The 50,148-nt window shown below is 51.4% G+C and carries 41 protein-coding genes and 2 tRNA genes (1 of these 43 cut by a window edge); 6 read left to right on the forward strand and 37 right to left on the reverse strand.

The window, feature by feature from the left end; translation table 11 throughout:
• The 3 genes from HMPREF1493_RS05490 to HMPREF1493_RS05500 all read right to left on the reverse strand — a co-directional run.
• Positions 1–560, reverse strand: the 5' portion of a protein-coding gene (locus HMPREF1493_RS05490) for a PTS mannose/fructose/sorbose/N-acetylgalactosamine transporter subunit IIC (RefSeq protein ID WP_035428473.1). 250 nt of this gene lie to the left of the window's left edge; the window shows 560 of its 810 coding nt (coding positions 1–560); the start codon lies at positions 558–560; the stop codon falls past the left edge of the window.
• A gap of 15 nt (positions 561–575) precedes the next feature.
• Positions 576–1,499, reverse strand: a complete 924-nt coding sequence (locus HMPREF1493_RS06975) for a PTS sugar transporter subunit IIAB (protein ID WP_084058359.1) — start codon at positions 1,497–1,499, stop codon at positions 576–578.
• A gap of 198 nt (positions 1,500–1,697) precedes the next feature.
• Entirely contained in the window at positions 1,698–2,678 is a 981-nt protein-coding gene (locus HMPREF1493_RS05500) for a sugar isomerase (protein WP_035428475.1), read from the reverse strand.
• Between the two features lie 555 nt (positions 2,679–3,233).
• On the opposite strand from HMPREF1493_RS05500, the gene HMPREF1493_RS05505 reads away from it, so the two are divergent.
• On the forward strand, positions 3,234–4,055 hold the full coding sequence (locus HMPREF1493_RS05505) for a hypothetical protein (RefSeq protein ID WP_035428476.1): 822 nt from the start codon (positions 3,234–3,236) through the stop codon (positions 4,053–4,055).
• A 214-nt stretch (positions 4,056–4,269) separates the two neighbouring features.
• Here the strand turns inward: HMPREF1493_RS05505 and HMPREF1493_RS05510 are convergent, their stop codons facing one another.
• The 7 genes from HMPREF1493_RS05510 to HMPREF1493_RS05540 all read right to left on the reverse strand — a co-directional run bounded on the left by HMPREF1493_RS05510 (position 4,270) and on the right by HMPREF1493_RS05540 (position 10,072).
• Positions 4,270–5,211 (reverse strand): transketolase family protein, encoded by a 942-nt coding sequence (locus tag HMPREF1493_RS05510; RefSeq protein ID WP_035428478.1) that lies wholly within the window; start codon positions 5,209–5,211, stop codon positions 4,270–4,272.
• A 1-nt stretch (position 5,212) separates the two neighbouring features.
• Entirely contained in the window at positions 5,213–6,034 is an 822-nt protein-coding gene (locus HMPREF1493_RS05515; RefSeq protein WP_035428480.1) for a transketolase, read from the reverse strand.
• Between the two features lie 128 nt (positions 6,035–6,162).
• The gene (locus HMPREF1493_RS05520; RefSeq protein WP_035428482.1) at positions 6,163–6,447 is read right to left on the reverse strand and encodes a PTS sugar transporter subunit IIB; all 285 of its coding nucleotides are present in this window, start codon (positions 6,445–6,447) and stop codon (positions 6,163–6,165) included.
• Between the two features lie 154 nt (positions 6,448–6,601).
• Complete coding sequence (ulaA, locus tag HMPREF1493_RS05525; RefSeq protein ID WP_035428483.1) at positions 6,602–8,071, reverse strand: PTS ascorbate transporter subunit IIC; 1,470 nt, start codon at positions 8,069–8,071, stop codon at positions 6,602–6,604.
• Between the two features lie 597 nt (positions 8,072–8,668).
• Positions 8,669–8,745: transfer RNA gene (locus HMPREF1493_RS05530), tRNA-Pro, on the reverse strand.
• 58 nt (positions 8,746–8,803) lie between these two features.
• Positions 8,804–9,742: a 4-(cytidine 5'-diphospho)-2-C-methyl-D-erythritol kinase gene (locus HMPREF1493_RS05535; protein WP_035428485.1), complete on the reverse strand. Its 939-nt coding sequence runs from the start codon at positions 9,740–9,742 to the stop codon at positions 8,804–8,806.
• A 39-nt stretch (positions 9,743–9,781) separates the two neighbouring features.
• Positions 9,782–10,072, reverse strand: a complete 291-nt coding sequence (locus tag HMPREF1493_RS05540) for a Veg family protein (RefSeq protein ID WP_035428487.1) — start codon at positions 10,070–10,072, stop codon at positions 9,782–9,784.
• A 303-nt stretch (positions 10,073–10,375) separates the two neighbouring features.
• Between HMPREF1493_RS05540 and HMPREF1493_RS05545 the strand changes: the two genes are divergently transcribed.
• Positions 10,376–11,113: a hypothetical protein gene (locus tag HMPREF1493_RS05545; protein ID WP_035428488.1), complete on the forward strand. Its 738-nt coding sequence runs from the start codon at positions 10,376–10,378 to the stop codon at positions 11,111–11,113.
• Between the two features lie 164 nt (positions 11,114–11,277).
• Here HMPREF1493_RS05545 and nagB read toward each other — a convergent pair whose 3' ends face one another.
• From nagB to pepT, 13 genes are all read right to left on the reverse strand, one after another.
• The gene (gene nagB / locus HMPREF1493_RS05550) at positions 11,278–12,012 is read right to left on the reverse strand and encodes a glucosamine-6-phosphate deaminase (RefSeq protein ID WP_035428490.1); all 735 of its coding nucleotides are present in this window, start codon (positions 12,010–12,012) and stop codon (positions 11,278–11,280) included.
• 308 nt (positions 12,013–12,320) lie between these two features.
• Positions 12,321–12,971 (reverse strand): RdgB/HAM1 family non-canonical purine NTP pyrophosphatase, encoded by a 651-nt coding sequence (gene rdgB / locus HMPREF1493_RS05555; RefSeq protein ID WP_051485299.1) that lies wholly within the window; start codon positions 12,969–12,971, stop codon positions 12,321–12,323.
• A 2-nt stretch (positions 12,972–12,973) separates the two neighbouring features.
• Positions 12,974–13,699: a ribonuclease PH gene (rph, locus tag HMPREF1493_RS05560; protein WP_035428547.1), complete on the reverse strand. Its 726-nt coding sequence runs from the start codon at positions 13,697–13,699 to the stop codon at positions 12,974–12,976.
• Positions 13,700–13,899: 200 nt separating this feature from the next.
• Positions 13,900–13,975: transfer RNA gene (locus tag HMPREF1493_RS05565), tRNA-Val, on the reverse strand.
• Positions 13,976–14,021: 46 nt separating this feature from the next.
• Positions 14,022–15,401, reverse strand: coding sequence for an FAD-dependent oxidoreductase (locus HMPREF1493_RS05570; protein ID WP_035428492.1), 1,380 nt, complete (start codon positions 15,399–15,401; stop codon positions 14,022–14,024).
• Positions 15,391–16,026, reverse strand: coding sequence for a hypothetical protein (locus HMPREF1493_RS05575; protein ID WP_035428494.1), 636 nt, complete (start codon positions 16,024–16,026; stop codon positions 15,391–15,393). Before HMPREF1493_RS05575 ends, HMPREF1493_RS05570 begins: the two co-directional genes overlap by 11 nt.
• Positions 16,027–16,032: 6 nt before the next feature.
• Positions 16,033–18,180, reverse strand: a complete 2,148-nt coding sequence (locus HMPREF1493_RS05580; RefSeq protein ID WP_035428495.1) for a hydantoinase/oxoprolinase family protein — start codon at positions 18,178–18,180, stop codon at positions 16,033–16,035.
• A 95-nt stretch (positions 18,181–18,275) separates the two neighbouring features.
• The gene (locus HMPREF1493_RS05585) at positions 18,276–19,577 is read right to left on the reverse strand and encodes a C4-dicarboxylate ABC transporter (RefSeq protein ID WP_035428496.1); all 1,302 of its coding nucleotides are present in this window, start codon (positions 19,575–19,577) and stop codon (positions 18,276–18,278) included.
• Between the two features lie 243 nt (positions 19,578–19,820).
• Positions 19,821–20,882: a winged helix-turn-helix domain-containing protein gene (locus HMPREF1493_RS05590; protein ID WP_035428497.1), complete on the reverse strand. Its 1,062-nt coding sequence runs from the start codon at positions 20,880–20,882 to the stop codon at positions 19,821–19,823.
• Positions 20,883–21,029: 147 nt separating this feature from the next.
• Positions 21,030–21,827 carry an HAD family hydrolase gene (locus HMPREF1493_RS05595; RefSeq protein ID WP_035428499.1) on the reverse strand — a complete coding sequence of 266 codons (798 nt, stop codon included), beginning with the start codon at positions 21,825–21,827 and terminating at the stop codon, positions 21,030–21,032.
• Between the two features lies 1 nt (position 21,828).
• A complete protein-coding gene (locus HMPREF1493_RS05600) occupies positions 21,829–22,686 on the reverse strand; it encodes an HAD hydrolase family protein (RefSeq protein WP_035428501.1) in 858 nt (285 codons plus the stop codon).
• A gap of 121 nt (positions 22,687–22,807) precedes the next feature.
• On the reverse strand, positions 22,808–23,350 hold the full coding sequence (locus HMPREF1493_RS05605) for a hypothetical protein (protein ID WP_035428504.1): 543 nt from the start codon (positions 23,348–23,350) through the stop codon (positions 22,808–22,810).
• 267 nt (positions 23,351–23,617) lie between these two features.
• A complete protein-coding gene (gene pepT / locus HMPREF1493_RS05610; RefSeq protein WP_035428505.1) occupies positions 23,618–24,880 on the reverse strand; it encodes a peptidase T in 1,263 nt (420 codons plus the stop codon).
• 214 nt (positions 24,881–25,094) lie between these two features.
• Between pepT and HMPREF1493_RS05615 the strand changes: the two genes are divergently transcribed.
• Positions 25,095–26,753 carry a glycoside hydrolase family 32 protein gene (locus tag HMPREF1493_RS05615; protein ID WP_035428506.1) on the forward strand — a complete coding sequence of 553 codons (1,659 nt, stop codon included), beginning with the start codon at positions 25,095–25,097 and terminating at the stop codon, positions 26,751–26,753.
• A gap of 469 nt (positions 26,754–27,222) precedes the next feature.
• Here the strand turns inward: HMPREF1493_RS05615 and HMPREF1493_RS05620 are convergent, their stop codons facing one another.
• From HMPREF1493_RS05620 to HMPREF1493_RS05635, 4 genes are all read right to left on the reverse strand, one after another.
• Positions 27,223–27,696 carry a PTS sugar transporter subunit IIA gene (locus HMPREF1493_RS05620; protein ID WP_035428508.1) on the reverse strand — a complete coding sequence of 158 codons (474 nt, stop codon included), beginning with the start codon at positions 27,694–27,696 and terminating at the stop codon, positions 27,223–27,225.
• 2 nt (positions 27,697–27,698) lie between these two features.
• The gene (locus HMPREF1493_RS05625; RefSeq protein ID WP_035428509.1) at positions 27,699–28,322 is read right to left on the reverse strand and encodes a hypothetical protein; all 624 of its coding nucleotides are present in this window, start codon (positions 28,320–28,322) and stop codon (positions 27,699–27,701) included.
• A gap of 108 nt (positions 28,323–28,430) precedes the next feature.
• Positions 28,431–29,855, reverse strand: coding sequence for a PTS galactitol transporter subunit IIC (locus HMPREF1493_RS05630; protein WP_035428511.1), 1,425 nt, complete (start codon positions 29,853–29,855; stop codon positions 28,431–28,433).
• Positions 29,856–29,939: 84 nt separating this feature from the next.
• On the reverse strand, positions 29,940–30,221 hold the full coding sequence (locus tag HMPREF1493_RS05635) for a PTS sugar transporter subunit IIB (RefSeq protein ID WP_035428512.1): 282 nt from the start codon (positions 30,219–30,221) through the stop codon (positions 29,940–29,942).
• A gap of 347 nt (positions 30,222–30,568) precedes the next feature.
• Here HMPREF1493_RS05635 and HMPREF1493_RS05640 point away from each other — a divergent pair, with 347 nt between their 5' ends.
• A complete protein-coding gene (locus tag HMPREF1493_RS05640) occupies positions 30,569–31,579 on the forward strand; it encodes a LacI family DNA-binding transcriptional regulator (protein WP_035428514.1) in 1,011 nt (336 codons plus the stop codon).
• A gap of 655 nt (positions 31,580–32,234) precedes the next feature.
• Here HMPREF1493_RS05640 and HMPREF1493_RS05645 read toward each other — a convergent pair.
• From HMPREF1493_RS05645 to HMPREF1493_RS05690, 10 genes are all read right to left on the reverse strand, one after another.
• Complete coding sequence (locus tag HMPREF1493_RS05645; RefSeq protein ID WP_035428515.1) at positions 32,235–36,989, reverse strand: 2-hydroxyacyl-CoA dehydratase; 4,755 nt, start codon at positions 36,987–36,989, stop codon at positions 32,235–32,237.
• Positions 36,982–37,689 carry a TetR/AcrR family transcriptional regulator gene (locus HMPREF1493_RS05650; protein WP_035428517.1) on the reverse strand — a complete coding sequence of 236 codons (708 nt, stop codon included), beginning with the start codon at positions 37,687–37,689 and terminating at the stop codon, positions 36,982–36,984. Before HMPREF1493_RS05650 ends, HMPREF1493_RS05645 begins: the two co-directional genes overlap by 8 nt.
• A 683-nt stretch (positions 37,690–38,372) precedes the next feature.
• Entirely contained in the window at positions 38,373–39,698 is a 1,326-nt protein-coding gene (locus tag HMPREF1493_RS05655) for a pyrimidine-nucleoside phosphorylase (RefSeq protein WP_035428519.1), read from the reverse strand.
• 228 nt (positions 39,699–39,926) lie between these two features.
• On the reverse strand, positions 39,927–40,475 hold the full coding sequence (locus HMPREF1493_RS05660) for a cytidine deaminase (RefSeq protein ID WP_035428520.1): 549 nt from the start codon (positions 40,473–40,475) through the stop codon (positions 39,927–39,929).
• A complete protein-coding gene (locus tag HMPREF1493_RS05665) occupies positions 40,475–41,398 on the reverse strand; it encodes an ABC transporter permease (protein WP_035428522.1) in 924 nt (307 codons plus the stop codon). The genes HMPREF1493_RS05660 and HMPREF1493_RS05665 overlap by 1 nt, the downstream gene beginning before the upstream one ends.
• Complete coding sequence (locus HMPREF1493_RS05670; RefSeq protein ID WP_035428524.1) at positions 41,388–42,590, reverse strand: ABC transporter permease; 1,203 nt, start codon at positions 42,588–42,590, stop codon at positions 41,388–41,390. Before HMPREF1493_RS05670 ends, HMPREF1493_RS05665 begins: the two co-directional genes overlap by 11 nt.
• Positions 42,587–44,116, reverse strand: coding sequence for an ABC transporter ATP-binding protein (locus HMPREF1493_RS05675; RefSeq protein WP_035428525.1), 1,530 nt, complete (start codon positions 44,114–44,116; stop codon positions 42,587–42,589). The genes HMPREF1493_RS05670 and HMPREF1493_RS05675 overlap by 4 nt, the downstream gene beginning before the upstream one ends.
• A 148-nt stretch (positions 44,117–44,264) precedes the next feature.
• Complete coding sequence (locus HMPREF1493_RS05680) at positions 44,265–45,338, reverse strand: BMP family lipoprotein (RefSeq protein ID WP_035428528.1); 1,074 nt, start codon at positions 45,336–45,338, stop codon at positions 44,265–44,267.
• A 163-nt stretch (positions 45,339–45,501) separates the two neighbouring features.
• Entirely contained in the window at positions 45,502–46,212 is a 711-nt protein-coding gene (deoD, locus tag HMPREF1493_RS05685; RefSeq protein WP_035428529.1) for a purine-nucleoside phosphorylase, read from the reverse strand.
• Positions 46,212–47,402: a phosphopentomutase gene (locus HMPREF1493_RS05690; protein WP_035428530.1), complete on the reverse strand. Its 1,191-nt coding sequence runs from the start codon at positions 47,400–47,402 to the stop codon at positions 46,212–46,214. The genes deoD and HMPREF1493_RS05690 overlap by 1 nt, the downstream gene beginning before the upstream one ends.
• Positions 47,403–47,809: 407 nt before the next feature.
• On the opposite strand from HMPREF1493_RS05690, the gene HMPREF1493_RS05695 reads away from it, so the two are divergent.
• Together HMPREF1493_RS05695 and HMPREF1493_RS05700 are read left to right on the forward strand one after the other, a co-directional pair.
• Positions 47,810–48,892, forward strand: a complete 1,083-nt coding sequence (locus HMPREF1493_RS05695) for a PfkB family carbohydrate kinase (RefSeq protein ID WP_035428531.1) — start codon at positions 47,810–47,812, stop codon at positions 48,890–48,892.
• A 91-nt stretch (positions 48,893–48,983) separates the two neighbouring features.
• Positions 48,984–49,910 carry a pseudouridine-5'-phosphate glycosidase gene (locus tag HMPREF1493_RS05700; protein WP_035428532.1) on the forward strand — a complete coding sequence of 309 codons (927 nt, stop codon included), beginning with the start codon at positions 48,984–48,986 and terminating at the stop codon, positions 49,908–49,910.
• Positions 49,911–50,148 lie beyond the last annotated feature (238 nt).

A 50,148-nucleotide genomic window follows, 5' to 3' on the forward strand; every position in this document is an offset into this window, starting at 1 on the left:
TGAGCAGAAACATTTAAACCAGTGCTCAGCCATGCAGGAATTAGCTCAACAACGGCCTTAACTGCATCTGTACCAAGGAAAACAGCAGCGAAGATAGGAATAAAATACATAAGAGAGTACAAGGTAGTGCCAACCACAATGTGCATATTGGTTGCTTTCTTGAATTTACCCTCTTCAATTGCCTGGTCAGATACGTGAGTAAGTGCAGCAATAATCGAACGGAAAACAATACCAAAAAGCTGTCCGAGTACTGCAATTGGAATTGCAATAGTCATTGCAGTCTCAACACCTGCTCCTGTAAGGCAAGCAAATGCAGATGCAACAATACTGCCAAGAACCATATCAGGTGGTACGGCTGCGCCTACTGATACCAGGCCCATGCTTACGAGCTCGGTTGCAGCTCCAACAGCAAGACCTGTAGGAATATCTCCCAGAACAAGACCAACGAGTGTTGCGCCAATAAGTGGTTGCTCAAAGTTGAGTCGTCCGAGCAAACGAGAGTCAAGCATGCAGAAAATGCCAACGAGACCGACAAGAAGCGCACTAACAAATGTACTCATTTCTTCTCCCCTCTTTTATAGTGAATTTAAATTGACACGCTGATGGGTAGGTGTCTGCTGAACGTATACTTTGGTTCCAAGATCCAAAAGCTCCTGAGTATCTTTCTTACCTTCTTCGGTAAGGAATACGGAACTTCCAGATCCACCAATTTGCTCCGCACCATCTACATTGGCGGTTGCACCATAGTTGACCTCATCAAATTGATGCTGCTTTGAGAACTCCAAGAGCTCTTTTGTGTTGCCAAATACAAACATTACTGAATCACCAAGCGTGTCCAGCTTTGCCAACTTTGAAAGAGCTTTTTCAACAGTGAAGATATTGAGATAAACGCCGGTGGGTTTAGCCAGCTTAAGAGCATTCTTTTTAATATCATTTGTTGCTGCATCGTTATCCACAATGATGATGCGGTTTGCGCCTACAGTATTAATCCAAGAGAATACAACCTGTCCATGAAGAAGCCTGTAATCCAGACGAGCGAGAACAACTTTGCTCTTTCCGCCCTTTCCTTGGACCGGCTGCTGCTGAGCAGCTGCAATGACAGCTTCCTCGAGCTCAGGGTGGCCACAGTCAACAATACCCTTACGGCTTTCTAGAATTAGCTGGTGAACCTGCTCTTGCGTAAGATCTTCTCCCTCAAGTGCAAGAGACAAAATAAGAGGCATGTTCATTCCAGCAATAACAACAATGTTTTCCTGCTGCTGCAACAATTCAACAGCTGAATTGTTGACACTGCTGCCTAACATGTCGGTAAGAACATAGACATGGTCATTCTTATCAAAAGTCTTAATAAGCTCGACAATTTTGCCGGAAATTGATTCCTTATCCTCCCTTTGCAATGTAAGTGCGTGCACATTAGGAATTTCTCCCACAATCATGTGGACAGTGTCTAAAGCACCAACTGATAGATTTCCATGCGACGCAAGGATAACTTGATTCATAGACACTCCTTTCTTCCAGAGCAATTGTGTCAAACAGTAAAATTGCAAAACTGAGTATACAATACATATAAGACATTATATACGTCTTATATAAATTCGTGTGAACGGTACTTTTTGAACGGTAAACGGTACTCAGCGCAGGCTGCGCGTAGGTCTGAAAGTGCAGACCTGCACACGCGCAAATCCGCGTGCAACCGCCTAGTAAGGAACCTTCCACATATACGTGCGAGTCATATAGTCTTTGCCAGTTGCTTTTGAGAGTTCTCTCATAAAGACGTTGTTTAATATTGGCGAGAAAAGAACATGATTGAAGTACTCTGCTACATCTTCAGATAGCTGAGTAATGCCTAAATCTACAGCATCTAGCACAAAGGTTTTCTCGGCAGCATACGTTGAAAGAAAATTAACTGCGCGCATATCAGCTGGCCTACAACGTCCATAAGAAACGAGCTGGAAAATAGGATCTTCGTTTACAAGCACTTCAAAAGGACCATGGAAGAACTCACATGAATTAATTGTTGGCGAGCTTTTTTGAAGCATCTCTTCAATATTGCAGATGGAAAATATATAGGCCGATCCATAGGCAGGTCCGGAGCCCATAACATAAATAGTTGGAGCATCTTTCACTGATTGAGCCCAAGTCTGTGCAATTGGAGTTGTGCGAACAACTGCCTCTCTATAAAGAGAATCGACCTGGTCAAAAGCCATTTCCATCTCATTCATACGAGCATAGCCTTCAGTTTGATTTACTAAGTTGGCAGCAATCAAGAGGCCGACGCTTGAATTTACTCTCTCAGTTTTACTTTCATCGAGAGCGATAGACTCGTATTTGATTTTCTGATCACATACCTCGGTTAACTGCGATTCCTCAACATAAATCGCAATTACATAAGCACCGTGGTCTTTTGCAATACGCGCAGCTTCACAAGTTTCTTTGGTTCCTCGCATCGAGCAAACGATACAAATTGTTGACTCTCCAAGCGTGGCTGGTGGAGCAAATACAAACTCGTTGCTGGTATGCATGCGAGAAGAAAGAACTGTTGCTTCGTGAGTCATAAAGTAGTCCGCTGGATAAAATCCACCATAAGAACCACCAGCGGCAATCCATTCAACGTGCTTAAAATCATGCTCTGAAATCGCCTTAGCGACTGCTTGCTTTACCTCGTCTTGAATCTTCATGTAACACTCCCTTTGCCAAAATCGAGCTTGATTGCCTTTTCCAAGCGCGTGCATAATTAGTACGTAACGTTATAGATGTTTATATTCTTTTAAGCAAGAAAATTCAAGAAGATGATTTTGGTTAGTCGGCAAATGGCTTAATGGTGCTTTTCAAAAAAACAGCTAGACAGTAATAAAGATAGGGAATAGGAAATTCGCCTGGAAAGTGCGCTATGTCTGAGCTATTTGCCGGTTTTTCTCGCTAAGTCTGAGCGATTTGCCTGTTTTTCTCGCCATGTCTGAGTACTTCTACTCAGACTAAGTGAGCATTTCAGGCTCATGAATCCGGCATAATTGCTTTAACTTTCTCGCGCCTGATTTCTGCAAAGAATCTGTAAATTTTGCCTAAATACATCAAAGAATCTGTGGATTTGCCTGATTTTGTTAAAGAATCGGTGGCTTAAATACAGATTCTTTGCACATTTCAGGCGGGTTTTGAAGTGTATCTGGTCATGAGTCGCCTCCCTGCCGTAGAATCGTTATAGTTTCGGTGCTGAAGTCCATGGGGGGGTGTAAATGGTTGAGTCTTTAAAACTATTCGTTCGGACCTACGTGTATTGGGTAGGGCTCATCCTCGGCTTTGCGATAGTGCCCGGTTCCCTGCTCTTCATCGGTGGAGTCGCCCCGGTGAGCACCCCATTGTGGCTTGCCCCTCTAGCAGGACTGCTATTTTTTATCATTGATAGGCCATCAACATGGGAGACGCCGCTCTGTCGAGCATTACTGATCCGCGTATTGGGTACAGGGGTTGCGGCCATCGCGTTAGTCGCTTTTGATGCAGTTGCTTCCACCCAGTATGGATCTCAACATTGGAGTGAGACGCTCCTATCTCTCGGTCTCGGCTGGATTGCCTTCACGGTCATGGCAGGACGGATGCTCATGAGGAGCTCAGCCCGATTTGCCACGCCTACTTTCACGAACAGGGATGCGATCCGTACGTACACGACATGGATTGGAATCTGCTTCGGGATTTTCTATATCCCCGCCACGGGGCTCGCTGCAGCTGGCACTCTTTTGATGGTACTTCCACTTTACGGAACGTTTCTCACCGGCCTGGTTCTTTTGATAGTTGACCCGCCACAACGATGGCCGCAACCGCGAGTGAAGGCACTGTGGATACGACTCTTGTCAAGCGGGGCAGCAGCATTACTACTTGCTGTCACGAACTCGTTCTATCGCAGTACTGACACACACGAGATTTTCGTTGGGGACTGGCTGGGAAACCTGCTCTTCTGCGTAGGCGCTTGGGCACTTTATGCCGCAGTGGCTGGGGCTGCGTATCTTATGCGTGGCCCCAGCCACGAAGCAGATGACAACTCAGTAGATGAATTCAGCTAGAGCTTGCCCTTTGCGGTTCCTCCGTCGCTACACAGGTCGGAGTAATTGCAGTTGTTCGGCAGATCATTGGGAATGGTCAAACCTTGAAGTCCGCTGTGATTCTAAAGCCCTTCTCGCCAGATGACGAGAAGGGCTTTGTTTGTGCAACGTTGACGTGCAGTGATGCGCGGTTTGCGCGCAGATACGCGTCAGAGGACGAAGAAGCTCGAAGCGCTTACTTCAAGAAATCCTTGACGGATGCAAGGACGCTCGGGGTATCCAGGCCGTACTTAGCAAGAACCTGAAGTGCAGGTCCGGACTCGCCATAGGTGTCCTGAACACCGATGACCTTGACAGGAACAGGAGCGTTCTCGGAAAGTGCCTGGCAGACTGCACTACCCAGACCGCCGATGACGGAGTGCTCCTCAATGGTCACAACCTTCCCGGTCTTTGCTGCAGAAGCAGCAATCAACTCAGTGTCCAGAGGCTTGATGGTGTGGATGTTGATGACCTCAGCGCTGACACCCCCTGCTGCCAGCTGCTCTGCAACCTCAAGAGCCACAGGAACCATAAGGCCACAAGCTACCAGCGTAACGTCAGTACCCTCCTTAAGGACAATACCCTTGCCAAGCTCAAAGTGGTAATCAAGGTTGGTATTGAAGACAGGAACAGGAAGGCGACCAAAGCGCATATAAACAGGACCGTCGTGGTCGTAAGCGGCCTTGACGGCGGCCTCAGCCTCAACAGCGTCGGATGGGATGATAACGGTCATGCCAGGAATGGTGCGCATAACAGCAATATCCTCGTTGCACTGGTGAGTAGCGCCGTCCTCTCCTACCGAGAGGCCTCCGTGGGTAGCGCCAATCTTGACGTTTAGGTGAGGGTAACCCACCGAGTTTCTGATCTGCTCAAAGGCACGACCAGAAGTGAACATAGCAAACGAGGTTGCAAAGACTTTGTGACCAGTAGCTGCGACGCCAGCTGCCATACCAATCATGTTGGCCTCAGCAATTCCGCAGTCCACAAAGCGATCAGGATACTCCTCGCCATACTTGCCGGAGCGAGTAGCTTCTGCCAAGTCGGCGTCAAAGACGAGAAGATCATCATGCTCTTTACCAAGCTCTACCAGGGCTTTTCCGTATGCCTCTCTGGTGGCAATTTTCTGTACGTCTGCCATGTTATGCCACCTCTCCCTCAAGCTCTTTCATAGCCTGCTCGTATTGCTCCTGGTTTGGAGCCTTGCCGTGCCAACCTACCTGGTTCTCCATGAAGGAGACGCCCTTGCCCTTTACGGTGTGGGCAACGATAACGGTTGGCTGACCCTTAATGGTACGAGCCTCAGCAAATGCAGCTGCAAGCTGGTTAAAGTCGTGTCCATCTGCCACCTCGATGACGTGGAATTTGAACGCCTTGAACTTCTCGCCAATTGGCTGCGGAGTGTTGATCTGATCAAGCGAGCCGTCAAGCTGCAGGTTATTGTTGTCAACAATAAGCGTGAGGTTATCAAGCTGGTGGTTGCCAGCGAACATAGCAGCCTCCCAGACCTGGCCCTCTTCGATTTCGCCGTCGCCCAGAAGTGCGTAGACGCGGTAGTCCTTGTTGAACTTCTTGCCAGCAAGCGCCATACCAACAGCGGTAGAAACGCCCTGGCCCAGGGAGCCGGTACTCATGTCAACGCCAGGTGTGTCGTTCATGTTGGGATGACCCTGAAGGCGCGAGTTGAGCGCGCGGAAGGTCTTGAGCTCCTCCTTGGGGAAGAAGCCGCGCTCGGCTAGAACGCCGTAGAGCGCTGGGGTAACGTGACCCTTTGAGAGCACAAAGCGGTCCCTGCAAGGGCAGTTTGGCTTGGTGGGGTCTACGTGCATCTCCTTGAAGTAGAGATACGTCAGGATTTCTGTTGCAGAAAGCGAGCCACCGGGATGGCCGGATTTGGCCGTAAAGACCTGCGTGAGAATGCTTTTGCGCACCTCACGAGCAACCTGTTTAAGGTCGACGTCCATGTAATTTCCTTTCACGTATTTCGTACGAGAAACGCAGCAGGTCGGCACCACGCGCGAGCCGGAGCTACGTGCGAGAAATGCAGCAGGTCGGCACCACGCGCGAGCCGGAGCTGCGTGCGAGTCAGCGCTTACAGACCGAACTTCTCGGTAAGCTTTTCCTTCATTTCATCCTTATCAAGGATGTTGGAGAGAACGATCTTCTCGTCTTCTGGAATGCCGGCGATAAAATCCTCAAGGTCGCGAGCAACAATAAAGAGGTCAGCTGCGCCAGGAGTAACGTCGGAAACGGTTGAGTGCTCAACCTCAACGCCGCTCACGCCCAGCTCATTCAGGACGTCCTGGATCTGCATCTCAACCATAAGGCTGGAGCCAAGTCCACTTCCGCAACAACAAAGGATCTTCTGGATAGCCATAAAAGCCCCTTTCAATTCACCACGTGTGATAGGTGGGTTACGTGGGTTAAAAAGTCGGGCCCCATCCAAGGACGAAGCCCGACCTAGATACCTAAATTCTACTCGCATTTTCTGCAGCAACTGCGATGTTTAGCTGCAATTCTGTGAGCGGATGCTACTCGGCCTTCTTCTCTTCTGCCTTCTTAGGAGCAACAAGGTTGAAGAGAATTGGGAGGCAGAAGCAGACAACGCAGATGCCCGTGAGAACTGCACCCTGGACGTTCAAAGCAACGTTACCAAAGATCAGCGCCATGATGGAGAAGTCAGCGTCGGAGAAGGTAGCGGAGGTGAAGCCCATGAGAGTAAAGACTGGCATGCACAGTGCAGGCAAGAAGGTAATGAGCAGGCCGTGGACAAAAGAGCCAGCAATGCAGCCCTTGATGCCACCCTCTGCGTTACCAAAGACGCCTGCGGTTGCGCCGCAGAAGAAGTGAGGAACAACGCCTGGGAGAATCAGGGCAATAGCTGCGACCTGTGCGTTAATGACACCCAGAATAAGCAGACCCAGGATGCCTCCAACGAAGGAACTCAGGAAGCCGATGATAACGGCGTTTGGAGCATAGGTGAATGCGATTGGGCAGTCAATTGCAGGCTTTGCACCAGGGACAAGCTTCTGAGCGATACCCTTGAATGCAGGAACAATCTCGCCAATGATCAGACGGACACCGGACAGAATGATGTAAACACCACCAGCGAAGGAAAGGCCGCGGGTAAATGCCCAGACAATCCAGTTAGTGGTGGTCTCGGTACCAATATTCAGCAGGTCGCCGAGGTGCTGAAGGCCCGCATACTGTGGGTTAGAGGCAAACTCTGCAGCGGTAGTTCCTGCAGGTACCAGGGTTAGAAGGCCACGGCTGACGGCAACGCCGGTGATAACCAAGAACATAATGATCATGGTCAGACCAATAGAAACGGTGTTGTCGCGCAGGAAGATGAGGCGCTTGGAGAACTTGATATTCTCGGTGCTATTCTCGCGATCGGATGCAAAGAGCTTACCGACCATACCAGCAAGCCAGTAACCAGCGCCGCCAAAGTGGCCAAGTGCAACGGAATCGCTGCCGGTAACCTTGCGCATGGTTGGCTGGCAGTATGCAGGAGACAGAACCATGATCAGAGCAAGCAGGCATGCGCCGGAGATGTAGAGCATCCAACCGGAAAGGCCGCCGACGTGCAGGATGATGGCGAGCATAGCTGCCATGTAGAGAGTGTGGTGGCCGGTGAGGAAGATGTAGTTAAAGCGAGAAAAACGTGCGAGGACAATGTTCAGGACCATGCCGATGCACATGATGATTGCGGTTGCTTGACCAAACTCGCCAAGTGCCAGCGAGACGACGGCCTCGTTGTTTGGGACGACGCCCTGCATGTCAAAAGCGAAGTTGAAGATCTCGCCAAAGGCAAGGAGGGAGCCAGTCTGCAAGAAACCTGCACCTGCAGAAAGAACGAGGAAGCCGACGATGGTCTTGAGGGTACCCCTGATGAGGTCCTCAACTGGCTTTCCCTGAAGTGCCAAACCTAGCAGAGCAACAAGGCCAACTAGGATGGCTGGTGTTGATAACACGTTTACAAAAAACTCAACAACAGGCATACAAAACCCCTTTCAACAAAACGCGTGTGTGTGCAAGCGCGTAAGAACGACGGTGCGCGCGTTGCCTTAAACGTAGTGCTCTTCGTCTGATTGTAGCCTAATTGTGTTTATTTTGTGTCGATTTATTTATGTTTTTGTAGGCCTAAACGTTCACAATGTTCATTTGATAGAAAAATGAAGCTCAAAACAGTGAGGAAGTGTACTCATAGAGCTGTCATATAGATTTTTAAGGAACGGTTGATACAAGGTCCAGGCGATTATGTGTCCGCCTAACCAAAAACGTATAAACAGTCTCAAATATGCACGAAAACTAGTCAAGAAATTGATATGACAAATAGTGGGGTCTGATTTGGGTAAAAAACCCGTTTAGTTGGAGATTTATTTTCTAGTTCGGCGTTTTGGCACTTGCGTTTTCCCAGTTGGGTTTTCTCATAAAAGTTTCAATCAAATTTGACCGAAGGTTTACACTGGTAGATGACCTGCATAGAAAACGTATGATTTTGTATATTCCAACTAAACGCATTTTTTACCACTTTGACTGCCAAAACGCTTATTTCGCGGCAAAAACGGTGGAAATTCATTGATTATCAGGAAAAATGGTCGGGTTGACTGGATTTGAACCAGCGACCTCTCGGTCCCGAACCGAGCGCTCTACCAAGCTGAGCCACAACCCGTTATGTTTTGCCTTGTCCGGCGGGTAAACCATCAAACATTTGCCGCTCTATGTTACCACTACAACTTGCAGGTAGTGGAGAAGCCTCGCCAACCTTTTGCTTGAGCTGCGGCGGCAATTGCATCGGCAGCTTCTTGGGGCTCGCAAAGTGCAAAAGAGCTGCTACCTGAGCCAGAAACCTGAGCGCCAAGAACGCCAGGTTGTGCCTTTAGCCACTCCTCTACCTCGGCCACCTGTGGTTTTAGCGATTTTGCTGCTGGTGCAAGATTGTTGAAAAGTAGTTTTGACACCTGCTGGATGAATTGCTTGCTTGCAGCGGCATTGTCAGGGGCGGGTTCCATGCCTGCAGCACCCTGACCAGCGTCACGCAAAAGTGAGGACAAATTCTCGTAGGACTCCGGAGCAATTGGCGATGCGTCAAACTGGTCATAAGCTTCCTTGGTAACAACGCCAGTTTCTGCTGGTAAAACAATGGCAAGTGGAGCATCAACGGTGGACGCATAGGTTTCTACCAGCGTATCTCCGGCGCCAAGCATTAGCGATGGTTGTGGATCCAAGAAGAACGCCACATCTGCACCAACAGCTTTGGCTACCTCAACTACCAGCGGGTCTAGCGGATCAACACCCCAGCGCTGAGCCAACAGATAGAGTGTCGCGGCAGCATCGGCAGACGATCCGCCCAGACCGGCCTTCTCGGGAATGTGCACTTGCACGTCAATGGAAACATCTGGAGAAACACCCAGCTTATTAGCGAGAAGAACCGCGGCCTTCCAGGTTGTTGTTCGTTCGGGCAACACGCAGAGCTGCGGCTCATGCGTAACCGTGAGCTCCGGTGCGTCGTCAACAACAACCGTGTCGTACAGCGCAACGGGAACCATGAGCGAATCTACTTTATGGTATCCTCGCTGGTCCTTCTGGGTGTGAATGCCCAGGTGAAGATTGACCTTGCAAGGAATTTTGATGGTTTGGCGTCCAAATTTGGACGAAGAGGCGGTCATGAGAGTGAGCCTAGTCGAAGTAATGCGTGCGCTTCTGAACTACTCTTCAAACTCAAAATCAAACAAACGCTCGCCGGTCTCGTAGTCAAAAAGCTCAACGGTGCCGGTCAGAACGTCAACGTACTGATAGGACTGGCGGGCGGTGCGACCGCGGCGCTCGCCGACCTCAACGATAAAAAGAGATGGATGGGCCATGACCAGAGTGCCTGTGCGCTCAACAATACGAGAACGGCCCATATTGGCCTTGACCTTGAGTTTTTGGCCCTGAAGTGCGCTGAGCTTCTCGTGAATCTCATCTACACGATTAACTGGTGGAATCTCGTTTTCCATCAATCCTCCAAGTCAATCAGTACGTTTGCGGTGCGACACGTTGATGTGTCGGAGATATGTACCGGTCGACAAACAATAGTCAGAATTTCCGAAACTCCACTATACGAGGTAGAAAATAAAATCTCAAGGTTTTACGACAAATGTCACGGGAACAACATCAGTCGGTCGGTCAGCTTCGCGTCGGATTCGCGAGAAGATCGTGTCAGGTTTGCAACGACAGCGCGTCAGAACCCCAACAAATTTATGACAAATAGGGGTCCTCTGATAAAATTAGTAACTAACTTCAAAACACAAGGAGGCCCAATGACTGAGACTCTGGGATACGCCATTAGCAAGACCTGGTATATCGTGCTTATTTTTGTTGCTCTTGCTATCGGAATCGCATTCCTTTCCAAAAAGAAATCATCTAAAGCTCTTGTTGCTTTATCAGCGCTTTGCCTGGTATTTAGCGTAGGGTCGTTCGCATTTGGTGGATTGACTGTTTCTGAAGCACAGTCCAAAGGTGCTTCATCTGACCAGCTCAATTCTATGAACATTATCGAGCTTGTTCAGGCAAACCAGGCCGCACCAGCTCAGACCTCTGTTAATGATGTCAACGAGCTCTACAACAAGATCGTTTACGTCTATCAGTACGGCTCGCCTATTTCGCAGTCGCTCGCGAGCGACAATCCTTTTGTTCATCATGATCTACCTTGGGTAGCAGCGACTCTTCCTGAACTGAAGAAGCTGCTCGACAAAAACGAAGTAGTCTACGTGTCAACAAACAGTCAGATTTTCAAACAGTTGCACATTAACCCTGGTGAAAACGCCGTCGAGCCTTTTATATTCTTTGTTACTTCGGTTAATCCAGCCGGTAGAGTTTTCCCACTTACAACTGGCGATATGTCTCGTACTGGCAAAAAAGATGGCGATAAAATCACGGTTGGTGACAATCTTGAGTTTACGCTTCGCACGGTTCATACCGATCAGGGAGACTATGTGCTTGGCCTTAACTACCAGGTCCTTTTGGCTATCAGCAGTTACTTCAAGGATTATAAGTAATTTTTGGTATTCCAATAAAGGAGTACAACTGACCATGTGTCGCTGAACGCGCAAAATAAGCCGCAACAAAAAACTCCCATTCTCGTGAATGGGAGTTTTGTTTTCTCGACAAATGCTTTTAAAGCTATTAAGAAGCCTTTTGGATGCTTTGGACCAACCAAGTTTTACTCAGCTGGGCAGAGCGAGAGGGCGGCCTCGTCAGCAATAACGGTGCAGTTAGTATGAAGCTGCAGGATAGAGGCTGGGCACTGAGGCGAAACGTTGCCGAAGCACATGTCGTAAACAGCCTTAGCCTTGTCCTCGCCGCTAGCCACAATCAGAATGCTGCGCGCGAACATGATGGTCTGCGTGCCCATGGTGTAAGCCTGACGAGGGACGTCCTCCATGCGCTCAAACAGGCGGCTGTTTGCCTGAATGGTGCTCTCGGTGAGGTCAACGCAGTGCGTACCCTTGGAGAAATGGTCGTCGGGCTCGTTGAAGCCAATGTGACCGTTGTGACCAATACCAAGAAGCTGCAGGTCAGGATAGCCAGCCTTAGCAACAAGCCTATCGTACTCGGCGCAAGCTGCCTCGACGTCAGGATTAGAGCCATCGGGCACATGAGTGTTCTCAAGATCAATATTTACCAGGTCAAAGAGGTTTTTGCGCATGAAATAGTGATAGCTCTGAGGATCGTCGTGAGAAAGACCGCGGTACTCGTCAAGGTTATACGTAGAAACCTGCGAGAAGTCCAGGTCTCCCCTCTTGCACCAATCAGCGAGCTGAGCATAGGTACCAATTGGCGTTGAACCAGTTGCCAGACCAAGAACGCAATTTGGCTTCAGAATGATTTGTGCAGAAATAACATTTGCAGCTTTTCTGCTCATGTCCTCGTAATCGCGGGTGCGAACAATCCTCATGTCTACCTCCAAGACAGAAGTCACAGTTACATTTAGTTTAACATTTGAAGCAAGCAAAAAAGTAACCGGTCGGCGAGAAGAACAAATATCTCGCTGACCGGTTTTGACCTGTTATATGGCGTGTTTCTGTCGCTATTCTGTCGTGATTCTGACGTGAAGCTGACGCAAGTCTGACGCGGCGGTAGTTTTCTGTCTGGAATCTGTCAGGAATCTGTCGCGATTCTGACGCGAGTCTGACATAGCGGCAGTTATCTGTCCGAAATCTGACGCAAACCTGACGCGAATCTGACGCGAAACCTACGCCGTGCCTATCCCAGAATCTGCTTGGAAAGATCCTGCAGAGCGTGGAAACGATGCGATATAGCGTTCTTCTCGTCAGGCTCAAGCTCTGCCATGGTTTTACCTGGAGCATCCTCTGGCCAGAAGAGTGGGTCGTAGCCAAAGCCGTTGTGACCCTTTGGCTCGTGGCCAATAACGCCCTCGCAGTCGCCCTCTCCTACCAGCACAGATCCGTCTCTGTAGACCAGAGCAACGGTGGAGTGGAAGCGAGCAGTGCGGTCCTCATCAGCAACGTTAACAAGCTCTGCGAGCAATTTCTGGTTATTTGCAGCATCATTGCCATGCTCGCCAGCATAACGAGCAGAATAGATTCCAGGAGCTCCGTCCAGAGCGTCAACGCAAATGCCGGAGTCGTCTGCAATAGCTGCCACGCAATCTACCTCGTCAAGCGCAGCCATTGCCTTGATCAGAGCGTTATCGCGGAACGTCTGGCCGTTCTCCTCTGGATCTGGGAAATCACCCAGCTGACCAAGCGCTACAAAGCTTATACCAGGCATTACCTTAGAGAGGATAGCCTCAATCTCAACAAGTTTGTGAGCGTTGCCCGTTGCAACTACCACGGTTGTATTTGGATCAAAGGTCACAGCGTTAGAACCCTGATTTTCACTGTTTTGACTCATGGTTACTCCCTAAATCCAGTCACTTGATTTTGCAGGTCAACAAGGTGAGCGATGCCAGCTTGACCAAGATCGAGCAGCTGGTTGAGTTGCTCTCGATCAAACGGACCGCCCTCGCCTGTTCCTTGTACTTCAATTATCTGTCCAGTTTCTGTTCCAACAAGGTTCATGTCAATGTCAGCGTGAGAATCCTCGGGATAGTCAAGGTCCAGCAGCGGCTTGCCATTCACATAGCCCATAGAAATCGCAGCTACCTGACCTGTGAGAGGAAGTCTAGGGAGAATGTCCTTCTCGACAAGTGAATAGAGTGCGTCGTGGAGCGCCACCCATGCACCAGTGATGCTGGCGGTTCTGGTGCCGCCGTCTGCCTGAAGCACGTCGCAGTCCAGCGTGATGGTGTACTCGCCCAGGCGGTTGAGGTCAACAACGGAGCGTAGAGAGCGGCCAATTAGGCGCTCAATCTCCATGGAGCGACCCTTGCGGTTGGCGCGCTCTCGCTTGGTGCGACGGTTGGTTGACGCAGGTAGCATAGCGTATTCTGCTGTGACCCAACCCGCGCGAGAACTGCGTCGCCAGGCGGGAACGCCCTCTTCGACGGTAGCGGTGCACAGCACGCGCGTGTCGCCAAACGTGACCAGGCACGATCCGTCGGCGTTCTTCATAACGTTGCGCTCGAGGGTGACGGGGCGCATCTGGTCCCACGCGCGGTCGAACGAGCGCACGGGCTCCATGGCGGCTCCGGTCTGCGTGACGGCGTCGACCTGCGTAGCTGTATCGGTCTGCGTGACGGCTCCGGGTTCCGCGACAACTCCGGCCTGCGCGGCAACTCCGGCCTGCGCGGGCTTCTCGTCAGAAAACGCGCTTTCTACCTGGTTATTCATTGCACTCCTAAGAAAAAACGCGACACCCGAGGGCGCCGCGTGAGGTTCCATGGTGGGCGATGAGAGATTTGAACTCCCGGCCTTGTGCGTGTAAAGCACCTGCGCTAGCCGCTGCGCCAATCGCCCGTGACTGTAGAAGTTTATCACAGCTTCCACAATTCTTAAACAGCAATTATGAATTCACGGGTTTCATTTGTTCAACTTCAGCACGGACCGCCACGCCATCTAGCTGAGCGAGTGGTATTGACGTCTGTTTTGCCAGAGCACATGCCGTACCCATAGCATCTCCCATATCAGTGACCGTTGGAATAATGCGAACACTTGCCTGCATCAAAAACGTCGTAGAGATGCAGCGACCAATAACGCCTAGGTTATTGATGTGTTTGGTGACCATCGACCGGAATGGAATCTCGTAATAGTCACCCTGCTCGTAGGTGTTTTTGTGGAAGAGTCCGCCCTTATTGGAGTGAACGTCAATGTACCAATCGCCGCGAACAAGACCGTCGTCAAATCGAGCCTGGTTGACGTAATCTTCCTCGGTAAGCATTGTCTGACCTTCAACGCGCCAGCTCTCACGAACACCTAACAATGAAGCCTGCTCCATAAGGTAGCTTTGCTCAAATCCAGGCATCATGCGCTGTAAAAACGTAACTAATCGGCGAATGCGAGCGTGCGCCTCAACTGTTGCGTTAGAACGCGCAGCTCCCGAGGTGTTTGTACGCATGCTTGCAATATGCGGACAGTTTAGCGCCATGCAACCTGGCTTTCCAGGAAGCGAGAAAATCTGGTAATAGCGCAGGTCCTCTTCTTCAAGAATGCCTGCTTCAATTCCCTCACGGAACTTTGGCTCCAGCTTAAAATTCTTACCTGCAACCATCGCGGACTCAAAGAAATATCCTTCGACCAATGGCGAGAAGTGATCATCAAGTGAGAGCACGTAATCTCTATAGCGCTCAACATCAATTCCACCCATGGTAAAACGCAAGCTGCAAACCTGATTGATGCCGTCCTCATCACCAGCTGCAACTGGTACACCAGCGGCTCTAGACAAAACTGCATCGCCTGAAGCATCAATCCACGTTTGAGCTGATACAGCAATCAAACCTTCAGTTGAAGCAAGAATTGCATATGTGATGGTTTTCTCGTCACCGGCATCAGATAGAACCGCAGCTACGAGAGACGTGTCATAGAGGATTTGTCCACCTTTAGTGGTGTAGAGCTGCTCATACACTTCTCCCAAACGCTCAGGAGCAAACCAGATCATGGTAGTGTAATCGTCACGCGTAGCGTCACCTGAAGCCAAGAGCTGCTGCTCGATGGTAGAAAGAACTGGCAGATGGCGCACATATGACGGCATCATAGGGCACACAAGCGCTCGTGTAGCAGAGCCCCCAAGCAGATTTGACTTGTCCACAATAAGTGTAGAGAGACCCTCGTTGACGCAGCGAATTCCACAAGCAGATCCAGAAACGCCGCCGCCAATAATGACCACATCAAAGCTTCCAACAACAGGAATCTGTAGGTTGTTCCAGGTAATCTCTTTATGATTCATTGTTTCCTCCTGTGCCAGAAATGTTATGTAGCAATTCGTAGTAAGTATTGGTAAACGCATGTGCTGCAATTTCAGATAGTGCGTGAATGCCTGTTTTTCCCAGCTTACAAGGACCAATAGTAATAAGCGGAACGGTGTATTCTTTGCTGGTTAATCCAAGTCGCGTCGTCTCCAAGACATGAAAAAACTCATGCATCAGAATGAGGTTTTGAGCTTCATGCGGCTCGAGTTGATTTTGTTTTGCCCACAGCACGCACGACTGCTCATAGAGCGTAATTTCTTTTGTACCAGAAACATAATCGCTGAAATATCGCTGGTTTCCATACACACAATCAATATCTTTTTTTATAATTGTCATGCCTGCATCTTTGCAGATTTTAAAGAAATCACTTTGACCGTTTGATTCTTCAAACACCATATGCGCAGCGCGCTCACCCTTTGACCAAGCCAAATCAATCACGCGCTCTTTATCCTCTTCAGGAATTCGAGCAGCAAAGCGATCCCACGAGAGCTCTTTACGTGCAAGCTCACGAGTTGGAAACGGAAACCTTGAAGCAGAGCCAACAGTAGACTCTACTTCAAGGTTCACCGATTTTCTCGCCAAAGTGTGATCTGCGTTCTGCATGTGAGTTTAATCGCCTAAACGAAGTGTAGCAGCAATGATAACAGGCTCGTCGGACGGATAGCCGCCCAACTCCACTGCTGCAAGGCTCAAAATCTGCTCAAGAGAAGTCATTCCAGACAGATCGATGATGCGCTTGCCAACTACCACATAGACGTTTGGCAGATTGGCTCCACCGTCGTTGTATACGGTCAAGTCCTCTACCAGGGCTGTTACTCCCTTGCGCCAAGAACTAATGGTCTCTTGGAGTACGTCAGCATTAGGACGCTGAAGTCTAATAACACCCTCGGAATCAATAAGACGAAAAGCTGTGCGTTTCTTGGTGAGAAGACCAAAGAGCTTCTTTTCTGTAGTTGTTGCAGTGTAAGCAAAGAGCTCAGCAGAGTGAGCAACCTCGGAAACATTTTCTGCACCCTCGCCAAGGTTCTCTACTACAAGTTTTTTAAGCTCGTCTGCACTCAGACGTGTAGCATTAACGTCTTTACTACGCAGCTCAGTGGCACCAACAGCAATCGCGCGGACAACGTGGCGCTGGGTATCAACCTCAACAGTAACCTCAACAGTTCCAGGAGCTGCACCCATCTTAATAGCACGAGCTTCTGCCTCACGCCTGACACTGACAATGTCATCGTCGGTTGGGTTGGTAACACTGCGCTCAACCATGTCACGGACCATAGCAAGAGCAACGCCAATAGTTGAGATAACAGGAGCATTCTTAGCAATGCGGAACGTATGACCCATGGTCTTTGCCAAATGTGGCACTACCGTAGAAGCTCCGCCGCCACCGCCAACATAAACGGTTGTGCGAGGGTCCATGCCGTAGTCTTTCATAAGCTGTTCTGCTACAGCACCGTTCTTCTTTGCGGCAAAAGCAAGGACCTGAGCTGCTGCTTCTTCAACACTCATACCCATATTCTCTGCAAGAGGAGCCCACGCCGCACGAGCAGCTTCAACAGAGCCGTATGCATAATCTCCCTCAGGAACAAAGCCTGCAAGGTTTGCAGCGCCAGCCATGGTCAGACAAACGCGAAGTCCACCATCGCACTCAATAGCTGCGTACTCAGGATCTCCATCCATAGGACGAACAGCAACCAGGCGTGGATTCACAATTTTTTCTGCGTCGGTGTATACCTCGTAATCCAAGTTAGCAATGTGAGCAGAACGAGGTCCCACGTCAACGGCCTTGCCATCAGAAATCTGCACCATAGAACCGCCACCAATACCAACGGTTCTCACATCTAGCGAAGAGAGGTACGTCTTGTGGCCACCAACTTCTGCGTATTTGACCATAACCTTGCCGTCTTTAACGCAAGAAATATCGGTAGAAGTGCCACCAACCTCAAAGAATAGGCCGTCGGTAAGCTTCTCATACATCAAAGCGCCAGCTACACCAGCTGCAGGACCAGAAAGAATGGTTAGGATTGGACGATGACGGACCTCATCAACAGTCATAACACCGCCGTCGCAGCGCATAACCATAAGTGGTGACTCAATGCCTGCCTCGCGAATACTCTTGTCAGTCATGTTTGCAGCTTCAAGCATCTTTGGCATGATGGAAGCGTTAACAACTGCTGTACGAGTACGAATAGCCAGGCCGTAAAGCTTAGAAATGTCATTTGTAGCCGTAGCAGGAAGTTCTCTATCAGAGCACTCTGCAATAACAGCATTCTCGTTAGTTGGATCGTCTACACTAAATGCCTCAGCGGCAACATAAGAAGTTGAACCATCCGAGAAAAGCTGCTCAATTGCGCTCTTAATGCCAGCTTCAACATCAGAAGAGGTGTCTACAAAAGCATTTTTGGTACGCAGGAATTTACCGGCAGCGAGTTCAATATCGCCAACATTGGTGTCACTCTTGCTCTTGGCTCCCTGAAGACCACTACCAAGCGTTACGATACCAACCTGTGCAACATCGCCCTCAAGCAGGGCGTTTGTTGCTTGGGTGGTACCGTGAGCAATAAAGACAACATCTTCAGGCTTAATGTTGTGCTGCTCCATAACACCATGAAGCACCTGCACAATACCTGCTGCAACACCTGCTTCAGCGGTGTGCGTAGTAGGTGTTTTAACCGTGCCGATAATTTCGTACGTATCATTGTCGATGGCAACAGCATCAGTAAATGTTCCGCCAACGTCGATTCCAATACGAACTTTCACGTTTCCTCCTTGATTTACAGCAATCCATCAGCTGCAAAGATAAAACGAGGCGAGAAGACCACAACAAGAGGGTCTTCTCGCCCCAAGGTCAGAACTTAGAAGTACAGAACGCCAGACAGAATTACACCAAAGATGGAAACTGCCCAGAGGTAAGGAAGCATCTTACGAGTAACGGTGTTGACGTCAACCTCGCAGAAGTTTGCAGTCCAAACGTTCTGAGTGTTGGTTGGGTCGCCACCTGCCTGGATGCGCTCTGCAGCCAGGAATGCGCCCATAACAGCAAGTGGATTCAGGGTGTTCAGGCCAATGATAAGAGCTGCGATGCCAGAACCAAGACCAAACATGTTCATAGGTCCACGATACAGAGCCAATGGCGAGAGGACCGCAAAGAAGACGATGTATGCAATAAGGTTCTGTGGCATGATGCCAAGCAGGAATGGGTTAAGAACTGCCTTAACCGTTGGGTTGGTAACTGCAAGGTAAAGGATACCAATACCAACCATCAGGATAATTGCAGGACCAGCGTCGGTTACGCCGTCATAGCAAGTCTTTGCAAGAAGGTTCATTGCCTTGCTAAAGCTCTTGGAGGTAAACAGCAGGCACCACAGAATACCAACGGTAAATGCTGGGGTAACAGGAACCTTCAAGAAAGCAACAAGCACAATAGGAATGAGTGGAGTAAGCATTGCAAGACCACCAGCAACACCGGTGAGCTGCTTGGAGTTGCTCTGCTCAGCAACTGGAGCGCTGAAGGCAAACTTAATGCCATTACGCTTGAACTCAACAACAATCATGATCAAAGTTGCAATACCAGTTGCAGCAGCAAGATAAACCTCAAAGCCCTGAACCTGAGCAATGTCTAGGTTGAAAAGCTTTGCGAAAGTTGTCCAGTTAGCAATATTGAGTGCCAGACCAGTGGTAAAGGACATCAAGAAGATACATGCTGCACTAGCTGCGGGAACACCAACAGAAATCAAAATTGGCAGGACGATTGAGCCAACCATGATGATGGATCCCAAGCCAGAAAGTGTAGTAAAGAGGACAGCTACTGCAATAGACATAATCAAGGTGATTACCAGGGGCTTATCGCCACCAAGCTCTGCACTTTTCTTGATGATCGTCTCGGTAACACCAGTCTTGTTCATAAGCTGACCCAACCATGCGCCAAAAATAACAGCCATGATTGCGGCGCCCATGCGGACGGTGCCAGCCTCAAATACTGATGTCAACCAGCCAATTTCTTTTCCGTCGCCGTCTTTTCCAAACATTGGAACGCCTGCGATGACACAAATCAAAATGGCCATCAGTGGCAGGGCAAGCAGAGTTGGGATCTTCTTAGTCATCATCAATGCAGCTATAGCCACAAAGACCAAGAGGATCAAAATACCCTGAACCATGTTTCCTCCTTAGGAACACATTGTTTGATAGCAAGTGCAGCTATCTCTCCTTCAAACAACCTACACGTACTTCTATAGATGCCTGAGCACCATGTTGACGACTTTGATGAGCAGACAAAGTCGAGAAACACCTTTGTTCCAGCGCGGCACATAGCGTACTACTTCCCTACATCTACCTTGCTGGCTTCTTACGCAAGCCTTGCTGGTTTCCTGCATATAACCTGCGTAAGTCTTACCGATTTACTACGTAGAACTTACTGGACGCCAACCAGAAATAAGCGCCCGTTTCCAAAGCTGGACAGTTTCTGGACAAAGACAAGCAAACCTTAGAGCAGAAACAGCATCTATTAATAAGTTTCTTGAAGTCATTCTTGTTACGATTAGTTTTGGAAATGCTTCAAACTGAGCAAATTTTTGCGCCAAAAACGCAGGAGTAGACAACGCCTTATTTAGCGTATCTTCCTTAATCAAAGAAGTAGAGATATCTTCTTCGGGCACAGATACAACCACAGCATCAAGAGAAAATAGACTCTGAACCGTGCTGATAAGGTTCATTAACTTATCAAGTTGCAGGCCGTCTACGCTCACAAGTTGCTGAGTAACGTCTGCGTTTAATCCTTCTTTCATAGGAAGAGGGGTGTTATTGCTGACAACTTGAGCTACAACTCGAGTTCCAAATGAGAGATGCAAGTATGAAGAAACATCCTCAATGTTGTTTGAGCTTTCTACTTGAGAAAGAGCAAAGTCACTCTGCTCAAATTGCTTCACCACTACCCTGAAGGAACTCTCTAACGCTTGTACCAGGGAAATTGTTGCCGAATCATGACCCGTTGAATACATGACGGAAAGCTCTGATTCAAGTACATCGCCCTCAAGCAGAACTCCAATTCCCTTAAGAATTGAGCCGTCAACAATAAACCTTGTAAGAGCAGTTTTAATACTTTCAAGTAGAGTTTCTCCCGAAGGAGCCTCTTCTGACAGCGTGGTACGAGCGTACTCGTTAAGAGCCATGTCAACGAGCACAAGTTCCTGACTCTGGCGAGAAACCCGAACGAGTCCCAAGAGACCAAACTCTGGAGCAAGTTGCAGAAGCGTCTTTGATCTACCAGCGGTTACTACGCGCTCTGAGCTTTCTTCAACCATTTTTGACTGAAGCAAATCTTGAACAATAGTAGTAACGGTACTAGGAGAAAGAGATAATTCACGAGCCAATTCAACACGAGACAGAGCGTTTTTCTCGCACAATGCTTTAATAACGGCACGTTTATTGGAATATGCAATGTCTTTAGTGCTGACAATTGACATACGTGTCCCCTCCTCTCCATTTCTGTCTGTACTACCTTATTTCGACTCTCGAAATAAGTCCATCAAACCTAGAAAGGAACGGGGCTAACGGTATGAAATTATCGCCAAATGGTCATGCTGAACAATTTGGTAAACGACGCCAGATCCTTACGCCAGCTCTTCCAGAATTCGACGCATTTCTTTCTGGACGCCCTGCTCGGTGTTGGGTGCAATGACCTTGGAGGCAATCGTCTTGAGCGCGTAGCGAGCGTTGTCCATAACGTATGCAGTGCCCGCATAACGCAGCATAGCGTAATCGTTCATAGAATCGCCAAACACAGCAATCTCGTCACGAGAAATGCCATAGTACCTGCGAATCTGCTCAAGTCCTGTAGCCTTGTTCACACCACGAGGCACCACGTCAATCCAGGTCTCTCCAGAAGGCATGAACGAAAGTCTATCGCCCATCTCGCGCTCAAGAATCATAGCCATATCCATGGAGCGAGCCCTTGAATCGCAGCAAATAGCAGCCTTGATGATACTAACGTCAGGTGAAGGCGGATCAAACACGCGCTCGGCGTTTGGCAGGTCTTTGTCCAGCTCACGCACAAACGAACTCTGATCGTCCAGCAGATACGTATGCGTGCGGTCATAAACAACCAGGTGAATGCAATCAAACTCAGACGTCAACTCAAACAGCTTACGAATAGAAGCTGACGAGAAAACCTCGCGGTCGATAACCTCGTTCTCTACATAGACCTGCGTGCCAAGAGAGGCCACGTAGTCAATCTTATCTGCGACCGGCTCAAACAACCAACGCAATGTATCGTAACGACGACCGGAACTTGCCACGAAGTGAACGCCGTGCTTGTACAGCTCTTCGATAAGCTCAAATGTCTCTGGCGGAACCTCGGAGTTCTGGTCCAGTAGCGTACCGTCCATGTCCGATGCAATGAGTCTAATCATGCTAGTTCTCCATCATAAAACGGGGAGTCTCCCCTGCTTTTGTTGCGCGTACCAGCTCAAGCAAGGCATGCGCAACGCCGTCATCTGCAGATGCACCTACGTGGTGCCTTGCTACCTGCTTGACCTCTGGAATTGCGTTTGCCACCGCCACCGAGTGCGGAACTTTACTTAAAATCTCAACGTCATTCTCGCCATCTCCAAAAACGAGCACCTCTTCTGGAGAAATGCCTGTTCTTTCCAGGAGTGTCTCAAAACCAGTCAGCTTGGACACACCCTTGGGAAGCACGTCAAACCACTGAGGGACAACCGACATGGTGTACACGTCTGGACAAGCTGCGGCCACCTTTTGGCGACAGCGCTCCATGTCCTCCTCCGTGCCTGGGCACGCAATTGTTGCGGCGACAAAATCGACGTCGTCCGGGACTTGATCAACAATGCCCGAGACAAACACCAGTTTGCGCTCGTAATCGGCGAGAATGTCTTTGTCCAGCGGGCCGACAACATATGCCGGGTTAAAGAGGTTGGTCTTCTCTGGATAGCAGACCAAGAACATGTTCTTCTCGTCAGCAAGAGCATCTGCGACACCCTGCAATGTTTTATGGTCAAAGATGGAGAGCGAGATAGTCTTGCCTTTGTACAGCACGCGCTTGCCTGTAGACATGACGCCGGTTTGCATGCACGCCTCATCGAGGCTGAAGAGGCGCATCAACTCAACGTAATCTCGGCCGGTACAGGGGCCAAAGGCGATATCTGTTTCTTCAAGGAGCGTATGGATTGCCTTGCGTGTAAAGTCCGACACGCGTCTGTTCCCAAAGGGTACCAGCGTATTGTCCATATCAGATAAAACAAGCTTAATCACAAACGTCCCCCGTTACTGCATGCTGCGCAGACTAGTGTGGACGTATCGTACGCCGAAGCTTTACGTTGACGCAAGCGACGCGCCTCAGAGCTGATACAGTCCAAGCTGCATCTTTGTACTTCTATCTAGTTGAACTGTGCGCCAAAACGTCAAAACGATCAATCTTGAGCAACACTTGGTCTAGTCCAATCATACCCGAGAGACGCACCTTTGACGCATTCGAAGTCAAAATTAGAAGATCTCTAAACCCGGAGCCCCGACGGCCGCCAACCCACTCCATACGCTTAATGTCCTGGTAGTTGATGGAAATTTCAGAGCCTACAAAGGGCACTACAACCATTTCATCATCAAAAAGCGAGACCTTATAACGGCTCAAGATATACCACGCCATAAACATAACAACCGAGAAGGACGCAAAAAACGCCATAACAATGTCTGGGTTTGGCGTAAACACGTTAACGTAGCAAAGCCAGCCGAGAATAACTGCGATTGCACTGACAAATGCCATATCAATAATGAGCGAACGTGTAAGCGCGGCGGGAGTTACGTAGGTATCGTGGTGGCTGTGGCGACGCTCGGAAATTCCAACGTTTCCCGAGTGCTCTAAAAACGCAGCTATGACGGGTGCCGCAACGACAACAATTCCAAAAAACACTGCGAGCATTGCGACCTCCCTTACTCCGTGAAAAAAAGAACAATAACCCTTCATAATTATGCTACGCTCCCGCACACCATTTATTGACAAGGGTGAACGGGAGCGTAGACGGTAGAAATCTAGCTATGAATGGCAAAGCAGCACGTCAAACGGTCGCGCGCGATGCAACGGCGCAGGTCGCGGGCAGTTCGAGCGCGGCACTAGCCGCGGCGGCGCGGCTCGCGTGCGATGCGAGCGCGACAGCGCTAGCTGCGTGCGGCGCAGTCAGCGCAGGTGTTAGCCGCGGGCAGCAAACTTGGCGACGAGCTTCTCCAGAAGGTCCACGGTGACCTCAAGGCTTGGCACGGGGACAAACTCACGTACGGAGTGGGCGTTATATCCGCCGGTAGCAATGTTGGGGCATGGCAATCCGCGGAAGGTAAGCTGAGCGCCATCGGTACCGCCACGAGCGGCAACTGGCTTAGGCTCAATACCAACCTCACGATTTGCCTCAAGCGCATAATCAATCAGGAACTCGTAGCCGTCGAACTTCTCGGCCATATTGCGATACTCCTGGTGAATCTCAACGCGGACGGTATTCTCGCCATAGCGCTTGTTCAAGAACGCGGCGATATCCTGCAGGACCTGCTGGCGATTGGCAAAGATCTGGGCGTCGTGGTCGCGGACGATGTAGCTAAGCTTGACCTCGGACGCGGAACCCTCGATGGCGATTGGGTGGTAGAAGCCCTCGTAGCCCTCGGTGTGCTCAGGGCGCTCGAAGGCGGGGACCATCTGCTGGAACTCGGAAGCCACGGTAATTGCGTTGATCATGACGTCCTTGGCGCTGCCGGGGTGAACCATGACGCCCTTGAAGTAGACGTCGGCATGGGCGGCGTTGAAGCACTCGTAGTTGAACTCGCCGAGAGCCTCGCCGTCGACGGTGTAGCCGTACGCTGCGCCGAGTTTGTCCAGGTCAAGCAGGCTTGCTCCGTGACCGATCTCCTCGTCGGGAACAAACGCAATCTTGAGCGTAGGATGCGCGAGCTCGGGGTTGTCGCCCAGGCGCTTGAGCAGCGCGCAGATCTCAGCCACACCGGCCTTATCGTCAGCGGAAAGCAGCGTGGAGCCGTCGGAGCAAATGATGTCCATGCCCACAAAATCCTTGAGGTCAGGGACCTGCTCCTGGGTGGTTGCGATGGTCTTGCCGTTAACGACGCCGGCCACCAGGTCACCGCCCTCGTAGTGGACGACGTGCGGCTTGATGCCCGAGGCAGGCGCGTCGATGACGGAGTCCAGGTGCGAGCAGAGCATCAGCGCTGGAGCCGACTCGGCGCCCTTGGATGCGGCGAAGGTGCCGGTGACGTAGGCGTGCTCGTCGACGGTGACGTCGGTGCAGCCCAGCGCCTTGAGCTCCTCGCCCAGGTAGCGAGCCATCTCGTGCTGAGCGGGCGTGGAAGGGGTGACGGTGTCGTTGTCGGGGTTGGACTGGGAGTCAACCTGTACGTAGCGCATGAAGCGCTCGGCGACATCGGGGAGCTGGTTAGTAGCGGTTTCAGACATAGGTATCCTCTCTGGTTCAGGCAAGACCGGCGGGGCGGGTGGTGCAGGTCGCGGCGCGGGTGCGGGTGCAATCGGCGCAGGCGTTGCGGGTGCAATCGGCCTTGAATGTTGTATGCATTTACTGTACCGCAACTCAAAAAGAATTAAACCTACCTGCACGAACTTTGCGCGCACATGCCATAATAATTGCAAGAAACGCGAAAGACGGAGCGCTATGACAAACGACTTTTGGACGCCACAATTTCACCTCTTCCCACCTCAGGGTTGGATGAATGATCCCAACGGACTTTGTCAGTTTAAGTCTGTCTACCACGCGTTTTACCAGTACACTCCCGAGTGGCCTGCCAACGAGCTCCGCTTTTGGGGACATGCTGTGAGTAAGGATTTGCTCTCTTGGGAGACTCTACCTATTGCGATTTCTCCAGACGCAGCTTTCGATAAGGACGGCGTGTTTTCGGGTTCGGCCTGGATTGAGACGTGCAACGTGTCGGCCGGCGACTGCGGTCACGGCGGCGTTGTGGCAGCCGGCGACGGCAACGACGACGCCCGCGGCAGTGCAGCGGCCCGCGAGGTCATGCGGCTCTTCTACACCGGAAACGTTATGGACGAAACGCACCCAGAAGCCGACGGCATTGACGTCGGTCGAGAGGCCTATGAGGTTATGGTGACCTCTGAAGATGGACTGAGTTTCTCGCCAAAGCGCGTTGTTTTGAAGCCGGCCGACTACCCCGATACCTGCACAAACCACGTGCGCGACCCGAAGGTTTGGGAGCAAGACGGGGCTCTCCGCATGCTGTTAGGCACTCGCGAGAGGGACACTGCGGCTGGTAACGCAAAAACCGCAGATGAACGCTGTGATTCGGGAGCGGTGTTGATTTACGACTCCAATGATTGCGGCGAGTCGTGGACGCTCCACTCGGTTATACGCGGGGCTAACGACCTGGGTCATCGTGAGGCGTTTGGCTACATGTGGGAATGCCCTTTTTTGGTGCAGCTAGATGACCAGGAGTTTCTATCTGTGTGTCCGCAAGGGCTAAGTGAAGGCGCTAGTACGGAGCCAAGCGCTGGTACGGAGTCAAACGCCGATGCGGAACCAAGTGCTGGTACGGAACCAAGCGCCGATGCGTCCAAGGGATCGCGCTTGAGCGATTCCGCTAACTTGCAAGAGAATACTTCAAGCGAGCCTCTCGACAAGTGGCAAAACATCTGGCAGTCGGGCTATTTTCCGCTTCCAGAGGGCCAAAAGCTTATCAATGTTGAAACTGTTTCCACCGATAGCTTTGTGCTCTGGGATCATGGTTTTGACTTCTACGCACCTCAAACGTTCGTCGATGATTCTGGCCGAACCATTTTGATTGGATGGATGGGCATCATCGATCCGACTTACCATAGTTATCCTGAAGGCATTGAATTCTGCCACAACCTTACTCTGCCTCGAGAACTTTCGTTGTCTGGTGATGGTGTTATCCTGCAACATCCAGTTAAAGAGCTTGATGCTAAGCGACGAGAATGTGTGGAATTTGTCGCCGACGCTGTCGTCAAAATAGATCAACTATCTGCAGATATTGAGATTACGGACATATCCGGAGACGGAACTCTTACTCTCAACGACGCGCTTGTGCTTTCTTACTCCAAGGGCACTTTTACCCTGAAATTCATTGACGAGGACACCGCTGCAGGCAGAACTCAACGCTCTATTAGGCTAAAGGAGCTTTTTGACCTGCGAGTTATTGTTGATGGGTCTACCGTGGAGATTTATCTGAATGATGGACGTGCGGTTTTCTCGACACGCTGGTTCCCTGCATCTGAGCGACTAACCTTGAGCAGCACTTTTGTTGCTGCCAACTCACGGACATACAGCCTAATCGCGTAGTTCAGTGTACTTGCTTGGCATAGTCTGGCACCGACACCAAAGGAATACTGTTTGTAGGCACGGATTGAGGCCATTATGCACGAAATTGCATTTTTCATGCGTTTTATACGCAAAATTTTCACATGACTCGGAAAATTCCCGTTTTTAGAACCTCAGGCGGTAAAAAATGCGTTTAGTTGGGGATGAAGAAATTTAGTTCAACTTTTTATACTGATGTTTACCCAGGATAAGCGAAAAAGTTTTAACTATTTCTTTTACTAATAACGCCAAAACTGCTCATTTTTAAAATGAATACACCAACTAAACGCATTTTTTACCTTTTTGGGACCAAATTCGCCAAAAATGAGCCCCAAACCAAAGTTTGGGGCTCATTAACGTGCAAATCTCAATGGTCGTTGCAAGCAAGCGAACCTTCATGGCCGCTCGCGCATGGTCGTTCACGCTGGTCGCGCGCTCACGGTAGTTCGCGCTACTCGGAGAGGTACTTGGAGAACGCAGCGACCATGCCATCTGCGGTGGTCTGGCCAAAGACGTCGGCAGACTTTGCCTCGTCCATGAAGATTCCCATCAGGCTCTGGAGCATCTCTACCTGGCCGCCGTCACGCATAATACCCAGGTTAACGACGAGTTTTGCTGGAACAGTGTCGCCGTCGCCGCCCATTGGCTCAAAGTTGATTGGGCTGGAAGGCTTCACGATTGCGATGTAAGGCTTTTCAAGATTGACAGGGTCGGTGTGTGGAATTGCAATCTCACCTGCAGGAAAAGCGAGTCCGGTTGGATAGTTCTTCTCGCGAGTTGAAATTGCGTCTTTCCAGGTGTTCTTGATGTAGCCGAGGTTGCTCAGGCGGGTCTCGAGCTGGTCAAACAGCTCAAAGGCGTCCTTAGCCTCAATGTCAAAGAAAACAAGCTCGGGCTTTAGGAGCTCAGCGTCGGTTGTAGCCATTGCTACTCCCCTTTCTGTTGCTGGCGGCGCGCTCGCACGCGCAGTCCGTTGGGATCTAGTTTTGCCTCGAGGTCGAGCAGCAGCTTGTAGACCTCTCGGGCGTCGTTGCCCTGCGCATCGGTCATATCGCCGCAGGTCAGGTAGAAGCGACCTTGCAGCGGCGTGACCTTGTTGATGCGCACGTACGAGCGCAGTCCTTGCGGGGCCTCTCGCACGCGAATCTGTGTGATCTGGGACAACTTGTAGGTTGATTTGTGTTTACCCGTTACAAATGTGATTGAGTCTGGGGCGAGAATAACCTGCTCAGGATAGGCATGCGCGAGAAACGCGTTGAGAATCGAGTACAGGCAAACCACAACCAGAAAGAGCATTAACCAGCGGATAAACCCGAGCGCAAACAGCACGACTGCTGCAATGAACACGACTATCGAGACGTAGTTGGGCAGCAGCACGTCGATGACGTAGCGGCGACGGTCGTACGTGTACGTGACCGGCTTGGCCGCGGCAGCAGCGCTAGTCACGGCGTCGGCGTCGGCGCTGGTCGCGGCGTCAGCACTGGTCACGACGTCGGCGCGGTCGTCGGCGGACAGGCACTTGCTGGTTGATGAGGACTTTGGAGTGGACATGGTTTCTCGCCTTTGGAATCGAGCGGTAAACAGAGAGGCTCGCCAAGCGGAACCTGGACGAGCCTCCTTGCGATTTTCTGTAGGCAACGAGGCCTGCTCGGGACGGGACTAAGCCTCCTGAGCCTCGTGCATTGCAGCAGCCTCCTTGAGGATGCGGCTACGGTTCCACACAGCAAGTGCGCAAGCGATTGCGCCGGTTACTACAACGCCAACGATTGGGTTGATGCTGGAGAACAGGACAAACAGGCCGGACAGTGGGCTGCCGCCGTCGGAAAGGACGGTGATCAGGGAAGAACCAGCAACGCCGGTGCTACCAACTGCAGCTGCGATGTCGAAGCCAGCCTGAGTTGCAGACTGTGTGATGAGTGGAGCAAGAGCGGTGGAGATTAGCAGGCCGATGATGACGGAAACAATGCCGATAATCAGGCCGCGGAAGCCGTTACCCTTGCAGACAGGAACTGCGACTGCGAGCATGTAGGTGCCAGCAGCAAGGTCAACGAATGGCAGAGTCTGGTTGCCAACTGGCTGAAGCAGAAGTGCAAACAGAACCATCAGAGGAATACAGATAAGAGCCAGGGACAGGGTTACTGGGTGGCCAACTGCAACTGCGGAGTCGAGGCCAATCCAGATGTTGCCGCGGTTCTTAACGCGCTGCTGGATGAAGTTAGAAGCTGCCTCGGAGATTGGCAGGAGGCCTTCCATCAGGAGAGCTGCCATACGAGGGATGAGGATCAGGACGGAGCCAAGGGTGACGCCGATAGTCAGGATCTTGGTAATGGAGCCTGCAATGTCAGCAGCGTCGAAATATGCAACACAGCCGATGATGAGGCCGATAACGGTGCCGATGAACAGTGGCTCGCCGAAGACGCCAAAGCGCTTCTGCATGGACTCAACGTCAATGTCGATGTCGCGAACGCCAGGGATCTTATCGATCAGCCAGTTCAGGCCCATAGCAACAGGTGCGTAAGCAAGCGAGAAGCCCTGGGAGATAGAAACGCCTGGCATGTTAAGTGCCTTCTGGACGTCCTTTGCGGTTGCGTCAGCAAGAACAAGCAGGATGACCTCGTCGATGATTGCTGCAGCAAAGCCAAGCATGATGTTGTTGGTAACGTTTGCAACAAGGGAGCCGACGAATGCGTAGTGCCAATAGTTCCAGATGTCGACGTTGACCGTCTGGGTGAAGTTAACCAGGACAAGAAGCAGGTTAACGATAAGTGCCAAAGGAATGATAACCAAACCAATGGTGGTGCCGAGTGCAATTGCTGCACCTGCTGGCCAACCGACGTCGATGACGTTGAGAGTCAGACCAAAGCGGTGAATCATCTCCTGAACTGCAGGTCCAATTGCGGTACCAAACAGCTGGTTGATGACGAGGTTAAGGCCGATAAAGCCAACGCCGACCATAAGGCCAGCCTTGAGGCTTTTACCAAAGCCTGCTCCCAGAGCGCAACCGATGATGGTCAGGATGATTGGCATCATGACTGCAACACCGAGGCCCTGAAGGAACGAGAAGAATGAAATTACTACTTCCACACTTACCTTCTTTCGAACAAAAAACAAACACCCGCCGCCGTTGGCAAACAGCCGTTGGCGAGCGGGTGTAAATTACCGAACTACTTACTTGAGGATGTCAAGAATCTGCTGCTCAGCAGCTGCCTTACCAATGGTAGTAAGGAAAGGAACGCCGCTGACATATGGGCAGGTAATGCTTGCAGGTGCCTCCGTAGTTGCAATGAGGATATCTGCATCTGCGCACTGGCCAACTGCCTCGCCAATGGAGCATTTAACAATGTTGTAAGTTCCAGCAAGACCGTTGGAATCGAGAAGATCCTTGACCTTTGCCTCAACAGCAGTAGAGGTTGCGATACCGGAACCACAAGCTACGACTACCTTTTTCATGTCTTCTCCTTCGAGACAGGACGGGGTTTCTCGTCCTAATATGTGGTTGATGCGCAAGCAGTTTCGCGGGACTGCGTGCGGGGCGCGCGATTGCCGTGCTGGTGGCTGCGTGCGGCTGCCGTGCTGGCGGCATCAACCGTTGTGCCGATGTTACCTGTTTATTGCCCGGGTTTCTCGGCGTTTACACACTTAACGTTGGTATTGTAAACAAATTAAACAAGATTGTCCACGTTGTTTTATCTATACAACTTTTATATAGTGGATGTATTAGTTTTATGAAGTACTTGCAGGTAAAACGTTTTTAACGTATTAGTTGAGTTGTTTATTTGACGTTTGAGGGGGACGCTATGACAAGGGTAAGCATCCGCGATGTAGCTGCTGAAACAGGCTACTCTCCTGCAACCGTCTCTAATGTCCTCAACGAAAAAGGCAACGTCGGAGCCAAGGCAACCCACATCATTCTGGAAGCCATTGCGCGCCTTGGGTACAGCCGCTCGGCCCAGATTTCTCGCATTATTTTTGCGATTGCGCGCGTCAACGGCCACATCGTCGACGAAAGCGCCTTTCAAGCAGGTGTTTATACCGGCATCGAACGCGCTGCTCGCAGGCTTGGACTGCCGTCGGCGATGGTAACCTTGGACCTCCCCGACCCCCTTACTAGCAGGAAAAACATTGCTGAGCTGGAACAAAACGAGGGAGCTGGCGTCGTTCTTCTCGCCACCGAGATTGTCTCCGACGATCAGTTTTCCTTGCTGGAGGAATTCAGCCTGCCGCTGGTGATTCTGGACAGCTGGAGCGACAAGCTGCCGTTTGACTGCGTGGTCACCGCTAACGAAACCGCAGCGTATCGCGCGTGCACGCTGCTGGTGGAGCACGGCCACGAGGCCATCGGGTACGTCGGCCACGTGGAGCGCTGCAAGAACTATCCCCTGCGTGAGCATGGCATGCGTCGTGTGCTGGACGACATGCGATTCCCGTTTGACGAGAACAACCGCGTGCTTGTCGACTCAACGCCCGAGGAGGCCTATCGCCAACTGGTCGATTGGCTGGAACAGAGGCGCAACTCGCTGCCTACCGCATTTTTCTGCGAGAGCGATAGTCTGGCAGCCACCGTTGTTCGCGCCCTACGTGAGCTGGGCATTGATGTTCCAGGTGATGTCTCGGTTGTGGGTTTTGACGACGACCGCATTTGCAAGCTGATCCAGCCGTCGCTTACCTCCGTGCACGTTCCCAAGCACGAAATGGGAGAAATCGCAGTTAAACGTCTCATTGACCAGACGACTGACGCCCATTACGCGCCATGTATTTCGCAACTCCACACCACCGTAGTTTCGCGCAAGAGCGTCAAGCAGTTGTAGCGCGTGAAGCGCAGGTAGATGGCTTATCTCTAGCCGATGGCGACCACGGGTACACACGAACCGCATGCTGTGGCGGACGAGTTGCAGGCGCTGGAACGCGTGATACTTGGGGATATGCAATGCTGTCACCGTAGCGATACGTCTTTTTCTCGGCTAGAAACGTCATTATGCATGAAATTGCATATTCGTTACGCTATATACACAAAATAATTCGGTGACGTGAATAATTACCGTTTTTGGAGCCTCAAGTGGTAAAAAATGCGTTTAGTTGGGAATGAAGAAATTTAGTTCAAATTTTTATATTTATGTTTGCCCAGGATAAGCGAAAAAGTTTTAACTATTTCTTTTACTAATTGAGTTGAAATGGCTCATTTTTAAAATGAATACTCCAACTAAACGCATTTTTTACCTTTTTGGGCCCAAAATCGTCAAAAATGAGCCCCAAACAAAAGTTTGGGGCTCATTAACGTGCAAATTACAACTTTGTAGCTGGCTGCGCACCAACTTCGCAGCCGATTACGCTGGTCGCGCGACCGGTCGGCGCTCGTTGCGCTTGCAGCCGATTACGCTGGTTGCACGACCGGTCGGCACGGGGTGCGCGCTCGCAGCCACGCGCTCGCCGCAGCTCTACAGCCCGTTCGCCGCGTCGATCGCGCTACTTGACGCCGGCCTTCTTCTTGGCGCGCTCGATAGCAGCCATCTGCTCCTCGGAAAGCCTAATGGAACCGTAGTCTTTTCCGTGGTCAGGCGCGGTGCGACCAAGATCGCCCAGGTTAGCGCCGGTTGCTTCCAGCGCAGACATGTGGTGAGAAGAGCAAGAGTGGCCGCCCTCACGAACAACGGAATCCAGGCCAAACTTGTCGCGGCCGGTATACGGCATAGTTGCGTCGTTAGTAACTGGATCGTCAGCATTTTCTAGCTTGAACTCGCCATTTACGCCGTTCTTGTAGTTCTCCTTAGCAACCGAAATCATCAGCTTGATACGGTTGAGCTGGTTAACCTCGGACGCACCTGGGTCGTAGTCGACAGCAACAATGTTAGACTCGGGGTGCATCTGGCGCAGGCGCTTGATGACCGCCTTACCAACGACGTGGTTAGGTAGGCATGCAAATGGCTGAGCGCAGACGATGTTTGGCGTGCCCGTCTCAATGAGGTCGCACATCTCAGCGGTGAGCAGCCAACCCTCGCCCATCGTGTTGCAGAGCGATAGAATCTGACCAGCTTTTTCGGCCAGCTCATCGATATTAGGGTATGGCTCAAAGCGCTCGGACTTCTCCAGCATCTTGTTGATTGGCGCGCGCAGACCCTGAACCATCTTAATACCTGCGATGTGCGTCATGCGACTCTTGAACGAAGTACCAAGCTCCTTGTGTGTGTTGATCGCGTTGGAGAGGCCAAACAGGAAGAAGTCGACCAGACCCGGAACGTTAGCCTCGCAGCCTTCGGACTCGATGACCTTGACCAGCTCATTGTTGGCCGTTGGGTGGAACTTAACCAGAATCTCGCCGACGACGCCGACGCGTGGCTTCTGGCGGTCATTGACCACGGGCAGGCTGTCAAACAGCTCGATGGTACGCTGGCACTGCTTGTAGAATTCCTTGCGAGAAATTCCGTTGATCTTGGAGCGTGTATCGGCCATGAGCTGGTCATACAGCTCATTTGCGGAACCCTTGACTGCCTCGTAGGGACGAACACGATACAGCAGCTGCATAATCAGGTCGCCGTATAGCAGCGCGTAAACTGCCTTGATGAGCAAATCGGGCTTGAACAGCTTGAATCCTGGGTTGTCCTCGTCAAGGCCGGAAGCGGCGGAGACGGAAATGACCGGAATCTCTGGATGACCTGCGTCTTTGAGCGCCTTACGAATCAGTGCAATATAGTTGGTTGCACGGCAGCCACCGCCGGTCTGCGAAATCAGAACTGCGGTCTTGGTCAGATCGTACTTGCCCGAGAGCACTGCCTCCATAATCTGGCCTGTAACCAGGATGGATGGGTAGCAGATGTCGTTATTGACGTAGCGAAGGCCCATGTCAACGGCGCCCTGGTCGACCGAAGGCAGCAGCACAACGTTGTAGCCCGCACCCTTCAGCAGCTCCTCTACCAGCTCAAAGTGGATCGGCGCCATCTGCGGAGCCAGGATGGTGTAGCCCGCTTCCTGCATCTCCTTGGTGTAGCGAACCTTCTCGTAAGCTGCGGATTCTGCCTCGCGGTACACGGGCGCACGGCGAGAAGAACTAGCGCTCCTGGCCTTTTCCAGAGAACCATCGGCCATGCGAACGCCCTGTGGAACAGCCTCGGTAACCAGACCGGCAGCTGCAAGTCGCTCCAGCTCTGCCTGCTGCTCGTTCAGGGCAGCCATCAGGGAGCGGATACGAATTCGCGCAGCACCCAAGTTGGAAACCTGGTCAACCTTGAGCATGGTGTAAATCTTGCCCGAAGCCTCAAGAATCTCCTGGACCTGGTCGGTGGTCAGTGCGTCAAGGCCGCAACCAAACGAGAAGAGCTGAATGAGGTCCAGGTCGTTTCGGGACGCAACAAAGCGAGCCGCACGGTACAGACGCGAGTGATACATCCACTGGTCAACAATACGGATGGGGCGCTCAGGCATCATCTTATGAGCAATGGAATCCTCGGTGAGAACAGCAAAACCAAACGAAGAGACCAACTCAGGGATAGCGTGGTTAATCTCTGGGTCGTTGTGGTATGGGCGACCTGCAAGAACAATACCGTGAGCGTCGTGCTCCTCAATCCACGCAAGAGCCTCATCACCTGCGCGGTGCATCTGGTCCTTGACGTTGATATCTTCCTGCCATGCAGCCTCAACAGCGGCGTCAATTTCGGCGCGCGTGATGTGCTCGCCACGGAAGCGACCCTTACCTACCTGGGCGTCCTTCTCGCGCTGTTCGCTGATGAGCTCGTACAAACGACGCTTGAGCTCGTTCTTCTTGTCATACGGAATGAACGGAGCCATGTACTGGATGGAAGGATCGGAGAGTTCGTCCACGTTGAGGCCCAGCGCCTGAGGGTAGCTCATGACAATTGGGCAGTTGTAGTGGTTGGTTGCGGAGTCGTCCTCCTTGCGCTCCCAACGAATACACGGCATCCAAATGAAGTCTGGGTCCTTGGCCAGCAGATTCATGATGTGGCCGTGGGAAAGCTTCGCGGGATAGCAGGCGGACTCAGAAGGCATGGATTCGATACCTGCGTCGTACGTCTTTGCGGTGGTCTGGTCGGACAAAATGACCGAGAAGCCCAGCTTAGTGAAAAACGTGTGCCAGAACGGATAGTTCTCGTACATGTTCAGCGCGCGAGGAATGCCCACTGTGCCGCGAGGTGCCTCGTCTGCAGGAAGCGACTCGCGATCAAACAGCAGCTTGTTCTTGAACGCAAAGACGTTTGGTGCTTCGTTCTTCTTAGCACCACGCTTCTTACCTGCGCCTTTCTCGCAACGGTTACCGGTGATAAACCTGTGGCCGCTGCCAAAGTCGTTGATGGTAAGCATGCAGCTGTTAGGGCAGATGCGGCAGTGCGTGTTGGTAAGTTTGACCTGCAGGTTGTCGATGGACTCGCGGTCAAGCAGGGTGGATATGCCGTCAATACCTGCGCGGTCACGGGCGAGAAGAGCGGCGCCGTAGGCACCCATAACGCCTGCAATGTCGGGACGGATAACGTCTCTACCGGTGAGCAGCTCAAAGGCACGGAGCGTTGCGTCGGACATGAAGGTACCACCCTGAACAATGCAGTGCTCGCCAATCTCGCTGAAGTCGCGGAGCTTAATGACCTTGAATAGGGCGTTCTTGATGACGGAGTACGAAAGACCAGCAGCAACGTCGCCGATGGTTGCGCCTTCCTTCTGCGCCTGCTTAACGCGGGAGTTCATGAAGACGGTACAGCGGGATCCCAGGTCAACAGGGAGTGTTGCCTTGGTCGCAGCGGTTGCAAACTCGCGGACGTCCATCTTCATGGAGTCGGCAAAGGATGCAATAAAGGAGCCGCAGCCTGCAGAGCAAGCCTCGTTCAGCATGATGTGCTCAATGACGCCATCTTTGACCTGCAGACACTTCATGTCCTGGCCGCCAATATCAAGAATGAAATCAACGTCTGGGACAAATGCCTTAGCGCCACGCAGGTGAGCAACAGTCTCAATCTCGCCCGAGTCTGCACGCAGAGCCTCAATCAGGATACCCTCACCATAACCGGTGGTAGTGACATGGCCAATGATGCAGTCGGAAGGCATCTCGTCGTAGATGGAGTCCATAATTTTGCGAGCGGTACCCAGGATATCGCCATTGTTATTGTCGTACCAGGTGTAAAGAAGCTCGCCCTTCTCGCCAACAACAGCAGCCTTCATCGTGGTAGAACCTGCGTCGATGCCAATGAACACGCGTCCGTGGTAGTTGGCCAGCTGGCCTTTGGGGACTACCTCCTGGTCGTGGCGGGCCTTGAAGTCGTCAAAGTCCTGCTGAGTAGCAAAGAGTGGGTCCAGACGAGCAACCTCGGAGCCCTGGATGTCCTTGAGGTTGTCCAGTGCCTCCATGACCTGCGTAAAGGTGATTGGGCGGTCGGACTCGCCCGCCAGAGCAGCGCCCGTTGCAACAAAGAGGTGGGCGTTCTTTGGCAAGACGATGTGCTCGTCGTCCAAGTTAAGCGTGATGTAGAAGCGACGGCGCAGCTCAGAGAGGTACTGCAGCGGGCCGCCGAGAAACGCGACGTAGCCGCGGATAGGGTGACCACAGGCCAGGCCCGAGACGGTCTGGTTTGCGACAGCCTGGAAGATGGAAGCGGCGATGTCGGCGGGAGCAGCGCCCTCGTTGAGCAGCGGCTGAACGTCGGACTTAGCAAAAACGCCGCAGCGAGATGCAATTGGGTAGATCTGCTTGACGTCTTTTGCCAGCTCATTGAGGCCAGTTGCGTCGGTCTTGAGGAGAGACGCCATCTGGTCGATGAACGCACCAGTACCGCCCGCGCAGGTACCATTCATGCGCTGCTCAATGCCGTTGTCAAAGTAGATGATCTTTGCGTCCTCGCCGCCCAGCTCAATGGCAACGTCGGTCTGAGGGATCAGCGTCTCAACAGCGCGCTTGGAAGCGATAACCTCCTGGACAAACTCCAGGTCAAGCCATTGCGCCAAGAGCATTCCGCCGGAACCGGTGATTGCGGCGTACATGGGTGTCTCGCCAATGTGCTTCTGAGCTTTAATAAACAGGGAGCGCGCGGTTGCGCGAACATCGGTGTGGTGACGCTCGTAGTTTGCGTAAACCAGCGTGCCGTCCTCGTCGATGACGGACAGCTTTACGGTTGTGGAACCAACGTCGATGCCCAGCATAAGGTGGGCCTGAGACAGGTCAAGTGGGACGTTTGGTGCCAGCTCGGCACCATTCTCTACCAGCTCAAACTTTGGACTAATCATTGTTTTCCTCTCCGAGAACAAGAGTTGCAAGCGCAAATCGTGGAACGTCTAGCTTGATTGGTTTGCCGTACAGATCGCCAGGTGCAACAAACATGAGGCCGGTCATAAGGCCTGCCATCTGCTCGTCGCTCTCGCGCATGCCGCCGATTAACCAGCGGATAAGGACGCCGACCTCGGCAGAAATTGCGAAGGTCAGATAGTAGTCAAAGAAGGGACCAAGTGCGCGCGGATCAAGATCGTGCAGGGCGCGCTGGGCGATAACCTCGTGTACCAGGTGCTTTAGTTTGTCCTGAAACGCGGGATCGCCGCCGTTACCCAGCAAGGGGCGCAGGTAGAAGCCGTGCTTGCGAATGCTTCGAAGCATCTCCGTTGCGCCGGGGCATGGCTTGTAGGAGTCAATGGCCTTCTTGAGCTCGACAAGGTTCACGCGAGCGAGCTGCTCAACAGCAGGTCGGAGCTCTGCTAGCGCTTCCTTTTCGATGTGGAGCACCAGGTCAGGGATGTCTTTGTAGTGAGAATAAAAGGTTCGACGCGTGAGGCCAGCGCGCTCCGTTACGCCCGTGACGGTCACGGAAGTAAGGTCGCCGGTAGCGTCTATCTCTTCTGCCAGGGCTTTTCTGAGCGCCGCACGAGTTCTTGCGGTGCGTCGATCAAGCTTGCAAGCTGACAAAACAGCAGGTGCAGACAATGTTTGCGTCATACGTTTCTGAAGCCTCTCCTGGTTGCAGGTACGTACTGGGTGCGCGGGCGCGTGTGAGCGGCGCGGGTGGCGCGGCAGCACAACAACACAACAACACCGTAGCACCCGATTTATTGCACATACTGAGTATTATTACACACTCTGTGCAATAACTGCAACCACGAGAAGAGCGATTTTCTCGCCAAGCCTGCTCTGTCTGCTGAGTTTCTATTTTGGCCTGCAAGCTTGCCTGATGTCTTCAAAGATTCTGTAGCTTTTGCCTGAAAACATAAAAGAATCTGTGGATTTGCCTGATTTCATCAAAGAATCGGTGTCTCAAACACCGATTCTTTACACTTTTTAGGCGGGGTTTAAGGCGGGGTTTAAGGCGTGTCCGAGCTCACCCTTCCAGGGAGCCTGATGTTATCGTCATGTCTGAACAATTTGCCGGAAAAGTGCACCATATCTGAGCTATTTGCCGGTTTTTCTCGCCATGTCTGAGTAAATTTACTCAGACTTGATGCACTTTTCAGGCTCACGTAGCGTTTCTGGCGAGAAACCCCGCGCACTCCCCGCCGGCGCTTCGCGCGCTTGACCTGCAAGTTTGCCTGCACACGACGCTGTTACCACACAAAAAAACCGGCGCTCACCTGCGTGAACACCGGTTTGACCTGCATGTTATGTGGAGCTTGGACCCCGTACGCTTACGCGAAGCGCTCGACGCCGTCCTTGGAGACGCGCGCGAAGAACAGCGGTTCCAGCTCGGGAGCGTTCTCGCCAAAGACCAAAGCCTCGCGGAAGATGCGCTCACCCTCATCAAGACGGCTTTCATCGCCGGTCAGAAGCGTTGCAATGACATCGCCCTTCTCGACATAATCGCCGGTCTTGCGCTCGAGGATAATACCTGCTGCAGGGTCAATCGGATCGCCTTTCTTCTCGCGACCGGCGCCCAGAGCAACGGAGGAAATGCCCACCAGCTCAGCGTTCATGGAAGTGATATATCCGCTGGTCTCAGCCACAATGTCGCGGCGGAATGGCGCAGCTTCAAACTTGGTGGTGTCAAAGATGACCTCGTCGGTGCCGCCTTGAGCCTTAACCATCTGGGCCAGCTTAGCCAGGCCCTCGCCGTTTGCAATCTGCTGGCGAGCCAGTTTACGGCAGTTCTCAATACTTCCCTTACCTGCGAGGTTAAGCATGTTTGCAGCAAGCTCAACGCAGACATCGGTCAGATCCTCAGGACCCTCACCCTTAAGCGTGGCCACTGCCTCGATGACCTCGAGAGAGTTGCCAACGTTTTTGCCAAGAGGACGATCCATGCCGGTAATCAGCGCTGCAGTGGTACGACCAACGTGCTCGCCAATAGAAACCATGGCATCTGCCAGCTCAATTGCGGAGTCAACGTCCTTCATAAAAGCGCCGGAACCGCACTTAACGTCCAGCAAAATGCAGTCGGAGCCGGAAGCGATCTTCTTGCTCATAATGCTCGACGCAATCAGAGGCACCGAATCAACCGTTGCGGTAACGTCGCGCAGGGCGTAGAGCTTCTTGTCCGCGGGGACAAGATTGCCCGTCTGACCTGCTACGGCAACGCCAATCTCGGATACCTGCTTAAAGAAGTCAGGCTCGGAAATCTCAATGGAAAGACCTGGGATTGCCTCAAGTTTATCCAGCGTACCGCCCGTATGGCCCAGGCCACGGCCGCTCATCTTAGCAACCTTGACGCCAAGAGATGCAACAAGTGGGCCAACAACCAGCGTGGTCTTATCGCCAACGCCGCCGGTAGAGTGCTTATCAACCTTGATACCAGGGATTGCCGAGAGGTCCATCATGTCGCCGGACTCAGCCATTGCCATGGTCAGGTGAGCCGTCTCGTGCGCGGTCATACCCTTGTAGAAGATGGCCATCGCAAGCGCGGAGGCCTGGTAATCGGGAATATCCCCAGCTACATAGCCCGAGACAAAGTAGTCAATCTCGGCGTCGGTAAGCTCGCCGCCATCGCGCTTCTTTTCAATCACGTCGTACATGCGCATAGTTGAACCTCTTTTCGCTGTTCGCGTTCGTTGCTGTTCGCGGCGCCGTCAGGCGCGTTCGTTGCTGTTCGCGTTCGTTGCTGTTCGCGGCGCCGTCAGGCGCGTTCGTTACTGTTCGCGGAACTCTCTAGTAAAAGAGCCGGTAGCGAGAAACTCTACCGGCTCGCAATTTCATGCAACCTACCAGGTTATCTGCACCCGCAAGCGCAGGCTGCTTGATACCGCAGCTTACTGGTTGCCTCCGCCGTGCTCGCCGCACCCGCAGCCACAACCGTGCTCGTGACCACCGTCGGCACCCTTCACGGCGTCGTCACCCGATGCGCCAGCAGGACTGGACCCGCCCAGATCCTCGGGACCAAATCCCATAGGCAAGATGTCCTGGAGCAGATACTCGCGAGGAGCTGCATCTGCCTTGCCCAACACAATACGGAATGTTGCAGGGTCACACCACTCGCGAATCACCTGCCTGCATACGCCGCAAGGAGTGCACCAAGCTGTTGGGGCTTCTCCCTCAGGGCCACCAACAACCGCAATGGCCACAAAATCCCTGCGACCCTCAAACACCGCGCGGAAAAACGCCGTGCGTTCAGCACAGTTAGAAGGCGTGTACGCAGCGTTTTCTAGGTTGGCGCCACCGTACACGGTACCGTCGGAGCACAAAAGCGCAGCTCCAACAGCATAGTGAGAGTACGGCACATAGGCGTGATTGCGCGCCTCAATAGCAAGCTGAACAAGCGCCTCGTTAGAAACGTTGCAAGATCCCTTAACCTCAGCCATTATGCACGACTTCCCTTGATGTATGGCACGCCATCTGCCTTAGGCGCAACGGATTTACCAACAAAGAGGACCAGCGTAATGATGGTGATGAAGTAAGGAAGCATTGCAATAATCTGGCTTGGAATTGGAGTTGCGCCGCCGCCAAGAAGAATTGCTAGTGCCTGGGTAAAGCCAAAGAGCAGGCAAGCTGCGTAGGTGTTCAGAGGCTTCCACTTACCAAAGATGACAGCTGCCAGTGCAATAAAGCCCTGACCAGAAATAGCTGTCTGAGTAAACTGGGAAATAATTGCCAGCGTTACGGATGCGCCGCCAAATCCTGCAAGCACACCAGAAACAATAACGCAGAGGTAGCGAGTCTTACGAACGCTAATGCCCAGCGTCTCGGATGCGTGTGGATGCTCGCCAACGGAGCGAATACGCAGGCCCCACTTGGTACGGTAAAGCACAAACCAGACGAGAAGGGCGGTCAAAAGTGCAAGCACCACAGTAATGTCGACGTTCAAGCTGGAATAAGGTGTGTCGTTAAAGGCACCCTCACCAAAGAGCTTTGGCAGCTTATTGACTGCTGGAGACATTGCAGCGCCATCAAACAAGAGACGGCAGGCAAACAGAGCAATGCCAGGTGCCAGCAGGTTAATTGCAACACCAGAAACTGTCTGGTCAGCGTTAAACGTAATAGATGCCATGGCGTGCAAAAGCGCAATAAGACCGCCTGCAATACCTGCACAAAGGAAGCCAATCCAAGGGTTTCCGGTGAGGTAGCTGCCTGCAACGCCTGCAAAGGCGCCAACGCCCATCATGCCCTCAATACCAATGTTGACAACACCGGAGCGCTCGGAGACAACACCGCCCAGGGCACCAAAAATAAGAGGCGTCGAGTACATGAGGGTAACGGAAACAAGAAGAATCAGGTTAGTGAGCATTGTTTGCCTCCTCCTGAGAAGGGTCGGACGCATCACTCACTTGAGCAGCAAGCTTTGCCTCTTCTTTCTTAGCCTTCTGGGCACGCTTGTGATCAAGACGGTCGGCAAGCATTGGAATAACGCCACCCAGAGCCATAAAGAACACGATGGTACCAATAACAATGTTGATAATCTCGGAAGGTGCACCAACCGTCTGCTGAACCGTCTGTCCACCATAAAGAAGGCCAGCAAACAGGAAGGACGCAGGAATACATGCCACAGGGTTGCAGTTGGCGATAAACGCAACGGACAGACCGTTAAAGCCGTTGTTCTCAAATGCTGCCAGTGTTGCAATACTGTGAGGAGCAATACCGGTGATGGTCAGAGCACCTGCAAGTCCGCAGAGTGCACCAGAAATAGCCATGCAGAGCGTAATGTTTTTCTTAACGTTGATGCCGGTAAACTGTGCAGCGTCGCGGTTAAAACCAACAGCACGCATCTCATAACCAACCTTGGTGCGCATAAGCAGCCAGCCAATAAAGATAGCTGCGATAATAGCAACAAAAATACCAATGTTTACATCGGTACGCATAATAGCGTCGCCAATAACAGGAATATTGCGAATTGCCTCAGCACCGTCCTCGGAATTCTTCATGCCATAGAACAGTGTGGTGTAGCCAGACTCGTTAATAGAGTACGAAGAAGTTGAGTTTGGCTGGTGGAACTGTGGAAGAGAAACCACAAAGTTGCAGAGGTAGAGGCTGATCCAGTTAAACATAATGCTGGTAATAACCTCGTTGATGCCAAACTGAGCCTTAAGCCATCCAATAATGGCACCAATACCTGCGCCGCCTGCGGTACCAACCAAAACAACTACAGGAATCTGCAGCACAGGAGGAAGATCAAGACTGTAGCCAACAATAACGGCGAGGATAGTACCTACAATGTACTGACCCTCAGCGCCAATGTTAAAGAGGCCAACGCGGAATGCAAAAGCAACAGCAATACCCGTAAAGAGCAAAGGTGTTGCCTTAATAATGACGTTAGAAATATATTTTGGCTTACCTACCATGCCGCCAATAAGAGCCTCAAACGAGCTGATAGGGTCATAACCTGCAACAACCAAAATAATAGAAGCAACCAACAGGCCAACAAAAATAGCAACAATTGCTGACGTAATGGGCTTTCTCATTATCTTTGTAAGTGTACTCACTCGGCGTCACCTCCTGCCATCAGCAGGCCAGCCTGCTCTTCAGTGATAGTACCTTGGTCAAACTCGCCAACATTCTTGCCGGCGTAAATAATTGCCATCTTATCGGCAACGTCCATAATCTCGTCCAGCTCAAAGGAAATCAGCAAAATTGCTGCTCCACGGTCCCTCTCGCGAATAAGCGCTTTATGGACAAACTCAATAGCACCAACGTCAAGACCGCGCGTTGGCTGAATGGCAATGAGGACGTCTGGGTTGGAAGAAACCTCACGAGCAATAATAACCTTCTGCTGGTTACCACCGGAAAGTCCCGCAGCCTGATGATCTGCGCACTCTGCCGGACGAATATCAAACTCGTCAATAAGCTTCTGAGAGAATTCTTTGATCTTTGCCAGGTCAAGTGCAATACCCTTGCCAAAGGTCTCCTCGTTGTGGCGCTCAAGTACCATGTTCTCGGCAACCGTAAAGGGCAGAACCAGACCCCAACGATGACGGTCTGAAGGAATAGTTGCAACTGCGTGATCAATAACCGTCTTAGGGGTTGTGCCCTGAATCTCTTCACCTTTAACGGTAATGGTACCCGACTCAGGTTTGACCAGTGCGTTTATGGCATCGGCAAGTTCTTTCTGGCCGTTGCCGTCAATGCCTGCAAGACCAACAATCTCGCCGGCACGAATATCCAAATTAAAGCCGTTTACCTGCTCAATGCCGCGCTCGTCCTTGACGTGGAGGTCCTTAATAGAGAGAACAACCTCGCCAGGAGTTGCTGGCTTCTTTTCTACATGCAGGTTAACGTTTCTACCCACCATAAGTGTTGCAAGCTCGGTCTCGGATGTCTTGGAGACATCAACGGTGCTCATGTACTTGCCGCGACGAATAATGGTGCACTCGTCAGCAGAAGACATAATCTCTTTAAGCTTGTGAGTAATAACAATGATGGTTTTACCTTTGCTTACCAGGTCATGCATGATCTGAATAAGCTTCTCAATCTCCTGCGGTGTAAGAACTGCCGTAGGCTCATCAAGAATCAGCGTATCAGCACCGCGATACAGGGCCTTCAAAATCTCAACACGCTGCTGCATACCAACAGAAATGTCTTCAATCTTGGCGTCAGGGTCTACGTCAAAGCCGTATTCCTCAACAATCTCCAGGACCTTCTCACGAGCTCGCTTTGGATCAAGGACGCCACCAGCCTTAGTGACCTCGTTGCCCAAAACAATATTTTCTGTAACAGTAAAGTTCTCGACCAGCATAAAGTGCTGGTGAACCATACCAATACCGTGAGCGATAGCATCGGTTGGGCCAGAAATGGATACACGCTCTCCGTTGAGGTAAACCTCGCCCTCATCAGCAGAATACAGGCCATACAGTACGTTCATGAGCGTACTTTTACCTGCGCCGTTCTCTCCTAAAATGGCGTGGACAGTTTGCTTGCGCACGTTAAGGTCTACGGCGTCAAGAGCTTTAAACGATCCAAAAACTTTGGTAATGCCATGCATCTGAACAGCGTAATCCGAACTGACTTCCACGAGCCACCTCCTTTACACACTTGCGAGAGGTGAGGAGTGCCAAAGAGCACCCCTCACCAGCAAATCCAAACTCATCAGCCTTTTGGGCCTGTCAGACGGCAAAACCATCTGGCGAGAAACCCCAGGGCTCAAAAAACTAAGTCAGAGCTTAGCTCAAAGACTTAACGTATTTGTCCAACTCATCCTTGTTTGTAGGAGGAACAACAGAGCCAGCCTTAATCTTGTCAAGAAGATCAGTAGCAGCCTTGTAGGTGTCCTCGCCCATGAGGTGGTGCTCCTCAGAAATTCCGACAGCGTCCTCGGAAGCGCCCAGGGAAATGGTGGTGCCACCCTTCTGGCCGTCCTTCAGGATCTTCTCGGAAATCTCAACAATAGCAACGTTAACGCGCTTAAGAGCGGAGGTCAGAACGTTCTCTGGAGCAAGATATGCCTGGTCACGGTCAACGCCGATAGCAAGCTTGTTTGCGTCCTTAGCTGCCTCAATAACGCCAGTTCCTACACCACCAGCAGCGTGGAAGACAATGTCGCAACCATCGGAGTACATGGAGTTAGCAATAGCCTTGCCCTTTGCTGCGTCAGAGAAGGACTCTGCATACTGTGCAGAAATCTCAACGTTGGTGCCCTTCTCCTTGTTTGCATAAGCAACACCGCCGCGGTAACCATACTCAAACTGGTCGATAAGTGCGGAAGAAATGCCGCCAACAAAGCCAACCTTGCCAGTCTTTGTGGTGCGAGCAGCAATGTAGCCAACAACAAAGGAAGGCTCCTGAGCGCGGAACATAACGCCCGTGAAGTTAGAAACCTGAGAATCGTTGCCGTTGTCGATGATAGCAAACTGGGTGTTTGGATTGTCCTTAGCAGCCTTAAGAGTTGCGTCTGCCATAGCAAAGCCAACGCCCCAAACAAGGTCGGACTCAGCGTCAACAGCCTTATCAAGGTTGGTTGCGTAATCGGAATCCTGCTTGGACTCAAGGTAGCTGACATCCCAGCCGTTCTTGTCCTTGAGCTCGGTCATGCCCTCCCAAGCGGACTGGTTAAAGGACTGGTCATTGACACCGCCGGTATCGGTAACCATGGTGAGCTTCTTTTTCTTCTCACCTGATGCCTTCTGGCCACCATCGTCCTTCTTCTGGTTGCAGCCTGCAAGACCTGCAAGTGCTGCAAATGCGCCAACGCCGGTTGCGCCGGTCACAAAACTACGACGAGAAACGTTCTTGTTCATTCCGTGCTCTCCTTACCTCATGTGGCGGGAACGTCCAGCTTGTACGCTGGATCTTTATGAGAAGTTGACCAAACTCCCCTAACTTAAGCGGAAAATCCGCATGGTTCCAAAACAAACAGCAATGGCAAACTGCCTATCTGCGATGCTTTACGCAACAAATGCCTTAAGCAACAACAGAAAGAGCAACCTCCATCATCTGCGTAAAACTAGTCTGACGCTCTTCAGCAGTAAGTGCTTCTCCTGTAAGAGGCAAATCAGAGATAGTTAGCAGCGTAAGCGCATGCTTATGGGCGTACATGGCGTTGAGATACAGGGCTGCCGACTCCATCTCAACGGCAAGAACATCCATGCTTGCCCATTTTGGAAGCGAGTTGTTTACGGTATAGAACACGTCGCTTGCCAGGATATTACCAACGCGAACGGGATAACCCAGTTTCTCTGCACCAGCAATAGCCTTGCTCAACAGGCCAAAGTCTGCGGTAGGTGCAATGGTTCCAGGCATTCCGTACTGTGATGGATAATTAGAATCAGTGCTGGAAGACATGCCAATAACAATGTCTCTAAGCTTTACCTCAGGAGCAAGGCCGCCAGCGCTACCAATGCGGAGGATGTTATCAACTCCGTAGAAATTAAAGAGCTCGTAAGAATAAATACCAATGGAAGGCATACCCATACCAGAACCCATAACGGAGACTGGCTGTCCCTTGTAGGTGCCGGTGTAGCCAAACATATTGCGAACGGTGTTGAACTGCTCAACGTTCTCCAGGTACGTGTCTGCAAGAAGCTTAGCGCGCAGAGGATCGCCTGGCATGAGGACGGTCTTAGCAATCTGGCCCTCAACAGCAGCGTTATGGGGAGTTGGGGTAGTAGCCATTAGTTCTCCTTAAGAATCTCTGACAGGTGAGAAGTTCCAACACCAAGTTGCTCAACACCAAAATAATCAAGGATTGTCTCGGCCATATCGGCAAATGTGGTGGTTGTACCAAGGTTAGTGTTTGGCTTGACCTTTGGACCCGTGATAAGCAGTGGCACGTACTCACGAGAGTGATCAGTAGATGGTGTTACCGGGTCACAGCCATGATCTGCGGTAATAATGAACAGGTCGTCCTCACGAAGACCCTCAATAATTTGAGGAATGCGCTCATCAAAATAAGAAAGAGCGTTGGAGTATCCCACAGGATCGTTACGGTGACCGTAAATCATGTCAGTATCAACGAGGTTGGTGAAGCACAGACCGTTGAAGTCTTTGCTGGTAGCCTCAATAGTCTTCTGAATTCCGTCTGCATTGCAGGTAGTAAACTCAAACTCAGTCATGCCACGGTGAGCAAAGATGTCATAAATCTTGCCAATAGAAAGAACGTCAAAGCCGTTCTCTTTAAGGCGGTCAAGCATAGTTGGGCCCGTTGGCTCAAGCGAGAAGTCATGACGGCGAGAAGTGCGCTGGTATGGCCACTCCCCCTCAAAAGGACGAGCAATAACGCGAGCAACACCGTGCTCACCCTGCAGAATCTCGCGCGCAATGCGGCAATACTCATAGAGTTTCTCGGGACTTACCACGTCCTCGTGTGCAGCAATCTGGAAAACAGAATCTGCTGAAGTGTAGACAATCAGAGCACCGGTCTCTACGTGCTCTTTACCAAAGTCTCTAATAACATCAGTTCCGGAGTAAGGTTTGTTGCAGAGAACCTTACGGCCCGTCTTCTGCTCAAACTCCTCAATAACCTCCTGTGGAAAACCATCAGGATAGGTTGGGAACTTCTTTGGAGAAATGACGCCTGCCATCTCCCAGTGACCAACCGTAGTGTCTTTACCAGCGGATTTCTCCTGCATGCGAGCATATGCGCCCTCAGGAGACTCAATTGGTTTCAGATCAACGTCATAAACGGTATCAAGTGCTCCATCAATATTAAGAAGGCCCAACTTTGTCATATTTGGAATATTGAGAACACCACTTGTTGCGCATGCACAAAGGGTATTACTACCCTCATCTCCGTATGCCGCCGCATCAGGCTCTTCGCCGATGCCAAAACTATCAAGAACAACTACAAAAACACGTTTAGGCATACTACCTCCTAAAACGCCCGAAACAAGCATTTGCGCACGATACATACGCAAGCTAACTTATGTGGACGAGTCATTACTATTCATTAAATATATTATTACAGTTGCATAACGCTGACGCCCAATTTAGAGAGATTTTCACGATACAACCGTTTGCAGATACTAAAATTCTGTAAACGGTACGCAGCAAATGCTTAGAAAAATCAAGCAGGTAAAACCAACATGGCGAGGAAATCTTTGAGTTCACCAGGGAAAAATTTAATGAATTCATTCTTTACAGACTCTAGCTGCTGTCTTATCGTTGTCCAAAGCAAGGTTTAAGCACTAGCTTAAATAAGATAAGCACCTGTTTAGAAGTTTTATATAAGCACCTGTTTAGTCGGATTCTATTTTTGCTGCTAGGAGGCCTGATGCTCACCAATCGAGAACAGATGATTTTCAACTGGATTAAAGAGCAGCCTTCCATTACTCAGAAGGAAATTGCAGAGCGCGCAGGTATCTCGCGTTCTTCTGTTTCGGTTCACATCTCCAACCTTACTGCAAAGGGCGCAATTCTGGGCCGCCGCTACATTCTGAGCGAACGCCCCTACTTTATTGTGATCGGTGCCGCCAACATGGATATTGCTGGCCGCCCAGACGCTTCCCTTGTGGCTGGAGATTCAAACCCTGGCAAGGTCACCATGTCCTTTGGTGGCGTTGGCAGAAATGTTGCCCACAACCTGGCTCTTCTCGAGAGTGACGTTCGTCTGCTCACCGCTTTTGGCGAGGACTATCGTGCGCGCGAGCTCAAAGAGGGTTGCCTGGACTGCGGCATTGACATCGACGCTTCAATTACCGTGCCGGGCGCTTCCACTTCCACCTACCTCTTCATCATGGATGAGCACGGTGAGATGCAGGAAGCCATCAATGACATGCAGATTTACGAGTATGTCACCCCTGAGCGTATTGAGGAGCGCCTGGACGTTATCCAGCACGCTGCGGCCTGTGTAATTGACACCAATTTACCTCAGCAAACAATTGAGTTTATTGCCAAAAATGTGACTTGCCCTATCTTCTGCGATCCCGTTTCTTCCATCAAGGCGCAGAAGCTCAAGAAGGTCCTGGGCAAAATTCACACGCTCAAGCCAAATCGCCTTGAGGCCGAGATGCTCTCGGGCATCAAGATCACTGACGATACCTCCCTTGAAGCCGCGGCTCACGAGCTACTTGCAACAGGCCTCAAGCGCGTGTTTATCTCCCTTAGCGAGAAGGGCCTTCTCTGTGCTGATCACGAGAAGACCGTCCGCTTGCCACTGCTTCCTGCAAAGCTGGTCAACATGACCGGTGCGGGCGATGCCATGATGGCAGGAATTACCTGGGCGTATACTCAGGGCATGACGCTTGAGCAGACCGGCCTGATAGGCATGGCTGCTTCCAGCATGGCCATTGAGGGTGAGGACACCATCAACGGTGAACTCAACGTTGAAGAGGTCATCAAGCGCGCAGGTATTTAGCGCGTCTGCACGGCACTGCACGTCTGCACGGCACAGTACGTCTGCACGACACTACTTTCGGTTCCATTAGTCGTTTACGATTGGAGTATATATGTCTAACCTGAAGGATTTTCTCGTTGTATCTGACGAGGTCAAAGAGGCTCTTGAGCAGAACAAGCCTGTTGTAGCTCTGGAGTCCACCATCATTTCTCACGGTATGCCTTACCCACAGAACGTCGAGACCGCTCTGAAGGTTGAGCAGATCATCCGCGACAACGGTGCAATTCCTGCAACTATTGCAATTATTAACGGCCAGATGCGTGCCGGCCTTTCCGCTGACGAGATTGATTACCTGGGCAAGAAGGGCCGCGAGGTTGCTAAGGTTAGCCGCCGCGACCTCCCTGTTATCATTGCTGAGAAGAAGGACGGCGCAACTACCGTCACTACTACCATGATGATTGCTCACATGGCAGGCATTGACGTCTTTGCAACCGGTGGCATCGGTGGCGTTCACCGTGGCGCTGAGACCACCATGGACATCTCCGCTGACCTTGAGGAGCTTGCACAGACTCCTGTTATGGTCATTTGCGCTGGTGCAAAGTCCATTCTTGACCTTGGCCTTACCCTTGAGTACCTGGAGACTAAGGGCGTTCCTGTACTTGGTTACCAGACCGAGGAGCTTCCTGCGTTCTACACTCGTAAGAGTGGCTTTAGCGTTGACTACCGCGTTGACTCCCCTGCTGAGCTGGCAGAGATCTTCACTACCCAGCAGCAGATTGGTATGAACAGCGGTCTTCTGGTTACCAACCCAATTCCTGAGCAGTACGCAATGGATAAGGACACCATCGACGCAGCTATCGAGAAGGCCCTTGCAGAGGCAGAGGCAAACGGCATCCACGGCAAGGAGTCCACACCATTCCTGCTGGCAAAGGTTGCTGAGATTACTGGCAACAACTCCCTTGAGTCCAACATCCAGCTGGTCTTCAACAACGTTGCTCTTGGTGCAAAGGTTGCTGCAGAGGTTTGCAACCGCAAGTAAGTACTCGCACGCGCTGCGTGAGCACCACGTAAGTACACGTGCAAGCACCGCGTAAACATCGCATTTCTTTTGGCCCCTACGTCATTTTGAACTGCCTCTCATTTCTTGGACATAAGAAATGGGAGGCAGTTCATATGTGAGTGATTATGATTCTGCAGCGTGTTAGCGTCAGCTTTTAGGCCTGGCGCACAAAATAGCGCAGCTTTGGTAGGTTCTGCTGAAAAATTGACATGTTCTT

Origin of the sequence: Atopobium sp. ICM42b (genome assembly GCA_000564995.1) — a bacterium.
Lineage (GTDB): Bacteria > Actinomycetota > Coriobacteriia > Coriobacteriales > Atopobiaceae > Lancefieldella.

Coding starts and splice junctions, on each gene's coding strand:
- HMPREF1493_RS05505 (WP_035428476.1), top strand. CDS start 3,234: ATGGTTGAGTCTTTAAAACTATTCGTTCGGACCTACGTGTATTGGGTA.
- HMPREF1493_RS05620 (WP_035428508.1), bottom strand. CDS start 27,696: ATGGCTACAACCGACGCTGAGCTCCTAAAGCCCGAGCTTGTTTTCTTT.
- HMPREF1493_RS05680 (WP_035428528.1), bottom strand. CDS start 45,338: ATGAACAAGAACGTTTCTCGTCGTAGTTTTGTGACCGGCGCAACCGGC.
- HMPREF1493_RS05520 (WP_035428482.1), bottom strand. CDS start 6,447: ATGGCTATCCAGAAGATCCTTTGTTGTTGCGGAAGTGGACTTGGCTCC.
- HMPREF1493_RS05510 (WP_035428478.1), bottom strand. CDS start 5,211: ATGGCAGACGTACAGAAAATTGCCACCAGAGAGGCATACGGAAAAGCC.
- deoD (WP_035428529.1), bottom strand. CDS start 46,212: ATGGCTACTACCCCAACTCCCCATAACGCTGCTGTTGAGGGCCAGATT.
- HMPREF1493_RS05545 (WP_035428488.1), top strand. CDS start 10,376: ATGACTGAGACTCTGGGATACGCCATTAGCAAGACCTGGTATATCGTG.
- HMPREF1493_RS05605 (WP_035428504.1), bottom strand. CDS start 23,350: ATGCTCGCAGTGTTTTTTGGAATTGTTGTCGTTGCGGCACCCGTCATA.
- HMPREF1493_RS05540 (WP_035428487.1), bottom strand. CDS start 10,072: ATGGAAAACGAGATTCCACCAGTTAATCGTGTAGATGAGATTCACGAG.
- HMPREF1493_RS05635 (WP_035428512.1), bottom strand. CDS start 30,221: ATGAAAAAGGTAGTCGTAGCTTGTGGTTCCGGTATCGCAACCTCTACT.
- HMPREF1493_RS05655 (WP_035428519.1), bottom strand. CDS start 39,698: ATGCGCATGTACGACGTGATTGAAAAGAAGCGCGATGGCGGCGAGCTT.
- pepT (WP_035428505.1), bottom strand. CDS start 24,880: ATGTCTGAAACCGCTACTAACCAGCTCCCCGATGTCGCCGAGCGCTTC.
- HMPREF1493_RS05665 (WP_035428522.1), bottom strand. CDS start 41,398: ATGCTCACTAACCTGATTCTTCTTGTTTCCGTTACCCTCATGTACTCG.
- HMPREF1493_RS05640 (WP_035428514.1), top strand. CDS start 30,569: ATGACAAGGGTAAGCATCCGCGATGTAGCTGCTGAAACAGGCTACTCT.
- HMPREF1493_RS05615 (WP_035428506.1), top strand. CDS start 25,095: ATGACAAACGACTTTTGGACGCCACAATTTCACCTCTTCCCACCTCAG.
- ulaA (WP_035428483.1), bottom strand. CDS start 8,071: ATGCCTGTTGTTGAGTTTTTTGTAAACGTGTTATCAACACCAGCCATC.
- HMPREF1493_RS05585 (WP_035428496.1), bottom strand. CDS start 19,577: ATGGTTCAGGGTATTTTGATCCTCTTGGTCTTTGTGGCTATAGCTGCA.
- rph (WP_035428547.1), bottom strand. CDS start 13,699: ATGGAGCCCGTGCGCTCGTTCGACCGCGCGTGGGACCAGATGCGCCCC.
- rdgB (WP_051485299.1), bottom strand. CDS start 12,971: ATGAGTCAAAACAGTGAAAATCAGGGTTCTAACGCTGTGACCTTTGAT.
- HMPREF1493_RS05695 (WP_035428531.1), top strand. CDS start 47,810: ATGCTCACCAATCGAGAACAGATGATTTTCAACTGGATTAAAGAGCAG.
- HMPREF1493_RS05660 (WP_035428520.1), bottom strand. CDS start 40,475: ATGGCTGAGGTTAAGGGATCTTGCAACGTTTCTAACGAGGCGCTTGTT.
- HMPREF1493_RS05535 (WP_035428485.1), bottom strand. CDS start 9,742: ATGACCGCCTCTTCGTCCAAATTTGGACGCCAAACCATCAAAATTCCT.
- HMPREF1493_RS05700 (WP_035428532.1), top strand. CDS start 48,984: ATGTCTAACCTGAAGGATTTTCTCGTTGTATCTGACGAGGTCAAAGAG.
- HMPREF1493_RS05645 (WP_035428515.1), bottom strand. CDS start 36,989: ATGATTAGTCCAAAGTTTGAGCTGGTAGAGAATGGTGCCGAGCTGGCA.
- HMPREF1493_RS05590 (WP_035428497.1), bottom strand. CDS start 20,882: ATGTCAATTGTCAGCACTAAAGACATTGCATATTCCAATAAACGTGCC.
- HMPREF1493_RS05515 (WP_035428480.1), bottom strand. CDS start 6,034: ATGGACGTCGACCTTAAACAGGTTGCTCGTGAGGTGCGCAAAAGCATT.
- HMPREF1493_RS05650 (WP_035428517.1), bottom strand. CDS start 37,689: ATGACGCAAACATTGTCTGCACCTGCTGTTTTGTCAGCTTGCAAGCTT.
- HMPREF1493_RS05575 (WP_035428494.1), bottom strand. CDS start 16,026: ATGCAGAACGCAGATCACACTTTGGCGAGAAAATCGGTGAACCTTGAA.
- HMPREF1493_RS05690 (WP_035428530.1), bottom strand. CDS start 47,402: ATGCCTAAACGTGTTTTTGTAGTTGTTCTTGATAGTTTTGGCATCGGC.
- HMPREF1493_RS05595 (WP_035428499.1), bottom strand. CDS start 21,827: ATGATTAGACTCATTGCATCGGACATGGACGGTACGCTACTGGACCAG.
- HMPREF1493_RS06975 (WP_084058359.1), bottom strand. CDS start 1,499: ATGAATCAAGTTATCCTTGCGTCGCATGGAAATCTATCAGTTGGTGCT.
- HMPREF1493_RS05625 (WP_035428509.1), bottom strand. CDS start 28,322: ATGTCCACTCCAAAGTCCTCATCAACCAGCAAGTGCCTGTCCGCCGAC.
- HMPREF1493_RS05500 (WP_035428475.1), bottom strand. CDS start 2,678: ATGAAGATTCAAGACGAGGTAAAGCAAGCAGTCGCTAAGGCGATTTCA.
- nagB (WP_035428490.1), bottom strand. CDS start 12,012: ATGAGGATTGTTCGCACCCGCGATTACGAGGACATGAGCAGAAAAGCT.
- HMPREF1493_RS05570 (WP_035428492.1), bottom strand. CDS start 15,401: ATGAATCATAAAGAGATTACCTGGAACAACCTACAGATTCCTGTTGTT.